Source organism: Candidatus Eisenbacteria bacterium (genome assembly GCA_016930695.1).
Taxonomy (GTDB): domain Bacteria; phylum Orphanbacterota; class Orphanbacteria; order Orphanbacterales; family Orphanbacteraceae; genus JAFGGD01.
In genome coordinates this window covers 1-49,560 of the sequence record JAFGGD010000029.1, presented here as the reverse complement: position 1 = coordinate 49,560, position 49,560 = coordinate 1, and the positions used below count along the sequence as shown (strand labels likewise).

At 66.2% G+C, this 49,560-nt stretch carries 38 protein-coding genes; 19 read left to right on the top strand and 19 right to left on the bottom strand.

All coding sequences use genetic code 11. The features are described 5' to 3' along the window. Positions 1–715: 715 nt before the first annotated feature. Positions 716–1,984 (bottom strand): NTP transferase domain-containing protein, encoded by a 1,269-nt coding sequence (locus JW958_05475; protein MBN1825699.1) that lies wholly within the window; start codon positions 1,982–1,984, stop codon positions 716–718. Next, complete coding sequence (locus JW958_05470; protein ID MBN1825698.1) at positions 1,981–3,258, bottom strand: glucose-1-phosphate adenylyltransferase; 1,278 nt, start codon at positions 3,256–3,258, stop codon at positions 1,981–1,983. Before JW958_05470 ends, JW958_05475 begins: the two co-directional genes overlap by 4 nt. A gap of 369 nt (positions 3,259–3,627) precedes the next feature. Between JW958_05470 and JW958_05465 the strand changes: the two genes are divergently transcribed. From JW958_05465 to JW958_05440, 6 genes are all read left to right on the top strand, one after another. Then, positions 3,628–4,092 carry a hydrogenase maturation protease gene (locus JW958_05465; protein MBN1825697.1) on the top strand — a complete coding sequence of 155 codons (465 nt, stop codon included), beginning with the start codon at positions 3,628–3,630 and terminating at the stop codon, positions 4,090–4,092. Positions 4,093–4,237: 145 nt separating this feature from the next. Beyond that, complete coding sequence (locus JW958_05460) at positions 4,238–5,470, top strand: PLP-dependent aminotransferase family protein (protein MBN1825696.1); 1,233 nt, start codon at positions 4,238–4,240, stop codon at positions 5,468–5,470. A 149-nt stretch (positions 5,471–5,619) separates the two neighbouring features. Continuing rightward, entirely contained in the window at positions 5,620–6,927 is a 1,308-nt protein-coding gene (locus JW958_05455) for a hypothetical protein (GenBank protein ID MBN1825695.1), read from the top strand. A 40-nt stretch (positions 6,928–6,967) separates the two neighbouring features. Beyond that, on the top strand, positions 6,968–8,296 hold the full coding sequence (locus JW958_05450) for a saccharopine dehydrogenase NADP-binding domain-containing protein (GenBank protein MBN1825694.1): 1,329 nt from the start codon (positions 6,968–6,970) through the stop codon (positions 8,294–8,296). Positions 8,297–8,382: 86 nt separating this feature from the next. Continuing rightward, positions 8,383–9,918 carry a hypothetical protein gene (locus JW958_05445; GenBank protein ID MBN1825693.1) on the top strand — a complete coding sequence of 512 codons (1,536 nt, stop codon included), beginning with the start codon at positions 8,383–8,385 and terminating at the stop codon, positions 9,916–9,918. Then, the gene (locus JW958_05440) at positions 9,915–11,072 is read left to right on the top strand and encodes a DUF819 family protein (protein ID MBN1825692.1); all 1,158 of its coding nucleotides are present in this window, start codon (positions 9,915–9,917) and stop codon (positions 11,070–11,072) included. Before JW958_05445 ends, JW958_05440 begins: the two co-directional genes overlap by 4 nt. 17 nt (positions 11,073–11,089) lie before the next feature. Here JW958_05440 and JW958_05435 read toward each other — a convergent pair whose 3' ends face one another. From JW958_05435 to JW958_05425, 3 genes are all read right to left on the bottom strand, one after another. Beyond that, positions 11,090–11,740 (bottom strand): hypothetical protein, encoded by a 651-nt coding sequence (locus JW958_05435; GenBank protein ID MBN1825691.1) that lies wholly within the window; start codon positions 11,738–11,740, stop codon positions 11,090–11,092. A gap of 230 nt (positions 11,741–11,970) precedes the next feature. Then, positions 11,971–12,864 carry a phosphate/phosphite/phosphonate ABC transporter substrate-binding protein gene (gene phnD, locus JW958_05430; protein ID MBN1825690.1) on the bottom strand — a complete coding sequence of 298 codons (894 nt, stop codon included), beginning with the start codon at positions 12,862–12,864 and terminating at the stop codon, positions 11,971–11,973. 195 nt (positions 12,865–13,059) lie between these two features. Beyond that, positions 13,060–15,093, bottom strand: coding sequence for a hypothetical protein (locus tag JW958_05425; protein MBN1825689.1), 2,034 nt, complete (start codon positions 15,091–15,093; stop codon positions 13,060–13,062). A gap of 239 nt (positions 15,094–15,332) precedes the next feature. On the opposite strand from JW958_05425, the gene pepF reads away from it, so the two are divergent. Further along, positions 15,333–17,180 (top strand): oligoendopeptidase F, encoded by a 1,848-nt coding sequence (pepF, locus tag JW958_05420; protein ID MBN1825688.1) that lies wholly within the window; start codon positions 15,333–15,335, stop codon positions 17,178–17,180. Positions 17,181–17,259: 79 nt separating this feature from the next. On the opposite strand, the gene JW958_05415 is transcribed toward pepF, so the two are convergent. After that, on the bottom strand, positions 17,260–19,530 hold the full coding sequence (locus JW958_05415) for an immune inhibitor A (GenBank protein MBN1825687.1): 2,271 nt from the start codon (positions 19,528–19,530) through the stop codon (positions 17,260–17,262). Between the two features lie 174 nt (positions 19,531–19,704). Here JW958_05415 and JW958_05410 point away from each other — a divergent pair, with 174 nt between their 5' ends. Further along, complete coding sequence (locus JW958_05410; protein ID MBN1825686.1) at positions 19,705–20,094, top strand: Smr/MutS family protein; 390 nt, start codon at positions 19,705–19,707, stop codon at positions 20,092–20,094. 171 nt (positions 20,095–20,265) lie between these two features. Here JW958_05410 and JW958_05405 read toward each other — a convergent pair whose 3' ends face one another. From JW958_05405 to JW958_05385, 5 genes are all read right to left on the bottom strand, one after another. Beyond that, positions 20,266–20,679: a redoxin domain-containing protein gene (locus JW958_05405; protein MBN1825685.1), complete on the bottom strand. Its 414-nt coding sequence runs from the start codon at positions 20,677–20,679 to the stop codon at positions 20,266–20,268. A gap of 9 nt (positions 20,680–20,688) precedes the next feature. Continuing rightward, positions 20,689–21,045, bottom strand: a complete 357-nt coding sequence (locus JW958_05400; GenBank protein ID MBN1825684.1) for a redoxin domain-containing protein — start codon at positions 21,043–21,045, stop codon at positions 20,689–20,691. Between the two features lie 101 nt (positions 21,046–21,146). Next, on the bottom strand, positions 21,147–21,938 hold the full coding sequence (locus tag JW958_05395) for an inositol monophosphatase family protein (GenBank protein MBN1825683.1): 792 nt from the start codon (positions 21,936–21,938) through the stop codon (positions 21,147–21,149). Positions 21,939–21,972: 34 nt separating this feature from the next. Continuing rightward, positions 21,973–22,614, bottom strand: coding sequence for an outer membrane beta-barrel protein (locus JW958_05390; GenBank protein ID MBN1825682.1), 642 nt, complete (start codon positions 22,612–22,614; stop codon positions 21,973–21,975). Between the two features lie 95 nt (positions 22,615–22,709). Further along, positions 22,710–23,543, bottom strand: a complete 834-nt coding sequence (locus JW958_05385; GenBank protein MBN1825681.1) for a hypothetical protein — start codon at positions 23,541–23,543, stop codon at positions 22,710–22,712. Between the two features lie 560 nt (positions 23,544–24,103). Here JW958_05385 and JW958_05380 point away from each other — a divergent pair. From JW958_05380 to JW958_05365, 4 genes are all read left to right on the top strand, one after another. Beyond that, positions 24,104–25,681, top strand: a complete 1,578-nt coding sequence (locus JW958_05380) for a sulfatase (protein MBN1825680.1) — start codon at positions 24,104–24,106, stop codon at positions 25,679–25,681. A gap of 33 nt (positions 25,682–25,714) precedes the next feature. Continuing rightward, positions 25,715–26,050 carry a protein secretion chaperonin CsaA gene (locus JW958_05375; GenBank protein ID MBN1825679.1) on the top strand — a complete coding sequence of 112 codons (336 nt, stop codon included), beginning with the start codon at positions 25,715–25,717 and terminating at the stop codon, positions 26,048–26,050. 65 nt (positions 26,051–26,115) lie between these two features. Then, positions 26,116–27,537, top strand: a complete 1,422-nt coding sequence (locus tag JW958_05370) for a sulfatase (GenBank protein ID MBN1825678.1) — start codon at positions 26,116–26,118, stop codon at positions 27,535–27,537. A gap of 153 nt (positions 27,538–27,690) precedes the next feature. Further along, positions 27,691–28,743 (top strand): peptidylprolyl isomerase, encoded by a 1,053-nt coding sequence (locus tag JW958_05365; protein MBN1825677.1) that lies wholly within the window; start codon positions 27,691–27,693, stop codon positions 28,741–28,743. 100 nt (positions 28,744–28,843) lie between these two features. Here JW958_05365 and JW958_05360 read toward each other — a convergent pair whose 3' ends face one another. Next, positions 28,844–32,299 (bottom strand): fused MFS/spermidine synthase, encoded by a 3,456-nt coding sequence (locus JW958_05360; protein ID MBN1825676.1) that lies wholly within the window; start codon positions 32,297–32,299, stop codon positions 28,844–28,846. A 322-nt stretch (positions 32,300–32,621) separates the two neighbouring features. Between JW958_05360 and JW958_05355 the strand changes: the two genes are divergently transcribed. Then, positions 32,622–33,812 carry an HpcH/HpaI aldolase/citrate lyase family protein gene (locus JW958_05355; protein MBN1825675.1) on the top strand — a complete coding sequence of 397 codons (1,191 nt, stop codon included), beginning with the start codon at positions 32,622–32,624 and terminating at the stop codon, positions 33,810–33,812. Then, positions 33,809–35,368 (top strand): citrate lyase subunit alpha, encoded by a 1,560-nt coding sequence (citF, locus tag JW958_05350; GenBank protein ID MBN1825674.1) that lies wholly within the window; start codon positions 33,809–33,811, stop codon positions 35,366–35,368. Before JW958_05355 ends, citF begins: the two co-directional genes overlap by 4 nt. Positions 35,369–35,454: 86 nt before the next feature. Here citF and JW958_05345 read toward each other — a convergent pair whose 3' ends face one another. From JW958_05345 to JW958_05335, 3 genes are read right to left on the bottom strand one after another with little or no spacing between them, the layout of a single operon-like run. Further along, complete coding sequence (locus tag JW958_05345) at positions 35,455–36,684, bottom strand: glycosyltransferase (GenBank protein ID MBN1825673.1); 1,230 nt, start codon at positions 36,682–36,684, stop codon at positions 35,455–35,457. After that, positions 36,681–37,835: a glycosyltransferase gene (locus tag JW958_05340; GenBank protein ID MBN1825672.1), complete on the bottom strand. Its 1,155-nt coding sequence runs from the start codon at positions 37,833–37,835 to the stop codon at positions 36,681–36,683. The genes JW958_05345 and JW958_05340 overlap by 4 nt, the downstream gene beginning before the upstream one ends. 41 nt (positions 37,836–37,876) lie before the next feature. Then, positions 37,877–38,590, bottom strand: coding sequence for a DUF2270 domain-containing protein (locus JW958_05335; protein ID MBN1825671.1), 714 nt, complete (start codon positions 38,588–38,590; stop codon positions 37,877–37,879). Positions 38,591–38,777: 187 nt separating this feature from the next. Here JW958_05335 and JW958_05330 point away from each other — a divergent pair, with 187 nt between their 5' ends. Both JW958_05330 and JW958_05325 read left to right on the top strand, forming a co-directional pair. Continuing rightward, positions 38,778–39,281, top strand: a complete 504-nt coding sequence (locus tag JW958_05330) for a PTS sugar transporter subunit IIA (protein MBN1825670.1) — start codon at positions 38,778–38,780, stop codon at positions 39,279–39,281. A gap of 4 nt (positions 39,282–39,285) precedes the next feature. After that, positions 39,286–40,695 carry a glycosyltransferase family 39 protein gene (locus tag JW958_05325; GenBank protein MBN1825669.1) on the top strand — a complete coding sequence of 470 codons (1,410 nt, stop codon included), beginning with the start codon at positions 39,286–39,288 and terminating at the stop codon, positions 40,693–40,695. A gap of 199 nt (positions 40,696–40,894) precedes the next feature. On the opposite strand, the gene JW958_05320 is transcribed toward JW958_05325, so the two are convergent. Both JW958_05320 and JW958_05315 read right to left on the bottom strand, forming a co-directional pair. Next, positions 40,895–43,243 carry a hypothetical protein gene (locus JW958_05320; GenBank protein ID MBN1825668.1) on the bottom strand — a complete coding sequence of 783 codons (2,349 nt, stop codon included), beginning with the start codon at positions 43,241–43,243 and terminating at the stop codon, positions 40,895–40,897. Between the two features lie 12 nt (positions 43,244–43,255). Further along, complete coding sequence (locus JW958_05315; GenBank protein MBN1825667.1) at positions 43,256–44,506, bottom strand: Glu/Leu/Phe/Val dehydrogenase; 1,251 nt, start codon at positions 44,504–44,506, stop codon at positions 43,256–43,258. 347 nt (positions 44,507–44,853) lie between these two features. Here JW958_05315 and JW958_05310 point away from each other — a divergent pair, with 347 nt between their 5' ends. Then, the gene (locus JW958_05310) at positions 44,854–45,441 is read left to right on the top strand and encodes a YceI family protein (protein ID MBN1825666.1); all 588 of its coding nucleotides are present in this window, start codon (positions 44,854–44,856) and stop codon (positions 45,439–45,441) included. Between the two features lie 85 nt (positions 45,442–45,526). Here JW958_05310 and JW958_05305 read toward each other — a convergent pair whose 3' ends face one another. Further along, complete coding sequence (locus JW958_05305) at positions 45,527–46,054, bottom strand: peptidyl-prolyl cis-trans isomerase (GenBank protein MBN1825665.1); 528 nt, start codon at positions 46,052–46,054, stop codon at positions 45,527–45,529. Between the two features lie 45 nt (positions 46,055–46,099). Further along, positions 46,100–46,633 carry a peptidylprolyl isomerase gene (locus JW958_05300; GenBank protein MBN1825664.1) on the bottom strand — a complete coding sequence of 178 codons (534 nt, stop codon included), beginning with the start codon at positions 46,631–46,633 and terminating at the stop codon, positions 46,100–46,102. Positions 46,634–47,055: 422 nt separating this feature from the next. Here JW958_05300 and JW958_05295 point away from each other — a divergent pair, with 422 nt between their 5' ends. Together JW958_05295 and JW958_05290 are read left to right on the top strand one after the other, a co-directional pair. Beyond that, a complete protein-coding gene (locus JW958_05295) occupies positions 47,056–48,555 on the top strand; it encodes a glycosyltransferase family 39 protein (protein MBN1825663.1) in 1,500 nt (499 codons plus the stop codon). Between the two features lie 76 nt (positions 48,556–48,631). Next, positions 48,632–49,438, top strand: coding sequence for a metallopeptidase family protein (locus JW958_05290; GenBank protein ID MBN1825662.1), 807 nt, complete (start codon positions 48,632–48,634; stop codon positions 49,436–49,438). Positions 49,439–49,560 lie beyond the last annotated feature (122 nt).

Genomic DNA, 49,560 nt, shown 5'->3' with positions numbered 1-49,560 from the left:
CCGCGAACCACGGGCGCAAAGGGAGTGTTTCAGGTTTTTTCCCTTTCCCTTCTCGTTTACGAATCCGTCTCCGGACCGCGAACCACGGGCGCAAAGGGAGTGTTTCAGGTTTTTCCCCTTTCCCCCTTCGTTTACGAATCCGTCTCCGGACCGCGAACCACCGTGCAAAGGGAAAGTGATTCAGGATCATTCCGTCCCGGATTCTCTCCGAGCGGAGTGAGGAGGTATCCGGCACCGAAAAGAAATGGGGATCGCTATCGGCATCGGTATCGGTATCGAAATCGAAATCATTTTCTCCCTCTCCCGCTTACGGGAGAGGGTGGGGGTGAGGGTGCCTTTCCTTCCCCCACCGGCTCTCCCTTCGGGGCACGGTGTGGGGAGAAAGAACGGACGGGGTATCCCTCTCGGAGTCCGGGGCGTGCCGCCCCCCGGGTTGGTTCGTGATCGCCACGGAGTTTCCACAAGGGTGCGACCTCGCGCGGCCCTTCCTCACGCACCTCGAGAGGTGGGGGCCCCTCCCGCCCCTCCTCCTCGAAGGATCACGCCGTCCGTCCGAAGAGGAGACGGAGGGGATAGCGGGATCGAGAGAAGGCCTGACGGCCCCGAGAGGGAGAGCCGGCGGCGGAAGGGTGTCCGGCACCAGCTGTATTCCCCGTAATAGGTGGCTGTCCCCATTTGCCTCGATTTCGATTTGGATTTCGATGGGGAAGGAGAGCTACCTGTCTTCTTCGTTTCGCAGGGTGCTGCCGGGCGGGACTTCGTGGAGGGGGAAGCGGTCTTTGCGGAGGGAGGGGTAGAGGATGGTGTTTTGGCCGACGCGGCAGCCGGCGGGGACGGTGGCCTGTTTGCCGATGACGGTGAGGCCGGTGGAGAGGTGTTCCGGGAACTCCTGGTTCGGCGTCCCCGCGCCCCAGGTGCCGATCTCCACCCCTTCGCCGATCCAGACCTGCTTGTCGCTGATCACGTGGCTCACGCGGGCGCCGCGGTCGATTCGCGTGTCGTTCATGATCACCGAGTCCTCGACGCGCGCCCCCTTGGCGACGATCACGCCGGGCGAGAGGATCGAGCGGACCACCTCGCCGCGGATCTCACAGCCGGGGGAGATGAGCGATTCGGACACCGACGCGCCGGGGGCGATCATCGCGGGAGGGCGATCGCCGAGGCGGCCGATCTCCTCCGGGTTGGTTCTCACGCGCCACGACTCCAGGTCGATGCCGCTGTCCGGGTCGAGAAGGTCCCGGTTCGCCTCCCAAAACGCCTGCAGGGTTCCCACGTCTTTCCAGTAGCCGCGGAAGGGATAGGCGTAGACGCGGTCCTCTCCCACCGCCGTGGGGATCACGTGGTTGCCGAAGTCGCTCCCCCCGATGGACCGGAGGGCGCGAAGCATGTAGGCGGCGTCGAACACGTAGATCCCCATCGAAGCGAGACGGCTGTCGGTCGTCACCGGCTTCTCCTGCCACTCGATCACCCGCCCCTTCTCTCCGGTCCGGGCGATCCCGAAGTGGCGCGTCTCCTCCGGCCGCACCTCCATCATGGCGATGGTGAGGTCCGCCCGGCGGTCGCGGTGGAAGCGGAGCATGGGCCGGTAATCCATGCCGTAGATGTGGTCCCCCGACAGGATCAGCACGTTCTTCGGATCGGAACGGTGGATGTACTCGATGTTCTGCCGGATCGCGTCGGCGGTCCCGCGGTACCAGTCCGAATCCCGCTCGCCGGTGCGCGGCGGGAGGATCTTCACGCCGCGCGTGCGGCCGGTCATGTCCCACGCCTCGCCGACGCCGAGGTGGTTCATCAAGGAGATCGGCTTGTACTGGGTCAGCACCGCCACCGATCCGATGCCGGAGTTCATCACGTTGCTCAGCGTGAAATCGATGATACGGTACATGCCGCCGAAGGGGACCGCCGGTTTGGCGCGGAGCTTTGCGAGGATGTTGAGCCGCGTGCCGCCGCCGCCGGCGAGCAACATGACCACCGTCTCCCTCATCCGATCGTCTCCCCCGAGGAATACGTTTGCTCCGTGAATCGTTCCGGTCCGAAATAGGGACCCACGATGCAGTTTCTTCCGATCCGGACGCCGCCGGGGAGCTGGGTCATCTTACCGACGAGCGTGATGCCGGAGCGGAGAAGCTCCGGTACGCTCCGGTTCGGCCGGTCGTCGTCGCCGTCGCCGACGCGCGCCCCGGGACCGACGGTCACGCCGATGTCGGCGATCACCCGATCCAACACCGCGTCCCGCTCGACATGCACGTCCGGGAAGAGGATCGAGTGCTCCACCACCGCCCCCCTCGCCACGCGGCATCCCGGGAAGAGGACGCTGTTTCTCACCGTGCCGGAAACGCGGCAGCCGGGCGAGATCCTCGCGTCCTCCACCGTCGAACCGGAGAGGAGGAGCGCCGGGGAGCGATCGCGCAGGCCGAAGTGATCCAGGTTGGTCCGCACTCCCCACCCTTCGAGGTCGATCCGGGGGCGCTCGCCGAGGAGTTCCATATGGCACTGCCAGAACTCGTCCACCGTTCGCGTGTAGCCCCAGTAGCCGCGGTGTCGCCAGCCGTAGACGCGGTGGCGGCCCAGCATGCGGGGGAGGATGTCCCGGCCGAACTCCCAGCCCTCGCCGTGGCGCGCGTTTTCCGTCACCAGATGCGCGAGCAGGCCGGCGCGGAAGAGGTAGACCGTCATCGAAGCGGCGGTGTAAGTGGGACGTTCCGGTTTCTCGACGTAGTCGACCAATCGCCCGCCGATCGGGCCGTCCTCATCGTCGAGCCGCCCGAGGCCGAAACGGTGCGCCTGGTCGATCGGCGTCTCCGTGAACGCGATGGTCAGATCCGCTTCCTTGCGGCGGTGGTACTCGATCATCGGGCCGTAATCCATCCGGTAGATGTGATCGCCCGACAGGATCAGCACCAGTTCCGGGCCGTGCCTCTCGAGAAACTCCAGGTTTTGATAGACCGCGTCCGCCGTCCCCCTGTACCAATCCGTGTCCGCGATCCCCTTCGTGGGGGGGAGCATGGTGGCGCCCCGGTCGCGGCCGGTCATGTCCCAGGAGGAGCCGATGCCGATGTGACGGATCAGGGAGCCGGAGCGGAACTGGGAGAGGATCCCCACGCGCTCGATCCCGGAGTGCATCAAATTGCTGAGGGCGAAATCGATCACCCGGTACATCCCGCCGAAGGGAATGGCGGACTTGGGGCGGTGCATGGTGAGAATGGAGAGTTCATTCACCCGCCCGCCGGCGAGAATCAACGCAACCACTTCGTTCATGGCCGGTTCCGGCTCCTCTTTCCCGATTCGTGTGCGGCCAGCGGGCCGAGTTTAGCAGAATTCGGCCCTTCGTCCATCCCCCTCCGTAGGGAGATCGTTCCGGAAACCCGGATCGACGGGCACGCGGGTCCGTCAGAATGACACGGTGTGCGCCGGAGGGTCGGAATTTCTGGCGGAGAATGGGGGAGTTTCACCGTCGCCGCCGCCGGGGTTGATTGTTAACTCGTGAAAAATCGCGAGGGTCCTTGATCGCGAGAGGAACGTCCTTTCTGGCACGGCGGATGCAATTCAAATAAACGAGGACCGAACCCCGGCCGACCGAAACTCTTAACAGACTGAACGGCAATGAGATATACGGATCGTTCTCGCATGCTTGTCCTCGGTTTCGGTGTCCCCCTCCGGCGGGACGACGGCGTCGGCATCGCCGCGCTGGAGGGGCTCCGCGCCCTCGGATTCGGCCGCGACGGAGAGGATCTGGTTCGTGGGGATCTGCGGGGGAACGAACTGTTCGATCTTCTGGAACGGCACGAAAGGGCTTTGGTTTTGGACTCCATCCTGGAGGGAGACGGCCCGGCGGGAGGCCTGATCGAGGCGGGGCTGCGGGAAGCCCGTTTCCTCCTCCGTCCCCACGGCGCCCTCCGCGGCCTGGACTTCGGGACCGCCTTCGAACTGGCGCGCAAGCTGGACCTGCGCCTCCCTGAGGTGGAGTTCCTTCTGATGCGCGTGCGGGACACCGCGCCGGGCGAGGGATTCAGCGCACCGGTCGCCCGGGCTCTCCCCCGGATGATCGACGCGGCGGCCCGTATGATCCGCGTCCATACCGGCGCGACGTGACGAACCGCTTGAATATACAGCGGTTTTCTGTTCTGATGATAAGGGAGCCGCACGGTCCGCCCCACTCGATCCGCGGCCGGCGACCCGTCGGCATCCCCGTTTCCATACCAATGCAACGGCCTCTTTCCATCCAGAGGGGACCATCATGGACGATACCTATCTCCAAAGATTCTTATCCGACTCGGCGCGCCGGGCGAAGCGCTCCGAGATCCGGGAACTCCTGAAGCTGACCGCCCGGCCCGAGGTGATCAGTCTGGCCGGCGGACTCCCCGCGCCCGAGACCTTCCCTCTCGAAGAGATCGCCGACCTCCTACCGGGGGCGATGCGGGAGTTCGGCGCGAACGCCCTCCAGTACGGGACCACGGAGGGGGACAACGGCCTGAAGGACGAAATCATCAAGATGATGGCCGACGACGGCCTCCCCGGCCTGACCCGCGACGAGGTGATGATCACCACCGCGAGCCAGCAGGGCCTCGACCTGGTGAGCCGTGTATTCCTCGCGCCGGGGGACGCGATGATCTGCGGCCTCCCCAGCTATCTGGGCGCCCTCTCCGCCTTCAACGCCGCCGGCGCCCTGATGACCGGTATCCCGTTGGACGACGACGGCATGCCTCCCGATGCGCTGGAGGAACAGCTGAAGTCGATGCGGGAGAGGAACATCGAGCCCAAGCTCCTCTACCTGGTCCCCGATTTCCAGAACCCCGCGGGCGTGACGCTTTCTTTCTCGCGCCGCCAGAAGATCCTGAAACTCGCCCGCAAGCACGACATGCTGGTGCTCGAGGACAGCCCCTACCGCCAGCTCCGCTACACCGGTGAAAACGTCCCGAGCATGAAGAGCATGGATGAGGACGGCCGCGTCATCTCCCTCTTCACGTTCAGCAAGATTCTCTTCCCGGGGCTCCGGCTCGGCTGGGCGATCGCGCATCCGGACGTGATCAGCCGCTTGGTGGTCGCCAAACAGTCCGTCGATCTGTGCACCAGCGCCCTCAGCCAGCTCGTGGCGAGGGAGTACCTGAAAACGGGCCGCCTGCCGGCGCAGCTCGAGCGCACACGGGCCGTCTATCGCGACAAGTGCGCGGTGATCCTGAAGGCGTTGGACGACAACATCGATCCTTCCTGGGGTGTGAAGTGGACCCGTCCCGAGGGCGGGCTTTTCCTCTGGATGACCCTCCCGGACGGTCTGAACGCCAAGGATCTTCTCGCGCAGGCGCTCCAGGAGAACGTCGCCTTCGTCATAGGCAACGCCTTCTACTGCGACGGAGGCGGGAGCGACACGATGCGCCTCAACTTCAGCTTCCCGAGCCAGGAACAGCTGAAGACCGGAATCGCCCGCATCGCCAAGGCGATCAAGATCCTTTTGGAGAAGCAGCCCGCCTGAGATTCTCTCCGCGTCTCGGGGATCCATGAGCGCCCTTCCCGGTCGGGGAGGGCGCTTTTTTTTATCGTCTTGCGCCGGACTTGGACGCTTTTCCTTTTCCTGATAGAATGACTTTCGGCGGGCGCTTGCCGGGAGGAAACGAGAAGTCCATGAAACCGATAGGGATACGACGAGAAGACAAGAGCGTCCGGGAGAGACGGACCCCCATTCCACCGGATCAGGCGGGGCGTTTGGTGCGGGAGGGGATCCCGGTGCGGGTGCAGCCCAATCCGAGGCGGATCTTCACCGACGAGGAATACCGGCGGGCCGGAGCGGTGGTGGACGAGGACCTGTCCCCCTGTTCGATCATTTTTGGCGTGAAAGAAATCCCGCCGGACCTTTTCCTCGAGGAGAAGGCCTACGTATTCTTCGCCCATGTGATCAAGGGGCAGAAGTACAACATGCCCATGTTCCGCCGGATGATGGAGCGGCGCTGCCACCTGATCGACTACGAGAGAATCGTGGACGAGAAGGGGCGGCGGCTGGTCCTGTTCGGGAGGCACGCCGGTCTCGCCGGCATGATCGAGACGCTCCGCGCCGCCGGGAAGCGCCTCGAGGCGGAGGGGTTCGACACGCCCCTCGCCCGCATCAAGATGGCGCTGGAGTACGACTCGCTGGAGGAGGCGCGAACGGCGATCCGTGACGCCGGCGCGTCGATCCGCGAAGGGGAGTGGCCGGCGGAGCTGACCCCCTTCACGATCGGGTTCGCCGGATACGGCAACGTCTCTCAGGGAGCCCAGGAGATCTACGGTCTCCTGGATCCGGTGGAGGTGTCCCCCGGCGATCTCGCTTCGGGCGCACCCGCCGCGACGCGGGCACGTCCCTTCGTCAAGGTCGTCTTTTACGAAAAGGACCTCGTCGAACCGGTCCGTCCGGGGGACGCCTTCGAACTACGGGATTACTACGATCATCCGGAGAAATACCGCTCCGTTTTCGAGCGGCACCTCCCCCATCTGGACGCCCTGGTGAACGCCGTCTATTGGGACGATCGGTATCCCCGTTTCGTCACCCTCGATTGGCTGCGCCGCGCCTGGTCCGGGGGGAAGCCGCGGCTTCGGGTGATCGGCGACATCACCTGTGACATCGGCGGCGCCGTCGAATCGACGGTGAAGGCGATGGAGCCGGGGAATCCCTGTTTCGTCTACGAACCCCTCACCGGGGAAACCGTCGAAGGGGTGGTGGGGAACGGCCCGGTCATGATGACGGTGGACATCCTCCCCGCCGAGCTCCCCCGGGAGGCGTCGCTCTCCTTCGGCGAAGCGCTGGCGCCTTTCCTGGCGGACCTGGCCCGGGCGGACCTCTCCCTCCCCCGGGATCGGGTGGAGCTTCCCGGACCGATCCGGGAGGCGCTGATCCTACACAAGGGGGAGCTGACCGAAGATTACCGTTACCTGACCAAGTATTTGGGACAGGAGTGATTGAGAACCGAAAGACTTCAAAGGAGCCGAGAGGGAAGCGATGAAGAAGACCCTCGTCCTGGGAGCCGGGCTTGTCTCTAAGCCTCTCGTACGTTATCTGCTCGACCAGCCGGACTTCCACGTGCACTGCGCCAGTCGCACCGTCTCGAAGGCGGAGAAGCTGATCGACGGCCATGAGCGCGGGAAGGCGACGCCGCTGGACCTGACGAACCCGAAGGCGCTGGCCGACCTGGTCCCCGGCGCGGACCTGGTGATCAGCCTCGTCCCCTACGCGTTCCATGTGCAGGTGGCGGAACTCTGCATCCAACACAAGAAATTGATGGTCACCACCTCCTACGTCAGTCCCGCCATGAAGGCGTTGGACGCCAAGGCGAAAGAGGCGGGCGTGATGATCCTGAACGAGATCGGGCTCGATCCCGGCATCGACCACATGTCGGCGATGCGCGTCTTCCACGACGTGCGCGGCCGGGGCGGGCACATCGAGGAGTTCATGTCCTACTGCGGCGGCCTGCCGGCGCCGGAGGCGAACACCAATCCCTTTGGTTATAAGTTTTCCTGGTCGCCCCGCGGCGTCCTTCTCGCCGGCAAGAATAACGCCAGCTATCTCAAGGACGGCGAACGCCGGGACATCCCATCGAAGGGTCTCTTCGAGGACCGCTGGACGCTGGACATTCAGGGAGAGGGCGAGGGGTACGGCAAGTACCAGGCCTATCCGAACCGGGATTCCATCGGCTATATCGACATCTACAGCCTCCATAAGGCGAAGACGGTGATCCGCGCCACGCTTCGCAATTTCGGTTGGTGCGAGACGCTGAAGGCGATCGTCGATCTCGGCTTCCTGGACGACGAGAAGCGCGATCTCGGCGGGAAGACCTACGGCGCCGTCCTGGCGGAGATGGCCGGCGGCTCCGACCCGAAGAAGGCGGTGATGAAGAAGCTCGGCATCGCCGCCGACGCGACGCCGATCACCAACATGGCGTGGCTCGGCCTCTTCGGCGACGAGAAGATCCCCTTCGACAAGGGGTCTTATCTGGACGCGCTCGAAAAGATCATGCTCGAGAAGATGGGCTACGGCCCGGGCGAGCGGGACATGATCGTCCTGCATCACCGTTTCACCGCCGGCGGGTTCTCCGACGGCCACAAGGAACACATCACCTCCACGCTCATCGACTTCGGCATCCCGAAGGGTGATTCGGCCATGTCCCGCACGGTGGGGCTCCCGGCCGCGGTGGCGACCCGCTACCTCCTGGAAGGGAAGATCAAGGGGAGCGGCGTGCATATCCCTGTGTCGCCCGAGGTTTACCAACCGGTGCTCGAGGAACTGGAGCGTCTCGGAATCCATTGTCTGGAAAAGAGCGAAACGGTCTGATCGATTCCGGCGGAAGCGGAGGGGCCCGGCGCGGAGACGCGTTCGGGCCCCTTTCCGCGCGCGTCCGGCGGGCGGCCTTTCCCGCGTTGCTCCTGCTCACGGCGGTTCTTCACCTCTCTACGATCAGGTCCGGCCACGACTGGGGGGGCGACTTCGCCCACTATCTGCGCCACGCGGAGAACATCGTCGACGGCCGCGCCTACGGGGAGACCGGATATGTCCGGACTCCTCTCATGAGTTACGTGAGCACCTCCTCCTACCCGCCCGGTTTTCCGCTTCTCCTCGCGCCGGTCCGTCTCGTCGCGGGCCGTTCCATGCTCCCCTTCAAGGTGGAGGGCGTTCTCTTTCTCGTCGGCGCGCTCGCCCTTCTCCGCGTTTGGGCGCGGGGGAAGATCGGCGACGGGGCGGCGTTTCTCCTCCTCTTTCTCTTCGGTTGGAGCGCGGCGGTCATCGAGGAAAGCGATCGGATTCTTTCGGACGTGCCTTTTCTCTTCTTCCTCCTGCTGTCGTTGATCGTCATCGAGCGCGCGTGGAGGCGGGGGAGGATCGATCCCGGCGGAGCGGCGCTGGTCGCCGCGCTCGTTCTCTTCACCACGCTCATTCGCCCGGTCGGCGCGCTCCTCCTCGTCCCCTTTCTGGGCGAGGGATTGCGGCGAGGCGGCCTCCGGTCGGTCGCGCCGTGGGCGGCGGCCGCCGCGATAGCCGCCGGCGTGGTGGTCTTCCGCGTGCTCATGCCCGATCTCGCCTACGGAGGGCTTTTCGCCGGAGCCTCCCCCGGAACCGTGTGGAAGAATCTTCGGTACTACAGACTTCTGACGGAGCGCTTTCTCCCTCCTTTCCCTCTTCTCCCCGGAGCACGCTATCCGCTCTTTCTGATCCTTTCGACGTTCGCCCTGGCGGGGATGGTCCGTTCCATTCGCCGAGGATTGTGGCCGCTCTTCCTTTTCGTTCTCGCCCAGGTCGCCGTGCTGATCGTCTTCCCCTTCCAGCAGGGACACCGGTATCTCTTCCCGGTCTATCCCTTCCTTCTCTATTGGATGTTGCTCGGCGCCGGGTGGATCGGCGGTCTCTTCTCCGGCGGGGGGAGGCGCGTCGCGGCGGCGGCGGGCGCGGCGTTTCTCGTTCTCTGGACCGGATACGGGGTCGCCTCTTCCGGACTGACGACACGCGGGCGGCCGGACGGCCCCGAGTCGCCCGCGGCGGCGGCGTTTCTCGACTACGTGGAGAACCTCTCGCCTGAGGAGGCGCTCTTCTCGTTCTGGAAACCGCGCGTGCTCGCCTACTACACCGGGCGGAGCGCGGTGGCGCTCCCGATTCTCGACGAGTTGGAGGAGATGGCCGCCTGGTTCCGGAAGTGGGGGGTGACCCACGTCGCTTTCGACAGGAAGCGGCGGTGGGGGCGGGTGTTGCTCGAGGATGTCGCCGCGGACAAAAGGCGTTTCCGGCCGCTCTATGACGACGGGCGCTTTCTGGTTTTCGAGATCCGGAGAAGCGGGCCGGGCGGGGAGGGAGAGGCCGGCTCGCGGAAGACCCCGCCGGCGGCGGCGCGGGAAAAGGGGGGGAAGGATCGGAGCGGATCGGATACACTGCGAAGGAACCGCGCCCCGGAGGAAGACCCTTGATCGTTTCGCCTCTCGCCGTGCTCACCCTCCTCGCCGCGCTCGTCGCCGCGGTCTTTCTGGTGGAGAAGCGGACCGGCTGGAGACTGTTCCACTATTTCCCGCCGCTCCTCTTCATCTACATGATTCCGCTGGTCCTCTCCAACACCGGGGTGATTCCGACGGCGAGCCCGGTCTATTCGGGGATGCGCGCCTACGCGCTTCCGATCTTCCTCACCTTCATGCTTCTCTCGCTGGATTGCCGGAAGGCGGTGCGCGTGATGGGGAGCGGCGTCTTCGTCATGCTCCTCGGGAGCGCCGGCGTGGTGATCGGCGGCGCCGTTGCATACGCGCTGGTGCATCGCGGCCTCTCGCACGATGCGTGGAAGGGATTCGGCGCTCTGGCGGGGAGCTGGATCGGCGGCACCGGGAACATGGCCGCCGTGGCGGGCGCCCTCGACGCGCCCCCGGAGGAACTGGGCCTCGCCGTCCTCTCCGACAATCTGGTCTACGTCGTCTGGCTGCCGATCCTGCTCGGGTCGAAGGCGTGGGCGGAGCGATTCGGCCGTTTCACCCGCGTCTCGTCGGATCGTCTCCGGATACTCGAGGAGGCGGCCCGTTCCATCGAAAGGGAGGAGCGGGCGCCTGCGATGCTCGACCTCCTTCTTCTCCTTTCGATCGGGCTCGCCGTCACCGCCGCCGCCAAGGGTGTCGCGGCGGGCATTCCGGAGCTCCCGCCGGTCCTCTCCACGGGGACTTGGGAGGTGCTGCTGGTCACCACCTTCGGCATCGCTCTCTCCTTCACGCGGGCGCGGCGCATCCCCGGAAGCCAGCCGATCGCCATGGCGATGGTTTACCTCTTCGTCGCCGGCATGGGCGCGAGAGCGGAACTCTCCGGGCTCAGCCGGGCGCCCTGGTTCGTCGCCGGCGCCTTCATCTGGATCTTCATCCACGGCGGATTCGTGCTTCTCGGGGCCCGCCTCTTCCGGGTGGACGTGCACACCGCGGCGATCGCCTCGGCGGCGAACATCGGCGGCATCGCCTCGGCGCCGATCGTCGCCGCCTATCACCGAAAAAGCCTGATCCCGGTTTCGATCCTCATGGCCCTTCTCGGCTACGCGGTGGGGAACTACCTCGCGATCCTCACGGCGCAGCTCTGCTGGCTCGTCGGCCGCTGACGTCCTTCTCTCGGCTTCTATTGTTTCGTGCGTAAAACACGTACGCCGGCTCCCGCCGCGGCGAGCCATCCGGCGACGAAAAACGCCCAGGGGAACCGTTCGGGGATCCCGCCGGCGACGAGGACGCCGTGGTTGGTCATGAAGGAGCCGAGCATGAGGAGGACTCCGGCCGCGCCGAGCGCCCAATCGAACGGCCGAACGCGGACCGGCCGTCCGCGGCGCTTCCGGACGGCGAGGGCCGCCCCGCCGGAAACGAGGAGGACCGACACGAGGAGGGGGGCGAGAACGGGGCCGGCCCAAACGAGAGGGATGAGGAAGAGGATGTCCCAGGTGAGAAGCGATTCGGGCCAGCGGAGAACGGCGAAGAGGCCGGCGTAGAAGACGACGTCCCAGACGCCGAAGAGGAAGGCGAACCATCCGAAGCGTTCCCAGCGGGAGCGCCCGGCGAGCGACGCCGCCGCCCAGAGCATGATGAGGGTCGCGGCTTCTCGCAGGAGTTCCACGAGCGCGTAGGCATTCGGCGGGACGAGAATGGGAAAGCGAAACCCCTCGGGGAAGAAAATCCGCCGGATGTAAATCACCACCGCCGCCTCCAGGTAGCCGAAGGCGACGCCGAAGACGATCAGCGGGATCAGAATGCTCCGGAGCGACCGGCGATCATCGCTCATCCGACAAGTCTCCTCGCCGGGAGGATAGCGCGAAAGGAATCAAGCCGCCAGGAGGGAGGCGCAAGCAAAAGAAGAAGGGAAAATGAATTTCCCGCTGACGGTCAATGCGGGAGAGGCAAATCCGATTTCGTCGTGCTGTAACTGTTTCTATCCGTGTCAAGTGGCTGGGGACGCCGGATCGGTTCGCCGCGTTCCGCCTTCGCAGGACGAACCGATCCGGCGCCGACCGGTTAAAAGCGATCCGGGAACAGCCTCTCCGCCTCGCGCACCGACTCGTAATCCCCGCTCTCCGCGTCGACCAGATAGTCCACCTGGTAGAGGTCGTAAAGGAGCTTCTTGCCGGCCGGGTCGTCCCCCATCTCGAGCAAACGCCGGAGTATTTCGTTCGTGATCTTGGGGTTCGCCTCGATGAAGGGCTTGGAGCCGGTGATCGTGTCGCCCGGTATCGGCTTCGTATAGAAGACCGCCTTCAGCTTGCGGCTGTCCCGCGGCTCGAGGTACTGGGTCCAGGCGCCCCGGCGGTTCTCCGTGTCGTTGGCGAAAACGGCGCCCGCGTCGATCCGCCCGTGGAGGACCGCCTTGACGATCTCGTCGTAACCGCCGATGAAGGTGTTGGACGCGAAGTAGGCGTCCACGTCGATCCCCTGGGCGTGGAGCGCCGCCTTGGTGAACATGAATCCGGCGGTGCTGCTCGGGTAGGCCCAGCCCATTCGTTTCCCCTGTAGTTCGCGGATCGTGCGGATCCCGCTGTCCCGGCGCACCACGATGGCGCCGTAGTAGAACGGTTCCGCTCCGCGGACCGACTTGAGAAGCACCCGCGCGACGCCGCTCCGTTCCGCCTTGACGTAGCTGAGCGGCGAGAGCCAGGCGAAGTCCACCTCGTTTTTGCCGACGCCCTCGATCAGATCGTCGTAGTTGTGGCTCACGACCGGCACGAAGCGGTACTCGGTCTTGTCCGTCAGATACTGGCAGAACTCCTCGGCTAAAATAGTGAGCTGTTCCCGATTGTGGGAGGGATAGAACCCGAAGCGAACGACCGGCTTCTTATCGGCCGCCGTCGCCGAGCCGGAAATCAGCAGGGACCCCGCCAGAAACGCGACGGCGAGGAGGGATATCCTTCTCATCTCGCACCTCCCTTGGATGATGAGGTTCACCCTCATCCTAACGGGCGACGGCGGCGGTCGTAAAGATGAAAGGGGAGGGGGCGTGATCCCCGTCGCGACCCCGGACAGGGAAAGCGATTGGCGGATAAAAAGATACGGGCGCCGAGGGAACGCGGAATCCCCACGGCGCCCGGCTCTTTTCCGCGGCGCGCGTGACTACCGAATGAGGCTCATCTTGCGTGATTCGGTCCTCCCGCCGGCGTCGATCCGGCAGAAGTAGACCCCGCTCGCCACGGCGCGACCGGCGTCGTCCCGGCCGTCCCACACAACGGCGTGTCGGCCTTCAGGGAAGGAGATGCCGTCCACGAGGGTGTGGATCCTCTCGCCGGTGATCGCATAGACGCCGATCGTCACCGGACACGCCTCCGGCAGCTCGAAGGAGATGGACGTGATCGGGTTGAACGGGTTGGGGCGGTTCGGCTCCAGCGCGAAGCGCGCGGGCGGGGCACCCTCGCCGGCGGCGGTGGAAACCTCCGCGTTCTCGTCGAGAAGCCACTCGTCCGGATCGAAGAGGACGGCCGTCGCCTCGCCGCCCGGGTAGACCTGGAACTGGTTGGTCTCCGCGTCGATCCAGAGAACGACCGTCGTGTCTCCCGCGGGCGTTTCGATCAGAAAGTCGACGGGCATGACGTAGGCGTCCGGTCCGACGGTCTGCGTCTGCCGCGTACTGATATCCACCCGCCAGTTCCCCGGCGTCTCCTCGACCGAAGTCCATCCCCAATCGATCACCGGATGGCCCCCCTGGTAGATCCACTCGTCGAAGAACCAGTCCAGGTCACCGCCGTAGACGGTTTCGCAATCGGCGATGAAATCCGGCGTGTACGCGTTGCCGTAGGCGTGATTGTCCAGGTAGAGATTCAGCGCGTCGAAGAAGAGAGAGTCTCCCATCACGCCCCGGAGCATGTGGACCACGGAGGCGCCCTTCTCGTAAGCGACGGTCCCCCAGAGGTAGTCGGGATCGTAGATCGGATAGGTGAGGATTTCGGCGCTGTTCAGATAAGGGGTGAAAAGATCGGAGACAACGTAGTCGTGGTAATCCTGCTCGCCGTAGAGGTGTTCGTGGAAGAGCGCTTGGCCGTAGGTGGCGAATCCCTCGGAGAGCCAGACGTCCCGCCAGTCGCCGTAGGTGACCAGGTCGCCGAACCACTGGTGCGTCATCTCGTGGGCGAGAAGGTCGTCGTAGGTGGTGGTGCCGTTCACGCCCCAACTGATGTGGAAGACCTTCGTCTGGTGCTCCATGTCGCCGATGGGGGTCGTCACGTAGCCGAACTCGTCGTAGGGGTAATCGCCGAACCGCTCGATCAAGCCGTCCATCATGTGGTGCACGTTCTGGAAAGAACCGGGGGCGTTGGGAATCAGGTCCCGATGCACGTAGTGGTGGATGAAGTCGTGGTAGGCGTCGGTCACCTCATCGTATTTGGCGATCGAGACGGCCATCAGGTAACTCGAGACCGGATGATCCTCGCGCCAGTGATAGGTTTTGCGTCCCGTCGCCGTGTCGGTCTCCACGGAGACCAACTCGCCGGTGGCGACTCCCACTTTGGTGGCCGCGGTCTCCACGTAGATGTCGCAGGTCGCCTTGTCGCAGGGGGAATCCACGCCGGGGAACCAGGTCCGGCCCATGGAGGGGTTGCCGGAGCTTACGCCCACGCCCATGCTGAAGTCGGTGATCGGGTAGCCGTATACCCAGAAGCCCCCGAAACCGCCCGGGCTCGGTTCGTGCCAGGGCGTCCCTCCGTAAACCACCTCCACCGTCGCCGTGTCGCCGTCGTCCAGGGGCGAGTCGAGGGTGACCAGAAGCGTGTCGGCCGCGTGGGTGTAGGCGAGGGGTGTTCCGCCGTGGTAGACGCCGGAGACGGTGAGGGATCGGAGATCGAGCCGCACCGAAGCAAGGTCGTCCTTCATGCTTTGCAGGGTGACGAAGGCCTGTCCGTCCAGAAGCTCCGCGGAGTGGTTCACGGTCATATGCAGCTCGTAATGCACCACGTCGAAGGAGTCCGGGCAGGCGGTCGGATCGGTCCGAAGCGCCTTCTCGGCGGCGTGCGCTTCCGCGATCCTGGCCGGGAGGCGCTCCGCGCTTTGCAGCCCTTCCACGGACACGTAGCGATCGGAGGAAAGGTAACGGGTTTCAGCGGAGACGAGGCCGGCGAGGACGGCCAGGGCGAGGAAAACGGACGCGAGCCGTTTCATCGTTCACTCCTTTCGAGGGAGACGACGGGATTGTTCGAGTGGATTCCTTTTCCATTATACCACGTTCCGGGACCCCTTTCTCCACCCGTCCTCCGGGCCTCCGGAGCGCCCCCGCCGCCGCGGGGCGGGCGTCCTTGAGCGGGCGGACCGCATCGGCTATCCTCGGCGGGTTCGCCGGGCGCGGGTGCGCGCGGTCCCGGCGGTTCGTCGGAATCCCTTATCCCCGAAAGACGGAGACGATGCGCGAGCTTATCCTCTTCCCGCGGCCGGCGTCCGAGGACGCCGATGCCCCACCCCGTCCCCTTCCGAGGCGGGACGAACTCGATCCCCGCCATCAATGGCGTCTGGAAGACATGTACCCTTCCCCCGGGGCGTGGCGGGAATCCTTCGACCGGATCCCGGAGCGGATCGAGGCGCTCACCTCACGGAAGGGAAGGGCGGGCGAGTCGTCCGAGGCGCTTCTCGAAACGCTCCGCGCCCGGGACCGTCTGAACGAGAGCTTCGGCCGCCTGTACGTGTACGCCCATCTGTACCGGGACCAGAACACGGGTGACCCGGAGGGGCAGGCGCTCGCCGAACGGATCGCCGCCCTCCGTCCCAAGGTGGGCGAGGCGGAATCGTGGATCCCTCCGGAGATTCTCGCCCTCCCCGAGGAGAGGATCGCAGCTTTCTTGGACGAGAACGAGGAACTCCGCCTTTACCGGCACGACCTGGACGACCTTCTCCGCCTTCGTCCCCACACGCTTTCGCCTGAGGAGGAGAAGCTGCTCGCCCTTTCCGGCAACGTCGCGGCCGGCCCGCGCAACGCTTTCACCATGCTGAACAACGCGGACCTCCGTTTCCCGGCCATCCGGGACGAGGAGGGGCGTGAAGTGGAGGTCACCAAGGGAAGGTTCAGCCTGTTCATGGAGAGCCGGGAGAGGCGGGTGCGCCGGGACGCCTACGAGGCGCTCCTCGGCACCTACCGGAAGTTTCGGAACGTTTTCGCCGCCCTGCTCAGCGGGAGCGTGACCAAGGACATCTTCTACGCCCGCGCCCGCGGTTACGACAACTGCCTGGAGCGCGCGCTGGACGGGGGGAACATCCCCCGCGCCGTGTTCGACACCACGCTCCGCGCCGTCCAGGAGCGCCCGGAGCCGCTCCGCCGCTACCTCGATCTCCGCCGGAGGATCCTCGGCCTGGAAGAGCTGCGCCCCTGGGACCTCTTCGTCCCGCTCTTCCCGGAGGGGGAGGAGAAGATCCCCTACGAGGAGGCGGTCGCCCTGGTGCGCGAGGGGCTCCGTCCCCTCGGGCCCGCTTACGGCGCGGCGCTCGACGAGGGGCTCGGGGGCGGTTGGATCGACGTGTACGAGAACGAGGGGAAAAGGAGCGGCGCCTACTCCTGGGGGGCCTACGGCGCGCACCCCTACGTGCTTCTCAATTGGCAGGGGACGCTGGACGACGTCTTCACGCTCGCCCACGAGCTGGGCCACGCCCTTCACACCAGGCATTCCTCCCGCCGCCAGCCCTACGTCTACGCCGACTACTCCATCTTCACCGCCGAGGTCGCCTCCACGACGAACGAGGCGCTCCTGATGCACCACCTTCTCGAGACGACGGAGGACCGGAACCGGAAGCTTCACCTGTTGAACCAACGCCTCGATCAAATCCGAGGAACGGTCTACACGCAGGTGCTCTTCGCCGAGTTCGAACGGAGAATCCACGAGGCGGCGGAACGCGAGGAGCCGATCACCGCCGAAGCGCTCGGCGGGATCTTCACCGAGGCGCACGAGACGCTCTACGGCGACCGAGTGGAGCGGGACGAGCTGCACGACGTCTATTGGGCACGGATCCCGCACTTCTATACCGGCTTCTACGTCTACCAGTACGCCACCGGCTTCGCGGCGGCGACCGCGCTTTCCCAACGCATCCTTCGGGAGGGAGAGGAAGCGGTGCGCCGCTACATCGGCTTCCTCGAGGCGGGCGGCTCCGACTACCCGATCGAGATTCTCCGCCGCGCGGGCGTGGACATGACCTCGCCGGAGCCGATCGAGGAAACGGTCCGCCTCTTCGACCGTTTGCTGGACGAGGTGGAGGCGCTTCTGTAAAAAGCCTTGAAAGGAAAAGAAACGCGCCCCGGCCGGCGGTTCCGGTCGGGGCGCTCGATCGTCCGCGCGCGCGTTTTCCTTACTTCAGCAGCACCAGCTTGCGCGTCTCGGTGAACGCGCCGGCGCGCAACCTGTAAAAGTAGACTCCCGAGGCGACGGCGCCCCCCCGGTCGTCGCGGCCGTCCCAAACCGTTTCCTGATCACCGGCGTCTCTCGCGCCGCGCACGAGCGTCCGCACAAGACGCCCCGAAACGTCGTGAATCGAAAGGGAGACGTTTCCGGGCCGCGCCAGCGACCAGGAGATGACGGTGGATGGGTTGAAGGGGTTGGGGCGGTTCCGGCCGAGGCGGGTCGCCGCGGGCGCGCCGGCCGCTACGCCGGTGGAGGGGAGCACCGTCACCTTCGCCGGGTCGCTCCAAAAACCGGTCTGCGCCTCCGCGTCCCGGGCGCGCACCCAGTAGAACCAGTCCCCTTCGGTGCGGCCGGTCACGTCGTACGAGGCGGTGGGGATCGCGTCGTCCAGAGTGTCGACCTCGGCGAAGAGGCGAACGGGATGGATGTCGTCCACCTGCACCCCGCGGAGGTTGGTCAGCTGGTCGGTCACGTAGTGGAAACGGATCCGGATGCTCTCCCCGGCGTAGTCGCTCAGGTCGAAGGCGAGGGGGAACCAGCCGCCGGAGGCGCCGGTGATCCCGTTCCCCCGGTTGTTGCCGTTCGGGTCCACGTCGGTGGTGTAACTCCCCGGGATGGGCGCCCAGGAAGCGCCGCCGTCCTCGGAGATCTCCACGTACCAGTAGTCCCACTCGTTCTCCACGCGCCACCATCCCCAGAAGGTGAGGGAGTCGCCCGCCTCCACGTCGATGGGATGCGGCGCCTCTAAAGCCGCGGAGTACTCGTCCCCCGTGCCGGAGTAGAAGCTGTACGACCCGGAGTGTTTCCTCTCGTCGTTCCATGTCCAGTTGTCGGTGAGCCAATCGCCCAGGCCGAACTCGGCGCTGTCGAGCACGATCGACTCGCCGGTCGCTTCGACCAGCTCGTAAGAGACCACGTCGGAGTCGCCCCCCGCGCCGAGGGCCCAGCTCACGGCGTAGTCGCCGTCCTCGTCGTCCGGCAGCGAGGCGATGACGGGTCGGGCCGGAATCTTGAAGCGATAAGGATCATCGGCGATCCGGACCATGAAGAGCATCGCCGGGAGTTGCTCGGCGAAGTGCACCGGGATCAAGGAGGCGGGCGTGTCGAACTGGTCGCCGATCTCCGGCGTGATGCTGAAGCAGGCGGGCTTGGTGGAGTCGCCGTAGGCCCAGTCGTCGCTCCCGCCGTTGGTGAGGTAGATGAGCCCCGTGTAGGTCGAGCCGGGGTCGTAGTCGTTGTGCGCCGCCAGGCTGTCGCCGATCGCCGCGAAGGCGTCGTCGTCCTCGGTTTGGATCGAGGCGTAGCCCCAGGGATAGAGGTACATGCGGCCGTGGCTGTGGAAGGAGAGGCAGGTGGCGAACTCCTTCGCCTGGAAGAGCGTCATCAGCGCCTGGAGCTCCGGCTCCGAACCGGCGGAGGGACCGCGGTAGGTTTCGCTGTAGGTGTTGGGGCTGGATCCGACGTCGTCGAGCCCCCACATGTAAGGCCAGTTCCGGTTCAGGTCGACGCCGTAGGTGCCGTCGCCGTTGTTCCGCCGGTTTTTGCGCCAGTCGCCCACGTCCACCACGTACTGGTGGCCGTCGGGATTGATCATCGGCACGATCCAGATCTCCCGCTCGTCGACGAGGGCCGTGACGAGAGAGTCCGTTCCGTAGTTGTCGAGAAGGTACTCGGCGAAGAGATAGGGCATCTCCACGCTGATGATCTCCCGGGCGTGGTGGCACCCCATGATCATCGCCTCCGGTTCCCCCTCGTCGAGGGAGACGTTGTCGGAGATCTTGAGGGCGAAAATGTCGCGGGCCTCCCAACTGTCGCCCAGGTCGTGCCTCTCCGCGAGGGTCGGATAGAGGGCGACCAGGCTGTCGAAGGCCGCGTCGATCTCGGCATAGGTGTGGTAGGCCGCGTCCAGGGCGCGGGTCTCCGGCTCGAAGAGGGCGCCGAGCGCCGCGCCGAGGTCCTCGCGCAGCACCTCATAACGGATGCCGCGGGCGGCGAACTCGGCGAGTTCCGCCTCGTTGGCGACGAGAGTGAGGCCGGTGTCCGGCCGGTAGTCGGCCACGTCCCGGTTCTCGCGGAGAAGATCGCGGATCGCCTCCTTTTGGGAGAAATCGATCCGGATCACCTTGTGGATCTCGCCGCCGGCGGCTAGGGAGGAAAACAGGAAGAGGAGGAGAGTCAGAGCGGGTAGCGCTCGGGTGATGAGGCGGCTGCGGGGCATATCGATTCTCCTTCGCACTCTAGGGATCGTCGGGGGATCATGGGAGAGCGGTCTCGGCGCGCGGGACGAGGTGGGGTCGCGCAACCACGCGCGCCCAATTATTATACAACATTCGCGCCCCGGAAGCGAGGGCGTATACTGAAGGACGGCCGCCGGCGCGGCGGAGGGACGGCGATGGGATTTCTCGATAGACTGCGCGGGTTCCTGGCCGGCGGGGAAAGGCGCGCCCCGCGAGGTAGGGAACGCGCCCCGGACGATGAGGGGGACGGGGAACCCTCCGGGGAAATCGTGGTGACGGACGTTCTCGACCTCCACGGTTTTTTCCCGGAGCAGATTCCCGAGGTGATGGAGGAATTCCTCGCCGGCGCGGAGCGCCTCGGGATCGTCGAGGTGCGGATCATTCACGGCAAAGGGAGGAGTGTTCTCCGCCGGGAGGTGTGGGACTTTCTGAAGAGGGATCCCCGCGTGGTCCGTTTCGGCCAGGCGCCTCCCGAACGCGGGGGATGGGGGGCCACCCTCGCGATGTTGCGGCGCGCGGAGAGGGAGCGCGAGGAGACGCGGTGATCTCGCTCTTCGGTGCCTGCTCTCTTCCGCTCCCATCGTTCGCGAAAAGAGAATCCCCGACCGAAGGGCCGTCCATCCCGCCGCGAGGCTCTCCCCCGGTCCTTTTCGGGTAAACAAGAGAGGGGCGGATCGACGACCCGCCCCCCCGTGAAAACGCCGCGGACCGGCGTTTTAATACACGCCGATCTTCTCCTTGCTCGTTTCGATCATGGGATCCCCCGGCTTCCAGCCGGCGGGCGCCGCCTTTCCCGGGTTCGCCTTTACCGCCTGCATCGCCTGAATCTGGCGGATCAGCTCGCTCACGTTGCGGCCCACCGGATCGGTGAGCACCTCCACGGCGAGGATCATCCCGTCGGGATCGATGATGAAGCGGCCCCGGTGATTGAGACCCGTCTTGGGGTTCCAGACGCCGTACGCGCGGCCCACGGAGCCGCTCGGATCGGCCGCCATCGCAAAGGGGACGTGTTGGATGGTCGGGGAGGTCTTCTTCCACATCCAGTGGGAGAAGTGGGTGTCGCTGCTGATGGCGATCACCTCGACGCCGAGCTCTTGCAGCTCACCGTACGCGGCCGCGACCGCGGCCAGTTCGGTGGGTCAGACAAAGGTGAAATCGGCGGGATAGAAACAAACCACCCGCCACTTGCCGTTGTAATCGGAGAGCTTGACCATCCGGATGTCGTCGCCGATCACCGCGGGAAGCTCGAAGTTGATCGCCCGGTCGCCCGGAATCAGGATCCGGGAGACCGGCGCGGGCGGCGCGGGCGGCGCTCCCTGCGGCGCGACCGCGGGAGTCCCCGGCGCCGCGGCCGGTTCATTCTCAGCCGCCGTGCCGCAGGAGCCGAGCACCTGCGCGGCGGCGAGGCCCGTCCAAACCGCCATCGCGAGAACGAGGAGCGCCGAAGCGATCCCCATCCGCGTCGCGGCCGGGCCGGACCGTTTTCGATTCCGCATGTTCCCCTCCTCTCTCCATCCGGGATGGACGTGAACGCGAAGTCCGCGGCGTTTTCATTGTAAGCATCCGGATGGCGGGTCTCCACCTTTTCCGGAACGGGTCAGAGGGGCGGGTCGTCCGGGCCGACGCGAAGGCGGTCGTGAAAGAGGCGGCCGAGCTCGGGTCCCGCGGCGACGAGGGTGGGGTAGCTGCGGCCGGCGTAGTCATCGCCGCGCCGCGCCGGGAAGGGGGGAAGACCGTCGAGTGGGATCCAGACCGCGCCGGCGGCGTGCAGGATCGGCCAGGCGGCGGCGATATCCCAGATCTTGGGCGTCCTCTCCACGCCGCCGAGTGAGGCGCCGGCGGCGACGAGGAGAAGGTTGTAGGTAGCGGAGCCGAGCATCCGGAGCTTGCAGGGGAAGGGGCGTCGGAGGAGGTAGACGCTGCGCGCGCATACGTTGAATAGCCGGTTCTCCGACGGCTCCCGCGGCAGGGCGCGGATCGGCCGGCCGTTCAGCCAGGCTCCGTCCGGCCCGCCCCCCCCGGTTTGAATCCCGTCGAAGGATTGGCCGACGGCGGGGAATCGGACATGCCCGAAAACAGGCTCGCCGCGGTAAAGCAGGCCGAGGCTGATCCCCCAGATCGGCAACCCGCGGGCGAAATTGGTGGTCCCGTCGATCGGGTCGATCACCCAGCACCAGTCGTTCGGAGGGAGGGAGGTGCTCCCCTCTTCGGTGAGCGCGCCGTGGTCGGGGAAGCGGGCGCGGACCGCCTCGCGGAGCGTCTCGTCCGCCCAGCGGTCCGCCGCGGTGACCAAGGAGCCGTCCTCCTTACTCTCCGTCCGCCCCCGGCTCCCATCGACGAGAAGGCGCTCTCCGACGCGGGCGGCCGCCTCGCCGGCGAATGCGCGTATCTCTTCCCAGTCTCGCGCGGCGGGCGGGATCACCTCAGAACCCGACGTGGAGGCGAAAAACCCATGCGCTCCCTTTGTAGGCGCCGTCGGTCTCGAATCCGACTCCGCCGATCTCGAGGGTCTTGTCGGTGATTTCCTGCAGGTCGAAACAGTATCGAATCTCCGGCGTGACCGAAACGCCCAGGAGGGGAAGCCCCAGTTCCAGGCCGACGCCGATGTTGGCGGCAAGGGTCGTTTTTTTGATGTTCCCCTCGAAGGCGTCGTCGGACGTGAGGTCGTAGCGGAACTCCGGGCCGGCGAGCAGATAGGGGCGGATCGGCGGCAGCACGAAGCGCCACTGAAAATCGATCGGCAGGGCGATGTATCGGACCCGGAAGTCCTCCTTGAAGTCCGCCGGGAGCCCGGGGGTGTCGCCGATCCCGTCGAAGAGGGCGCCCGCGTCGGTGTAAAGAAGCCCGGCGCGCACGCCGATCGGACCGAGGTCGCCGGCGCCGAAGACGCCGATGTGCCAGCCGGTCCGGCTGTCGTATGTGGTCTCGTAGTCCGTCACCTTCACGTCGCCCAGGGAGGAGAAGTTCATTCCGGCCGAGACGCCGGTCTTCAGAAGCGCGTCCGCCGGGACGGCGCCGAAGAGAAGCGCCGCCACGGCCGCTGCGGCGAGTACGCGTTGCATCACGTTCGTTTCCTCCGAGAGAAGGGGGGGTGTCGAGGTCCTTTCCCTTTCACGGTCGAAGGGATTGTAGCAGCGCCCGGAGCGGCGCGGAAGGGGGATCAGCGAAGGAGGGTCATCTTGCGGGCGCCGGAGGCTCCGTCCCCTTCGAGGCGGAGAAGGTAGACGCCGCTCGCCGCCGGACGGCCGGAGCGGTCCCTCCCGTCCCACGTCACGGCGTGCTCCCCCGTGCCGAGGGAACGATTGAGGAGCACCGTCACGAGCCGCCCCGCCGGATCGATCACGGAAAGTCGGACCGGCCCCGCGCGATCCATTGCGAACCGGACCGTCGTCGTCGGATTGAAGGGGTTCGGCGCGTTGCCGAGGAGACGAACCGCGGCCGGAGCGCCGGTCGCGACGCGTGTCGGGACGCCGACCGCGTCGGAGGCCGCCTGAAACACCCCAAAATCGCGCGGGTCCTGTAGATAGAGGGCCGTCACCAGCATCTCCGGCTCGTACTCCGGATCGATCGGGTAACTCCAATCGAAGGAGACCGAATCGTTCTTCGCGAGATGCAGCACCCGGCCGAGAGAGTCGGGGAGGAAATCGCGGAAGAGGTTGCGGTAGACCTCGCCGCCGTAGTCGTGGCAGATCTCGGTGACGGCAAGGAAGAGTCTCTGCTCCGCCGTGCCCGGATCTTCCGGCGCGGCGACGTCGAAAAGGACCCGCACCGAATCGGGTCCGGCGGTCTGCGTCATGTGGATCCGGAGGGGGCTCGGCCGGAGAAGGAGGGTGTCCACGGCGGCGCGCACCCGAGCGCCGAAATCGGAAATCGGCCAGGGGGAGACCTCGACGGTCCCGTCCAGGAACAGCTTGGGGATTTCCGTGACGCGGTAGAAGTTCACGCGCCCGTTCACGTCGCCCGGATTGAAGAGGTAGCCGGGATCGGTCGGCATCGGCCATGCGACGTGATACTCGATCGGGACGACCCGCCCCGCGTAGCCGTCGAAGACCGCGTGAAGCGTGTCCTTGACGGCGAGGCAGCCGCTTCATGTGTAGTTGGTGAACAGCTCCGCCAGCAACGTCCTCTGCGCGGCGGGGACGGGGGAAGCCGCCAGCAGGGAGAAGGCGAGAACCGCGAGGGTTCTCCGCAACAAGCAGTGCTCCTTTCATCGAATCGGGGGTGCGTCTCGGGGGAATCGTGTTTAAGTATACATCAGAACGGCGCCGTGCGGGGCGCGAAAGGGGGAGCGCGACGGACGCTCTTTTCGTCGCGTGGTTCCGCGTCCGAAAGGGCTCCTCTCCGCCGACCCGATCGCTCCCGATTCCGGGAAGGTGGTCGCCCCCGCCGCGCCGCGCCCCTCACGAACCCTTCCTCGCGCCCCCCCGGTTGACCGGTCCCCCTCCGCGGTCTAGACTGGAACGTTCCGGGGAAACGGGGAACCGCGCGGGTCGGCGCGGAAGTGGGGCGGGAGCCCTTTCTCGGGTCCGAACCGCCCCCGGCGGAGGATTTCACTTGAAGATCGGTCTCGGAAAAGCCGTCCGAGGGAGGACCGGCGCGATTTTCTTCCTGTTTGCGCTTTTGCCGGCGGCGCTCTCCTGCTCCGGCGGCGCGGAAAAGCGTCCCAACGTCCTCTGGGTCGTCTGGGACACCGCGCGGGCGGACAGGTTCGGCCTCTACGGAGGCGGGCCGACCACCCCCTTTCTGGAGGAGTGGGCGGAAACCGCCCGCGTCTACGAGGACTGTCTCTCCGAGTCGAACTACACCCTCCCCTCGCACGCCTCTTTCTTCACCGGCCTTCCGCCGTCGCTCCACGGTTGCACCAACAGCCGTCCTTTCCTGAGCGAGAACCTGGTCACCGTCGCGGAGCTTTTCCGGGACGCCGGCTACGACACCTACCTTTGGTCCGCCAACCCGCACATTTCGAAGGTGAAGAAGTTCGACCAGGGTTTCGAGACGGTGGAACATCCTTGGCAGATCGAATTCCAAAAGAGAGCGTTGGAGATCGTCTCGGGCAAGATCCGCCCGGAGGACGTGAGCAGCGAACTCCCGCCGAAAGTGCGCGCCGCCCGGGTGGGTCCTTGGGACATCAAGGCGAGCGGCGCCCTCGCGGCCGAGGCGCTCTTCCGTTGGATCGACGATCGGGAGGAAGGGGGCGCTCCCTGGTTCGCCTTTCTCAATTATATGGAGGCGCACCGGCCCTACATTCCTCCGGAAAAATACAGGCGCCGGATGATGTCGGAGGAGGAGGTCCTCCGTTCCTACGAGGTGGACCGCTCCTGGACGCCTCTCTGGAGCTACACGTTCGGGCTGAAGGAGTACGACGAAGAGGAGCTTTCGGTCACCGCCGGCACCTACGACGCGTGCATCGCCGAGTTGGACGACCTCTTCCGGGGTCTGATCGAAGCGCTCCGCGAGCGAAGGAAGCTGGACGACACGGTGGTGATTCTCACTTCCGACCACGGCGAACATCTGGGCGAGCACCACATGCTGGACCACCAGTATTCTCTCTACCAGCAACTGATTCACGTGCCTCTCCTGATCCGCTACCCGAGTCGAATTCCGCCCGGCCGGGACCGGCGGCCGGTGATGACCGGCGATCTCTTCCCTACGTTGCTCGCCCTCGCCGGCATCGACCGGCCTCCGGCGCCGGAGGGGAGCGGGGCGGTGAGCCTGCTCGCCCCGCCGGCGGAGAGAACGCGGATCGCGGAGTCGCTCGGCCCGTTCCGCCAGCCCTTCGACGAGGTGCGGCGCGCCCATCCGGCGTGGGATTCCGCCCCGTGGGAGCGTGAGATCCGCGCCGTCGTGGAGACGCCCTGGAAGCTGATCGCCTGGGACGACGGCGAGAAGAAGCTCTTCCGCCTCGACGGCGATCCCGGCGAGGAGAGGGACCGGCTGGACGAGGAGCCGGAGAGGGCGAAGCGGCTCGCCGCGCTGCTGGAGGGACGCGGCGTCGCGGCGGCATTCGGCGATTCGTCGGAAACGCCGGAACTCCCCGAGGAACATCGGGAGATGCTTCGCGCCCTCGGTTACATCGGCGGCGGGGCGGCGCCCGAAACGAGCGCCGCGCGGGAGAAGGACGGGAAACCCTGATTCCCCCGAGGCGGGGAGGAGGTTCGACGCAGCATGAAGGAAACCGCCGATTTCGCGCATTTTCAAGCGCTCGATCTGCGGATCGGGCGGATCGAGGCGGTGGAGGAGGCCGAGACGCGCAAGCCGCTCTACCGTGTGACCGTCGATCTCGGTCCGGAGATCGGAACGCGCACGTCCATCGCCGGATACGCGAACTATCCCAAAGAGGGGCTGATCGGCAGGCAGGTGGTCTGCGTGGTGAATTTCGCTCCTAAAAAGATGGGACCGGAAACGTCGGAGCTGTTTATCCTCGGCGCCGTCGGTCCGGAGGGAGAGGGGATCTTCATCACCCCCGAAAGGGAGGCGCCCCTCGGGTCGATCGTAATCTAAATCGGATTCCGTATCAAGTTCATGGCGGAAAGGGGACCGGGCGGAACGGTCCGGCGGGGAGCGAAATGGCCGGTAGGAGAGCGGGACGGTTTCGGAGCGCGCGGGGACGCGCGGCGGCGTTCGCCGCGTCGTCGCTTCTCGTGGCCTTCGCGGCGGCGGGGTGCGGCGGCGGACCGCGCCCGAATGTGATCCTGATCACTCTCGAATCGCTCCGGGCGGATCATCTCGGCTGCTACGGCTACGAGAGGGCGACGAGCCCGAACCTGGACCGTTTCGCCGAAAGCGCGGTCCGCTTCAGCGACGTCCATTCCGTCACCTCTTGGACCCTCCCCTCGCACGCGACGATTCTCACCGGCCTTTATCCGTCGACGCACCGGGTGCGGGAACCCCACGAGCGTCTCGACGATTCCTACGTTACGCTGGGCGAGATCCTCGCCGAGCGCGGCTACCACACCGAGGCCGTTCTCGGCGGTCCCTTCCTGCGCACCCCGTACAACCTGAACCAGGGTTTCGCCGTTTGGGACGATTCCCCCTCTTCGGTGGAGCAGGAGACCGCCCACGGCGACGTGACGAACCCGGTGATGGAGGCGAAGATCCTCGACTTCATTCGCTCCGGGCCGCGGGAGCCTTTCTTTTTCTTCGCCTATTTTTGGGACATCCACTACGACTTTCTCCCGCCGCCCCCTTACGACACTCTTTTCACGACGCCGGAGATGGAACCCTTCGATGATTCCGATTTCGACCGGAACCCGCAGATCCATCCCGGCATGAAACAGGCTCGGCTCGATTGGACCGTCGCCCGCTACGACGGGGAGATCCGCTGCACCGACGAGATGCTGGGGCGGATCTTCGACGCCCTCCGGGAGGAAGGGCTCTGGGAGAACACGGTGATCGTCATTACGGCCGATCACGGCGAGGAGTTCTTCGAACACGGCGCGAAGGGGCACAAACACAGCCTGCACGTCGAATCGGTCCACGTGCCTCTCTGGATCAAGCCGGCGGGCGCGGCGGCGCCGCGCGTGGACGGCCGGAACGGTTCGACGGTGGACGTGGCGCCCACTCTTCTCGACCTCTGCGGCGTGCGCCCCCCGGCGGAGATGCAGGGGCGCTCCCTTTTCGATCCGCCGCCGGAAGAGAAGGGAGAACGATTCCAGGAGCTTCGCATCACCTATTACGGCTACGTGATCGGGCAGGGATACGACTGGAGGACCCGGGTCTTCGATTCCTGGGCGCTCGGCGCCGGCGATCTCAAGTACATTCGCATGCCGATGAAATTGGGCGAGAGGCTTTACCGGACGGACGAGGACCCGGGGGAGACTCGGGATCTCGCCGCCGCGATGCCGGAGGAGATGGAGCGGCTTCGCCTGCGCGCCGAGGAGTGGCGGGCGCGGCTCGACTCCGCGGCGGCGGGGTACGGAGCGACCGAGGCGGCCTCCCTCTCGCCGGAGGAGCGCGAGAGGCTCGAGGCGCTGGGATATTTGCGATAAAAGGCGGGAATGAAACCCCCCGCCGGAAACGAAAAACGACCGGCCGCGGAGGCGGAACGACCGCCCCGCCCGCGCCGGCGATGCGCGAGGGATCGAGGAGGGGCGCGGCGCGACCGCGCGCGTTCTTTCCGTTTCTCGAACGAGGAGTACGGGATGCGTAAGAGATGGATGTCGGGGGCGACGCTGTTGCTCCTCCTACCGGCTTTGCTGGTCTCCTGCGGAGGCAAAGAGGGGTCGGGCGGGGAGGAGGGATCCGCTTCCGCCGGCGATGTGGTCGCCACCGTGAACGGGCAGGAGGTGACCGCGGCGCAGCTGGAGGCGGAAACGGCTCGGCTCTTCCGGCAGTTCGGCGGCCAGGTCTCCCCCTTCCAGGCGCAGCAGATGGAGGGCCTGCTCATGCAGCAGGCGCGGGACAACCTGGTCAACAAGATCCTCCTCGCCGAGGCGGTGGAGAGCGAAGGGAACCGTCTCGGCGAAGAAGAGATTCAGGCCCGCTTCGACGAGTTCCTCACCCAGTTTCCGGACAGCGCCGCCTTCCGCGAGGCGATCCTCGCCCAGGGATGGGAGTCCGAGGAGGCCTTCTTCGAAGAGTTTCGCCGGATGATGGAGATCGACGCGCTTCTGGAGGAGAAAACCGGCGACTACCCGAAGGCGACGGACGGTGAGATCGCCACCGCCTACGAGGAGAACAAGGACAAATTCCGCCAGGAGGAGCAGGTCAACGCCCGGCACATCCTGATGATGCTGAAAGAGAACGACAACGAGGAGACGAAGGCCGCCAAGCGCCGGGACATGGAGTCGATCCGCGACCAACTCCGCCGGGGGGGCGATTTCGCCGCCCTCGCCCAGGAGTACTCCGATTGCCCGAGCAAGGAGAACGGGGGCGACCTGGGATGGTTCGGGCGGAACCGGATGGTGGAACCCTTCGAGGAAGTCGCCTTCTCGCTTCCCGTAGGCCAAACCAGCGACGTGGTGGAAACCCGTTTCGGCTTTCACGTCATCGAGGTGTTGGACCGGCGCGAGGCCCGGCAACTCCCTCTCGATGAGGTGCGCTCCGGAATCGAAGAGCAGCTGAATCAGCAGCACCGCAGGGAGATGATCGAAGAATATCTGAACGGTTTGCGCGAGAACGCGGAGATCGTCTGGACCGATCCTCCCGCCCTGGAACCGCCCGCCGGAGTGGAGGTTCCCCCGCCGGTTCAGTAGCGCGGAGATCCTCGATCGAGTGAACACGGGCCGCCCCGCCGGGCGGCCCGTGTCTTTGTGTAATAACCTTTTGGATGCGACCTTCTCTGCGGCGTGGACCTCAGGCGCCGGCCTTTTCCTCCTCCAGCTCGCGCAGCTTCTCCCGGGCGGAGCGGCGGTTCGGGTCGATCCGGATCGCCTCTTTCAGCTCGCTCCGCGCCGCGTCGACGAGGCCTCGCAGGGAGAGGACGCCGCCGAGCGCTTCATGGGCGTCGGCGTTTTCCGGGTCGATGGTCACCGCCAGCCGGAGATGCACCGCCGCGTGGGCCCACATCCCCCGCGCGCCGAGGAGAGCGGCGATCCGCAGACGGAGCGCCGGAGAGGCCGGATCGACGTCGATCGGTTCGCCGCCCCTTCCCTCGATCCGCGTGACGCGGTGTGGGCTGCGTTCCAGCGCGACCAGGATCCGGGTTCTCTCGAGCCCTTCGTCGATGAGACGCCGGAAATCCTCGCGCTTGATGGGGAAGGAAGCGGCGATTGCGTAGAGAGACTCGGCGCGGGCGAAGCGGCGGCTCTCCTCGAGCGCCTGGGCGTATGCGAAAAGGGGAAGCGGGCGATCGGGGAATCGTTCGATGGCTTCACGGAAGAGCTCCTCCGCGTGCTCCCGGTCCCCGACACCCCAGTAGCGCTGGGCGAGGGCGGTCTTTTCATCCGGGCTCGTGTCGCGACCGGACGCGTCGCGTTCCCCTTCGATGATCCGCAGGTACTCCTCGCCGACGCGCCGGAGCGTCTCCGATTCCCCGCCGGTGGCGAGGCCGCGGAAGGCCCGTTCGGCTCGATCCCATTCGCCCGAGCGCAGGTGGAGCATCCCCAGACAGAGACGAGCCTGGTCGGTGACCGGTGTGCCGAGTTCGGTGAGGGTTCGCGCGATCCCCTCCCAGTCCCGACGCATTCTCTGTATGCGAAGGAGAGTGTCCCAGGCGAGCAGGTTCATCGGTTCCGTCGAGAGGAGCGCGCGGAGTCTCTCTTCGTCCTTCTCGGTGACCGCCGCGATCACCTCCAGGTTTTTGTCTCCGGGAAGGATGCGGAAGGCTTCCCGGAATTCCTGATCCGCCTTCCAGGTGCTTCCGGCCTTGTCGGGATTCGGCATCTCCAGCCACTGCACCGCCTGGGCGGCGAGCAGATGGAAGGCGGCCTGCTCATAGCGACGGAGCGTGTCCGCCGTCGCCTCTCCGTCCCCCTCGAACACCAGGTAGGGGAGGATGCTCGAACGGTGAAAGAGCATGGCGTCGACGATCTCGGGGCGCGTGTACATTTCCCGTGAGTACTCGAGGTACGGTTTGTCGTCCGAGTTGACGGGAACGCTTCTTGTGTAAAGATCAAGGTCTTTCTCGTCCATGAGGTGGTAGGCGAGGAGCCGGAAGGGATCCTCCATGGTGTAGTTCGCCAGGTCGCGGTTCACCTCGGGGAGCGCGGCCAGCCGGCGGAACTCGGCATAGTCGAGGCGCAGCTCCCGTCGGGTTCCGATCAGCACCAGATGGTTCGGGTTCACGTACCAGAGCGACGAATGGGGGAAGACGGAGAGGAAGGTCTTCAACAGGATTTGGAACTGGTGCTCGGTGAAGCTGTTCGTCGGCACCCAGGCGCAGATCACGCCCCGGTCGGAGAGCTTGCGCGCGCACTCGGCGTAGAAATCGGAGGTATAAAGCGCCGGGCTGTGGCTGGGGTGGATCGCGTTGAAGGAGATCAGATCGTACCGTTCCCGGGTGGCGAAGACGTGGTTCCGCCCGTCGTCGATGACGAGCCGGAACTTGGGGTGCTCCAGCACGCCGTGGTTGACGTCCCGGAAGTAGATGGCGGTCTCCACCTCCTTCGGCACCAGCTCCACGCAGACCACCTCCTCCACCGATGGATAGAGGACCGCGCCCCACGAGGTGGATCCCATGCCGAAGCCGATCACCAACACATTGCGCGGATCCTCGGCGAGCAGCAGGGGCGTGTGGGAGAGCATCAGATGGACCTGCATGTCCGTGTAGGTTGTGTAGGCGGTCGACTCGCCGTTGATGTTCAGTTCGTTGTGCCCGAAATCCAGATCCCGGAGTACCGCCAGCGAGGCGGTCGCCCCCTCGTTGGCGTAGAGCAGCTCCATCTTCTTGTCCGGGTTCTTGAAGTGGCGGCTCTGGAGAATCATCGGACGGCCCGAGGAAAGAATGAAGTTGAGGAGACCGCCCCCCACCGCGAGGAGCAACACCGCCGCGCCGAGGAGGCGCAGGCCGCCGCGGCGGTAGCGGAGAAAGAACGCAATCCCGCCGACGGCGAGGTTGATCAGCGAAATCGCCGCGATGCTCCGGGACACGCCGAGAGTCGGTAGGAGAAGAAACCCCGTGAGCAGCGAGCCGAGAATGGCGCCTACCGTGTTCGCCGAATAGACATATCCCACCGTTCTGCCGTATCCCTTTCCGGCGCGCGCGTAGATCGCGCTCGCCACCGGGAAGGCGAGGCCCATCAGAAAGGTGGGCAGGAGGACGACGGCGAAGCTGCCGCCGGCGCGGGCGCCGATGAAACGCCACCAGGTGGGGAAGCCGAGATGGTGGTCGAGCGCCCGGATCAACTCGAAGAGGTCGCCGAAGATCGCCACCGAAAGCGCGGCGAAGACGCCGATGGCGATCTCGATGACGCCGAAGCCGATCACCAGGCGGCGGCCGGATCGGAAGATTAAGGGGTAAAAGGCGCTGCCGAGGGCGATGCCGAAGAGGAAGGTGGTCAGGATGATGGTGAAGGCGTAAACGGCGAACCATCCGAGAAAGACGAGGAGCGCCCTGGTCCAGAGAACTTCGTAGGCGAGGCTGGCGAAACCGGCGAGGGCGAAGAGGATGAGGATCGTCCGCGGTCCGAGGGGGAAGGCGGTTTCCGAGCCGGCGGCGCTTTCTTCCCGGGGGATCTCCGCCGGCGGAAGCTCCGCTCTCTCGCTTCGCGCGAGAATCAGCGCGCCCGCCGCGGCGATCAGATTCAGCCCCGCGGCGAGCAGGGTCACGCCGGCGATTCCGAGACCGGGGATGAGGAAGAACCCGGCGCCGAAACAACCGATCATGGCGCCGAAAGTGTTGAGCGCATAAAGCGCGCTCACGTTGCCGCCGAAGGAACGCCTCTCCTTGACGAAGAAGCGCGTGATCACCGGAAGGGTTCCCCCCATGAGCGCCGTGGGAAGGACGAGCCAGACGAAACAGATAAGGAAGCGGGCGAGGGGGAAGAGAAGGTAGGAGCCTTGGAGATGCCGGTGGAGGGCCAGGTAGGCCGGCTTGAAGAGACCGAGAAAGACCGGGAAGAGGAGCGCCGTGACGGCGATGCCCACTTCGAGAAGAGCGTAGACCGGAAGGGCGCGGCGGCGCGTATCGGCGAAGCGGCCGAAGAGGAAACTGCCGAGCGCCAGGCCGGCCATGAAAGAGGTGAGCACCGTGCTCGCGGCGAGCGTGGTGGACCCGAAGAGGAGCGTGAGCGATCGGGTCCATACGACCTGATAGATCAGACCCGCCGCGCCGGAGAGGAAAAAGAGAACGGCGATGATTCGACGGTTCACAGGGTCCTCCTCCCGTCTCGAACATCGGTAGTAAGCCGCTTGCTTTCAGTGACTTCGATGATACCGGACGGAGGGCGGCCCGGCAAGAGAAGGGGTGAGGGGGGCGGCGCGAACGCCGGCGCCTCGCGCCCCGCTCCTTCGGCGCGTGGGGACGGAAGAGGGGCGGGAGAGAGCGGGGAATCCGGATTCCTCTTTTCCTCGCCGGTCCCTGTTGCGCGGGGCTTCGCGCCGGGTTAGGCTTGTCGTCTTGGACGGAAGGCATGCGGGGTCGCTGCCGGACGCCGCCTGCGCGGCCCGGCTCGGTCTCGAGGAGGTGACGGATATGACGATCGCGGCGGAAGCGGGCAGGCGGGGGGACAAAGTCCGCTCCGATTGTTGGGTCCGCTTGGAGACGGCCGATTCGGGAGGCGTCCGGATCGAGCTCTCGAGCAAGGTGGCTTCACTCTACGGGGAGGCGATCCGCGCTCAGGCGGAAACCACGCTGAAGACGCTCGGCGTGGAGCGCGCCGGAGTGACGATCGAGGATTTCGGCGCCGTCCCCTTCGCCCTGGCGGCGCGGATCGAGGCCGCGGTGCGCCGCGCCTTGCCGGAAACGACGGAGGAGGCGCTCCCCGAGTTCGCCGATTGCTGCCGCTATGGGACGAAGAGGGAGCGTTTCCGGCGGACCCGGCTCTATCTGCCCGGCAACGAACCGAAGTTTTTTTTGAACGCGGGGCTGCATCACCCCGACGGCGTGATCCTCGACCTGGAGGACTCGGTCGCCCCCGAGGAGAAGGACGCGGCCCGGCTGATGGTGCGCAACGCCCTTCGGACCGTCGATTTTTACGGCGCCGAGAGGATGGTGCGGATCAACCAGCTCCCCCTCGGCATGGACGATCTGGACGCGATCGTGCCGCACAACGTGCACGTCGTCCTGATCCCCAAGGTGGAATCGGCGGAGACCGTGCGGGACGTGGCGGCGCGGATCGACGAGATCCGTAAGGAACGGGGGATCGAGGCGCCGGTCTTTCTGATGCCGATCGTGGAGAGCGCCCTCGGCGTGGTGCGCGCCTTCGAGATCGCCTCGGCGGCGAGCACGGTGGTCGCCCTCACCATCGGCCTCGAGGACTACACCGCCGACATCGGCGCCCCGCGAACCGCGGAGGGTCGGGAGAGTTTCCACGCCCGTTCGGCGGTGGTGAACGCCGCCCGCGCCGCCCGCGTGCAGCCGATCGACAGCGTCTTCTCCGACGTCTCGGACATGGAGGCGCTCCGGAGGAACGCGCTCGAATCGAAGGCGCTCGGTTTCGACGGGATGGGATGCATTCATCCGCGCCAGGTGGCGGTGGTGCACGACGCCTTCGCCCCCACCGAGAAGGAGTTGGAGAAGGCCCGCCGCATCGTCGCCGCCTATGAGGAGGCCCGCTCGCGCGGCAGCGGCGTGGTGAGTCTCGGCAGCAAGATGATCGATCCGCCGGTGGTGAAGCGGGCGCTTCAGGTGGTCCGCATGGCGGGAGGGGAGGACGCATCATGAGCGGCGAACTGCTGAAGAACGCCTTGGGGCGGATGGTGCCGGCGGAGGTGAACGGGCGCGCGGCGATCCCCTACCGGGGGGTGGGCAAACACCGCCCCGAGGGGAGGAAGGCGGCGCCTCTCGTCGCCACCTGTATCGATTATCCCGCCGACGGCGACAAGAGAGTGGACGACATCGAAGCGGCGCTCCGGCGCTGCGGCGTCCGGGACGGAATGACGATTTCGACGCACCATCACTTCCGGAACGGCGACCTGGTGGCGAACGCGGTTTTCGCCGCCGCGGCGCGGATCGGCGTGAAGGACCTGGTCTGGTTCCCGAGCGCGGCCTTTCCCTGTCACGCGCCGATCATCGACTATCTCGAGAGCGGCGTGGTGCACCACATCGAAGGGAGCATGAACGGCCCTCTCGGCGATTACTGTTCCCACGGAAAGATGCGCGGCCTCGGCGTGCTCCGCAGCCACGGCGGGCGCTACCAGGCGGTGCAGGACGGCGAGATCCACATCGACATCGCGGTGATCGCCGCCCCCGCGGCGGACCCCTTCGGTAACGCCAACGGCGTGGAGGGACCGAGCGCCTGCGGGCTCCTCGGCTTCGCGCTCGCCGATTCGCAGTACGCCGACCGGGTGATCGTGGTCACCGACCACCTCGTACCCTTCCCCTGCGTCCCCTGGCAAATCCAGGGGAACTACGTGGACTGCGTGGTGGAGGTGGAAAAGGTGGGCGAGCCGGAGAAGATCGTCTCCGGCACGACGCGGATCACCAAGAGCCCGGACCGCCTCCTGATCGCGGAATACGTCGCCCGCTTCGTGCGGGACGCGGGGATCATGCGGCAAGGTTTCTCCTTTCAGGCCGGCGCGGGAGGGACATCGCTCGCCTTCGCCATCTTCCTCAAGGAGATGATGAAGGAGGCGGGCGTGAAGGCGCGCTTCATCCGCGGCGGCAGCAACAAATACCTGGTGGAGATGCTCGAAGAGGGCCTTACCGACTACATCCTGGACGGACAGACCTTCGATCTGGACGGCGTCCGGTCGATGCGCGAAAACCCGGGTCACGTCAACACGAGCCCTTTCACGAGCTACAATTTTCACGGCAAGGGGAATTTCGCGGGCATCGTCGACGCGGTGGTGCTGGGCGCCACGGAAGTGGACGTCCACTTCAACGCCAACGTGGTGACCCACTCGGACGGTAAGCTGCTCCACGGAATCGGCGGCTGGCAGAACTGCCTCTTCTCCAAATGCGCGATCCTGGCGATCCCCTCGTTCCGTGATCGGATCCCGGTACTGGTGGACCATGTGACCACCGTGACCGGGCCGGGCGAACTGGTCGACGTGGTGGTCACCGAGCGGGGGATCTGCGTCAATCCGCGCCGCGCCGACCTCTTGGACGCGGTCCGCGGCTCGGACCTCCCGATCCGGCCGATCGAGGAGATCAAGGCCGAAGTGGAGCGGATCTGCGGCGGCGCGCCGACTCCACCGAAGACGGAAGACGTTCCCGTGGCGGTCATTCAATGGGTGGACGGCACGGTGATCGACACGGTCTGGAAGGTTCGCGAGTAAACGAGTATTTCGATTCGCGAGCGAAACGGCCCCGCCCGGCGCGGGGCCGTTCTTTTTTCGCCGGTGATCCCGCTTCCCGATCCCTTTCAGCCGTGGCGCTTGATCGCCGCCTCGTACAGGGCGAGGAGGCGCTCCAGATGCTTTTCCGCGCCGTACTCCGTTTCCATCCTCTCCCGAGCGGCGCGGCCGAGACGCCGGGCGAGCGGCGGGTCGCCGGCGAGGCGGCGCATCCCCGCGGCGAGCGCCGCGCCGTCGCCCGCGGGGAAGAGAAGACCCGTCTCGTCCGGGCGGACCATCTCCGGGATCCCGCCGCGCTCGGCACCGAGGATCGGTTTCCCGAGGGCGAAGGATTCGTAGATCACCACCGGGGAGTTGTCGTCGTACTCCGAGGGGAGAAGGACGGCGCGGCATCCGGCGATCTGCTCCCGGAGCGCCTCGCCGCCCAGATAACCGAGGAAGCGGATCGAGCGGACGCCCCGTTCGGCGATCCGGCCCTCCAGAGCGGGTTTCTCCGGTCCCTCGCCGGCGACGCGAATCTCCGCTTCGGGAAAGCGGGCCGCCGCGTCCACGAGAACCGGGAGCCCCTTCTCGTGGGAAAGGCGTCCCAGGTAGAGGAAGTAGCCCTCGTCCCGGTCGGCCGGGACGTAAGGGGTGAGGTCGATGGTCAGCGGGAAGGCGAAGATACGCTCCTCGGGAAAACCCCAATCCTCGATGGTCCGTTTCACGAAAAGACTCGGCGAGTGAAAGAGATCGATTCCGCGGGTGTAGAGGCCGAAGGCGGAGTAGAGAGAGGTCTCCACCGCGGCGACCAGGCTCGCCGCCCGGCTGTCCAGGACGCAGCGGTGGCGCACGGCGTTCCAGAAGCGGCGGCGACGGCAGTCGTCGCAGGGCCGCCCGTCGCGAAAACGCCGGTAGGCGGGGCAGACCAGCTTGTAATCGTGCAGGCTGTGCACCGTCGGGACGCCGCGCCGCCGAAGGGCGACCACGATCGATCCCGAGAGTTGATGGGCGATGTTGTGCAGGTGGGCGACGTCGGGACGGACGCGCTTCACCAGCCGCCCGATCCGTTCGTACGCTTCCGGGTTCCAGACGGTGTGGGCCGCGTCTCGCGCGCGGCGGAGCGCCCCGGCGGGGCATCGGAAATCCGTTTCAGGGACGAAGTATTCCGACCAGGGGGAGGGTTCGTTGCGGTCGCCGGCCATGGAGAAATGGATCACCTCGTGGCCGGCCCTCTCCAGGAGGCGGGAGATCTCGAAGTAGTACCGCTCCGCGCCGCCGCGGTAGTAGTGGTACTTGTTGACCTGAAGGATCCTCATGTACCGCCCGCGCCGGCGACGGAGAGGAAGTAGTCCGCGTACTCCCGCGCCGCCCGGTCCAGGGTGAACCGTTCCTCGATCCGGCGCCGCCCGGCGCGGCCCATCGCCGCCGCCCGTTCCGGGTCGCCGAGCGTTCTCGCGAAAGCCTCCGCCATGGCGGGCGCGTCGCCGGGCGGAACGAGGAGGCCGGTCTCACCGTCCACGACCAGATCGCGCACGCTCCCCACGTCGGTGTTCACCGTCGGCACGCCGCAGGCCATCCCTTCCATGGTGCTGATCGGGAGGGTTTCCCGAAAGGGATGGGAGGAGAGCGCGAGAAGATCGAGTCGCGGGAGGAGGTCGGGAAGATCCCGCCGCCTCCCGAGAAGGCGGACCGTCCCTTCGAGCCCCTTCGCGCGGATCCTCTCCTCGATGCGCGGCCTCTCCGGCCCCTCGCCGATAATGAGGAAGCGCGCTTCCGGGAAACGGGGGGCGACGATCGCCGCGGCGTCGACGAACACGTCATGCCCCTTCTCCGGCGTGAGGGAGGCGACGATGCCGACCGCCCGCTCTCCCGTCGCCGGACCCCCTTCGATCGGCGGGAGCGGGGCGCCCTCGGCGGGGCGGAACCGCTCGTGGTCCACGCCGTTGAAGATCACCTTCAGGTTGTCCGGGTGGAGCCGTTCGTGTTCGATCAGGTAATCGCGCTGCCTCGCGGCGCAGGCGATTACGCCGTCCATCCGCCGGAGCATGCGGATCTGGCTCGGCCGGAACATCCGTTCCTTGCCCCACTTGCCCGTGGCGTGCACAGCCGAGATCCGCCGCTCCACGCGGGCGAAGCGTCCGAGGATCTCGCCGCAGAGGAGCGCGTTCCGGCCCGGCTCGACGAAGAGAATGTCGATCCTCTCCCCCCGAACCGCGCGGAGGAGACGGAAGGGGCCGAGGGGATCGTAGGTGCCGCGCAGAACACCCGAACGGACCGGGACGCCGAGCGCCTCCATCTCCGGCGCGAGGCTCCCCTTCTCCTTGAGACAGAGGAGGCGGAAGGAAAAACGGTCCCCCCCCAGGCGCCGGACGATCTCCAAGGTGAGCGTCTCCAATCCGCCGATGTGGAAGGCGTTCATGAGGAAGAGGATGTTCAGCGGTTTTCCGATCTCGACACCTTCTTTCAACCGGGCCGACCGGCGCCGGATACGCTTCACGTACGAACGACTTATCTGTCCAGCCGGTCCACCCCCTCCGCCTCGCTCAGATGGGTCCACCAATCCATCTCCGAAACGCGGCCTTTTTTCACGAAAAAGATCAGATAGACGATGGTGCCGTAGAGCGGGCAGAGAAGAAGGATGGAGACGAACCAGGGGATCGGGCCGAGCGCGATGTTTCGGAGGAAATCGCCGGTTTTCGCGACCGGGATCGGATGGATCAATACCTTGAGAAACCAGCAGGCGAGGAGCACGAGGAAGAGGGGAGAGTAGTTTCGGACGAGCCGTGCCCGCAACGCCTGGGCGAAGGACATCTTGAAGCTGGGGCGGAGGAGATCCTCCGCGACGAGCTTCCCCCAGCTCTCGTAGGGGCTGTCCAATTCCCGCCGGAGGATGGGCGCGTAGAAGTTTTCCTCGATCAGGCGCACCCGCGACCGCCAAACGTCGAAGAAACGAAAACGCCTCGCCTCCAGGCTGAGGAAGGTGAAGACCATGTACATCCCGAAAACGAGAAGGATGTGGGGATGATCGGGCGTTCCGAAGGTGAAGGAGAGGAGGCCGATCACGGCGATGATCGCCCAGTTGGTGGTGTGATCGAGCCGGAGCCGCCAGCTGTTGGCGCGTTGGAGTTCCCCCCGGTAGAGGTGCACCATCGCGGTAATGTACTCCGAGCGGCCGAGCGGCCGATCCTCGTAACAACCCTCTTTCGGAGTCGGCGCGTCCATCTTTTCCTCCTCCGCGGGGCCCGCCCGAAGCCGTCCGAACGGCGCGGCACGCCGCCCCGGCCGCATTGTAGCAGATCCGGGGTGGGCGATGGCAACGGGGACTCTTGTGTGTTTCGCGGTTTTTCCGATATGCTAAAGAAAGCCAGGAGGGTGGCGTGGCGGTCGAAGCGGTCATGGAGTGCGGAACGTGCGGCTTTCCCCTTATCTTCAGAACGGGTTCGTCTGTTTCGAGATGGAAACCCGGGTCGAGCCTCCGGAGGAGGAGGATTACGATCGGGAGAAGCACGCCCTGCGCGTCAAGGAGGGCGTGATCTGCGAACTGGCCGGTCTCTTCGCCGAAACGGGCCGCGTCGGGAACCGGAACAAGCTATTCCTCGACCTCTGGAACCGCGAGAAGAAGGCCTCCACCGCCGTCGGGCACAACCTCGCCCTCCCCCACATCCGGAGCAATCAGGTCAAGGATCCGATCCTCGGGTTCGCCCGCTCGACCGAAGGGTACGATTTCGGCGCGCCCGACGGGGAGAAGGTTCACATCTTCGTCGCCCTGATCGGATCCAACTTCGACCCGGACGCCTACCTGAAGGTGTACAAGGAGCTGGCCGAGATGTTTCGTTTCGACGTCATCCGGGAACGCCTTTTCGAGTGCTGGAGCGAGGGCGAACTGTACAGGCTCTTCGACGGCAAGTTCTGACGCGATGAACGCCGACGAATTTCGCGCCGGCCCGGGACGCCCGCCGCTTCTCGAGACGGCTTTCTTCCTCGCCGCCGGCCTTCTCCTCTTCTCGATCCATCTGTTCCGGCGCCCGGTTCTCTGGGACGAGTTCCTCTGGTACCCGGAGATCGTCCGCGTCGCCCGGACCGTCATCGGCGGCCAAAGCCTACGGGAACTGCTCGCCCCGACCCGCTGGCAATACCCGCCTCTCTTCTTCCTCGCCGCCGGCGCGCTGGTCCGCCTCTTCGGGGCGTCCTTCGCGGCCTGCCGCGCCCTTCCCGCTCTGTCGAGCGCCCTTCTCGCCCCTCTCGCGTTCGCGGCCTGCGGCCGCGCCGTCTCCCCCCGGGCCGGCCGTCTCGCGGCGCTTTTCCTTCTCACGTCCCCGCTCCTCCATCGCTACGGCTCGGCGATCCTCGTCGATCCGGCGCAGGCGGCGCTTCTCGCGGGGGCTCTCGCGCTCTACCTGCGCGCCGAGACGGAAAGGAAATCGCTCGCGCCGTCCGCTGCGCTCGCCGCTCTCGCCGTCGCGACCAAATACACGTCGGCGCTCCTCCCCGCCTCCCTTCTCGCCCTGCTTCTCTTCGACCGGCTTCGGCCCGGCGCGGGAGAGAACGGGCGGCGCCGCGGCGCCGTGGAGATCGCCCTCTTCGCGGCGCTCTCCTTCGCGCCCCTCCTCTTCCTCAGGAGGAGCGACCTGGAACTGATGCGGGAGATGACCGTCTGGAGGAGCCTTCCATTCGGCTGGTCTCTCTTCCTGCGGATCGCGCCGATTCCGCTCCCGCTGCTCGCCCTCGCCGCGCCCGCGATCCGTCGCCGCTTTCCCCGGCCGCTCCGCGGAGCCTGGCTCTTTTTCCTCTGCTGGTCCCTCTTCTTTCTCTGGCGGCGGCAGCAGATGAACTGGTACCTCCCCGCCCTCTTCCCGTCGGCGATCCTCGCGGGCGCTCTCCTCGACCGCTTCGCCGGGGCGGGCCGCCGCGCCCTCCCCTGGCTGGCCGCAGTCCCGATTCTCGCGTGGGGGGGCTACCGGTCCGGCGTGGAGATTCTCGATTACCGGGCGATGGAGAGGATCTACGTCGAGGCGGGGGAACTGGTGAACCGGAACGTCCCACCCTCGGCGCCGGTGGTGGCGGATGCGCTCCCCTTCCGGAGCCCGCTCTACGTGAGGCGGGCCGCCATCGACGCGCGCGATCCCGCTTTCCGGAGGGGCGCCTGGGCGGTGCTCGTTCCCTGGGTGGCGGAGAACTACCGCATCCGCGGTTTCCGGCGCGGCGCTTGGGGTGAGGTGCACGAGGGGGAGATCCGCCGGAGTTGGCGACCGGTGCGGACCTTCGAGAGGGGGGGGCGGATCGTGCTCGAGATCTACGAGAACCCGGATTTCCGAGGGGAACGATAACCGCGACGCGTATCCTTACTCGAAGCGCGATCGCTATCGGAAATCTCTTCCCCCGCCGGCTCTCCCTTCGGGGCACGGCGGGGGAAGAGGGACGGACGGGGTATCCCTCTCGGCATCCGGGGCGTGCCGCCCCCCCGGTGGATTCGGGATCGCCACGGAGTGCCGACGAGGATGCGACCTCGCGCGGAGAAGTCCGCCCCTACTCTTCCTCGGAGGCCTCCTCGCCGAGCCAGGCGATGGCCCGCTCGCTCTCGCCGTCCATGTCCATGTGAAGGAGGAGCCCGCCCCCCGCCTCGGGGACGTGGATGAGCCGGATCGTCTCTTCGTAGTCCGCCGCCTCGGGGAGGACGCGGGCGAGCGCGTTGGGAGAGCGGCGCAGAAAATCCTCGTTGAAGATGTTGTCCTTCTCGTCCGGATAGAGGGGGAGGTAGAAGATATTGGTCTCGATCAGATCCTGGAAAAAGTGGGTGCCGAAGCTCACCTCCGGCGTGTACCCGTCCCGCGCGCGGGCGACCTCGATGAGGGCGCGGGTTCCGTGAATATCGGCGTAGCGCACCCGCACGCCCAGATCGATGTTGTTCGATCCCCAACGGCCCGGTCCCATCAGGATGAAGCGGGAGTTTTCGAGCCGCTCGTTGAGCAGCCCCACCACCCGGCCCGCGCCGGTCTTCCTCTCGTGGGAGGGGAGACGCGCGTAGTCGATGGGGTCGATGTAGACCACGTACTCCACGTTTCGGACGCGGCCGGTCGGGACGGATTGGGAAGCGGTGAAGACGGTCCGCTCCGGCGGCACGTTCTCGGGAATCCGGATTCTTCCCGCCTGAATCAATTGTCCCTGGGGGCGGCCTTGCAGGATGTAGAGTTTTTCCCCGTCACTGGCGAACTCCACGTCCATCGGCACGCCGTAAGCCTTCTCCACCGCGCCCAGGATCTCCCGCATCAGCGCCGGGAACGGTCCGGAGAGGAGCTTGTCGAAGGTGACGACCAGGCTCGACGCCGGCGCGACCACCCGGCGGGTCATCGGTTTCTTCAGCATGCCCTGGTCGTAAATGGAGACGATCCGGTGGAGATCCGGGAAGGAATCGTCCAAGTCCAGGTCCCGGATCAACACTCTCTCGAAACGATTCTTCTCCAGGTCCACCACGTCCACGAAGCGCTGCGAGTAGTTGCGGATCGCGTCGGCGGTGACCTCCGGGCGCAAAAGGGGCTCGCCGAGGGCGACCATGCGCGGGTAGTCGTCTCCCACCCGGTCCACCACGCGCGAGCCGAGGCCGAGGGCGAGCCGCATCATGCCGTCCTCGCGGCGGATCCGCGGCGTCCAGCGCCATTCATTGCGGGAGAAGGCGACCCCCGCCCAAGCGGGGAGGAAGTAGTGCTTGTAACGGAAGCCGATCACCTTCTGGATCAGCACCGCCATCTGCTCGTCGTAATCGATGAGATTGCGCCGCCGCCGGTAGAGGATCGGATCCGGGTGCAGCGTGGAGGCGTACACCTCGGCGATGGCGCCGAGCAGCTGGTTCAGGCGGTCCTCCAGGGAGCCCTGGTTGCCGAGGAAGATGGATTGGTATTTCCCGGAAAAGGCGCTGTGGAAATTGTCCTCCAGGAGACTCGAGGAACGCACGATGAGCGGATGCTCGCCGATCCCTTCGAGCATCTCCCGGAGCTTGGCGATGATGTAGGGTGAGAACTCGCTGTTCTTAAAGACCGCACGAATCAACGGGAAAGATTCGCGGATCTCCCGCATGCCGCGATACTTTATGTCGTAATATCCCATCAGGTTGTTCCGCTTGATGAACTCCTGATAGTGGTCGGAGCGCACGTAGTAGGACTCCGGCGTGCCGAGGGGAATCGCCGGCGATTCCCCCTTGGCGGCGAAGTGATCCGCGGCGATCCTGTGGGTGAGGAACATCCCCGACGCCTTGCCTCCCACCTTGCCGATACCCCCGTGGGTGCCGATGGTGTTCCGCACGATGGGGAGAATGTCCGGAATGGAGAGGTGGCGTTTGGCGATGCCGATGAATTCGAGCTGGTCCGAAAGGAGGCGGCGGATCAGCGCCACCCGCACCCCCATGTTCCGCTCGTTCTCCTCCGGGGTGGGCTTTTTTCCGTCGGCGCAGTACTCGGCGATTTTGCGGGAGAGCAGCTCGAAGGAGACGTCGTGGATGTTGGCGATCTCTTCCATGGTGCGGGCTCTCTCGGCCCGGCGGGAGCGGGTCACCACCTCGTCCACCTCGTCCGGCGTGAGGTGGGCGGCGGTGTAACGCACGGTCAGGTGCATCACCGCGTCCCGCTCTCCCTCGTCCCAGCGGGGGGCGATGGGACGGTTCGGGTCCTCGTCGTCCGGGGCGATTTCCGCGGCGTCCCGGTGGAGCACCTCCCGTGCCTGCGCGTAGAGCCGGTCCACGGAGACGATGCCGCGGGTGTGGAGGAGGATCATCAGGTTGCGGAAGATGCTCTGCGCGTAGATGGCGTTGCTCTTCAGGTGGCGGCGCAGGCGCTCGGCGGTCGGGTTGTCCGCCGCGGGGACGGGCGGGATGCCGTCATTCATGGCGCGTTGTTCCTATACCCAACCGCGGAGTTGGCAGGCCTCGGCCACGCGCGCCACCGCCACCATATAGGCGGCGAGGCGCATGTGGACTCCTTCCCTCTCGCTCATCTCGTGGACTTCGCGGAAGGCCTCGGTCATCTTCCGGTCCAGGCGCTCTCGCACCGTCTCGATGTCCCAGTAATAATTGTAGGCGTTCTGTACCTGCTCGAAATAGGAGACGGTCACGCCGCCGGCGTTGGCGAGAAAGTCGGGGATTACGAACACGCCGTTATCGTGAAGAATCCGGTCCGCCTCCGGCGTGGTCGGTCCGTTCGCCAGCTCGCACACGATCCGGGCTTTCATCTTCGGCGCGTTCGAGCCGGTGATCACGTTCTCCAGGGCGCTGGGGAAGAGGATCGGCACGTCCAGCTCGAGGATCTCGCGGTTGCTGATGGGCCGGGAGGCCGGGAAGCCCTCGACGCGTCCGGTGCCGAGTTTGTGATCCGCCAGGGTTTTGGCGTCCAAGCCGTCGGGGTTGTAGACGCCTCCCCGGGAGTCGGTCACGGCCACCACCCGCAGGCCGAGGAGTTCCTCGCCGAGGAGGGCGGCGTGCCGGCCGGAGTTCCCGAACCCCTGGATCGCGCAGGCGGCTCCCTTCGTGTCGATTTCGAGAGCGCGGGCCGCTTCACGAACGCAGACGACGCCCCCACGGGCCGTCGCGTCGGCGTGCCCTCGGCTGCCGCCCAGGGAGATCGGTTTGCCGGTGATCGCGCCGGGATGGGACTCGCCCAGGATGAGTTCATACTCGTCCATCATCCACGCCATGATCTGCGGCGTGGTGTAGACGTCCGGGCCGGGCACGTCCCGCGTCGCCCCGAGGACCCGCCCGATCTTCCGCATGTAGGCGCGGGCGAGCCGCTCCTTCTCCCCTTCGGACAGCTCCTTGGGGTTGCAGGTCACGCCCCCTTTGCCGCCGCCGAGGGGAATGTCCACCACCGCGGTCTTCCAGGTCATCCACGCCGCCAGGGCGCGGATCGTGTCGATCGTCTCGTCCGGGTGCCAGCGAAATCCCCCCTTGGTCGGGCCTCTGGAGTTGTTGTACTGCACGCGATAGCCCCGGAAAACCCGCGTGGTGCCGTCGTCCATACGGATCGGCAGGGTGACCGTGATCTCGCGGAGCGGCCAACGGAGCAGCTCACGGGTCGCGTCGTCGAGACCCAGGCGGTCGGCCGCTTCATCCAGCTGTCGCTGCGCGATCCGGAAGGGGTTCAGTTCGGCGGACATGCGGCGGCGCCTCCCCTCTTTGCGTTGCGGTGGAACCGGACGGATTTCCGCCAGGGCGGGCGGATCGTTTTCCATTCTAGGCGGCCCCTTCGGCGCCTGTCAACGAAAGGCCCCGGAAGGGGCGTGGGGGAGGGCGCGCAGGAGGAGCCATAAACCGTTCTGAGCGTTGGCGTTGGCCGCCGATCACTCGCAAAAGATTTGTCACGCGGCGTTCTTCCGCCTACGTTAAGGGAGAGAATGATTCATGGCCGAACCCCACCCCGGTTCGGGCGATCCGGATCGCCTCTTTTTGCGGCGCCCGGAGCCCGGCGTCCCCCGGACGGGCCGGTCGAGCCAAGGAGGGAACGATGCGTAGGGAGTGGACAGCGATCGTCGCGGCCTTTCTCCTGGCGGTTTTGCCCGCGGCGGCGGCGGCGGACCGATACGAGCCGGATATCCCCCACTCGTCGATCGAGTTCAAGATCCGACACCTCGGTCTTTCGAAGGTGAATGGACGGTTCACGCAGTATCAGGGATTCGTGGACTATGACGAGGACGCGATAGATAGGAGCGGCGCGTCCTTCGTCATCCAAACGGCGAGCGTCGACACGGGGAACGAGAAACGGGACGCGCACCTGAGGACGGCCGATTTCTTCGACGCCGAGAAGAATCCGGAGATCCGTTTCGAGAGCACGGCTGTGGAGAGAGAGGGGGAGAATTGGGTGTTGCGGGGCGTGCTGGACATGCACGGCGTGAAGCGGGAGATCGCCTTTCCCTTCGAGGTGATCGGTCCGGTGGAGGATCCCTGGGGGGGGACCCGCGTCGGTTTCGAGGCGACTCTGAAGATCAATCGGGAGGATTGGGGCGTCGGTTGGGAGAACCTTCAGTACCGTCCGCCGCTGATCGGCAACGAGGTGGAGATCGAGATTGCACTGGAGATGATCCGGAAAAGCTGATCGAATCGCGGCGTCCGGAACGGAACAAGGCCCCGTTCCTGCCCCGCCCGGCGCGCGGGGTGGAAACGGGGCCTTTCCTTGCGGTCTAGGCGGGCTCTTCGCGCCTGGCCGAGAGAATCGTCACCTTCTCGATCGGCGCGTCCTCGCCGATGGCGTTCATGCCGGTTTCCACCTGCTTGATCCTATCCACCGTGTCCATCCCGTCCGTCACCTCGCCGAAGACGCAATAGCCGGGGCGCTCGATGTCGTCCCGGTAGTCCAGCGATTCGCTGTTGTCCCCCACGTTGATGAAGAACTGGCTTGTGGCGGTGTCCGGTTCGGGGAGGCGGGCCATGGCGATGGTGCCGCGGACGTTTCGAAGGCCGTTGTGCGCCTCGTTTTGAATGGGCGGCCGCGTCTCTTTCCTGCCCAGCTTTTCGTCGTAGCCGCCTCCCTGGATCATGAACCCGTCGATCACGCGGTGAAAGATCGTCCCGTCGTAAAAACGGTCGTCCACGTATCGAAGGAAATTCTCCACCGTCACCGGCGCCTTTTCCCGGTTCAGATCGAGGACGAACTCGCCCAGGCTGGTCGTCAACCGGACGCGGGGATTGTCGATCTTCTGCTGCTCCATAGATCCTCCGGCGGACGCTCCCGCCTTTCCCGATTCGGGCCGGCTTTAGTCCGTCTCCTCGGCTTCCGCCGTCGGGGCGGTCTCTTCGCCGCCGATCCGGGCGATGGAGAGGATCTCCACGGGTTCGATCGGGACGTCCCGGGGGAGGGGATTCATCGGGCCGGTGCGGACCTTGCGGATCTTGTCCACCACGTCCATCCCCTCCACGACCCGGCCGAAGACGCAGTAGCCGGGGGTCGCCTCGTCGAAGTAGTCGAGTCGCGCGTTGTCGTTCACGTTGATGAAAAACTGGCTGGTCGCGCTGTTCGGATCCTGCATGCGGGCCATGGCGATGGTGCCGCGCGTGTTGCCGATCGCGTTGTTCGCCTCGTTCACGATCGGTTCGTGCGTTTCCTTGCGGACCATTTCCTTGGTCCAACCGCCTCCTTGGATCACGAAAGTCTCGATGACGCGGTGGAAGATGGTTCCATCGTAAAACTTCTCGTCCGTGTAGCGCAGGAAGTTCTCCACCGTCACCGGCGCCTTGTCGGCGTACAACTCGACGGTGATATCCCCCAGGGTGGTCTTCATGAGCACCATCGGGTTCGGCGCCACGGACGCCTCGATCGCCGTCTCGCGGGTCTCCGCGTCCTGCGCGGCCGCCTGCCCGGCCGCGACGGCGAGCAGGAGAACGACCCCGAGAGCAGAGGCGCGGGTAAAGGTTCGTTTCATCCGGTTCGTCCCTCCCCCCGGATCACGGTCCGGGTTCTTCCGGCTCGACTGCTCGGTCTCATGGTTCGCGTCGGATTACACACCGTTTCGCGCCGCGGGGATCCGCGGGCCGAGTCCAGGCTAGCAGATGTCCGGAGAGGGAGCAACCGCGTCGATCCCGGAAGCGCCGCACGGGCGTTTCCCCTCGCGCTCCGACTCCATGATTCCGGCGAAAGGGGGCGTTTCCCCTTGGCCGGGGCGACGGCGCCGCTCTATGCTGGGGTCGGCGGATCGCGAAGGAGGGGATCAGCATGGAGGAAGCAAAGGGGATCGGGGATTCGGCGGAGCGGCGCGGGGACGGCGCCCTGGTCGTCCTGCTTTTTGCGGCCGCCCTCGCCCTCCGCCTCGCGAGGATCGGCGCCGAGTCGTTCTGGCTCGACGAAGCCTACTCCTGGCGGCTCGCCTCGGCGGATCTGCAATCGATCTGGGCGGGCGCCGTGGGGAACCGGCACACGCCGCCGCTCTACTACGCGATCCTTCATCTCTGGCGCGTTTTCGGCGACGGGGCGGCGCCGCTCCGCGCCCTCTCGGCGGTGATCGGCGCGCTCGCGGTTCCCCTCTTCTACCGTCTCGGCCGGGAGCTTCTCGACCGCCGGGCCGGGCTTCTCGCCGCCGCGGCCGCATCCCTTTCCCCGTTCCTCGTGTATTACGGGCAGGAAGCCCGCGGTTATACGCTCCTTCTCGCGCTGATTCTCGCCGCCGCGATCGCTCTTCTCCGTTACGTGGAGAGAGGGGGCGCCGGGCCGGCGGTCCTCTTCGCCGCCGCGTCGACGCTCGCCCTCTACACGCATTACTACGCCGGTTTCGCGCTCGTCGCGATGAACCTCTTCGCGCTTTTCGAGCTGCGCCGCCGCCGCGCCGAGCTACTCCTTTGGATCGCCCTTCAGGCGGCGATCGTCCTCGCCTACCTCCCCTGGGCGATCAACCTGATCGGCGCCGGCACCGGCGGAGGACAGGGTTTCCGGCGGTTCCTCTTCAGCCAAATCCCCTACTCTCTTTTCCGGTTCGCGGCCGGATACGGTCTCCTGCCGCTCACGCCGGAGGCGAAGAGGGCGATGGGTTCTTTCGTGGCGCGGAACCTCCCCGTTCTGATTCTCTATCTCGGGGTTTTCGGCGCGCTCCTCTTGCGCGGCGCGGTCCGGACGGCGCGGCGGGGAAGGCCCTTCCGCTTCCTGATCCTTCTTGCGGCGGTTCCCTACGCGCTGGCGATCGCGGTTTCGCTTTTCTCGAACCTGATCAGCGAACGCTACCTCCAGGTTTCCTTCCCCTTCCTCGCGCTGCTCGCGATCGAGGGGGGAAGGGGGATCCGCGGGCGCGCCGGCAGGGCGCTCCCGGCGGTGGCGGCGGCGCTCCTCCTTTTCGCCTTGGGGGCGCACTACGGAAACCCGCGGGCGGGGAAGACGGAGTGGCGGGCGGCGGCGGCGGCCGTCGCCGAGGGAGAAAGGGAGGGGGATCTGGTGCTCGTCGCGCCGGCCTATGTCGAAGAGCCCTTCCGTTTCGCCTATCGGGGCGTCCTTCCGGTGGGGGGAATTCGAGAGTCGGAGGCGGGGGATCGGGAGGCGCTCGATCGGGCGCTGCGGAAAGGGGGAGGGGCGCGCCGTTGCTGGCTGGTGATCTCCCACGCCGGCGACCCGGAGGCATACCGCGCGCCTCTCGCCGCGTGGGGGGAGAGAGTTTCGAGCGTCTATTTCCCGAAGGAGAACGGGATTCTTTTAGACCTTTATCGGGCGCGGGGCGTGGATGGTCCCTGACGGGGGTTCCGCCGGCGTTCCGGTGGGACTCATGAGGGGCTTGTCTTTAGACCTCCCGCCGAATTAGGATCGGAGCATGGAAAAAAGCGTGGATGATTGGATCGAGGCGATCGAGGGGGAGTTGGACGAGGGGGACCCGGAGCGGGCTCTGGACCTCTCCGATGAGGCTCTCCGCGCCTACCCGGACGTGGCGGACCTTCTCGCCCTCCAGGGGGACGCGCTCTGGAGCCTCGGTGACGTGCGCGGCGCGAACGAGCGTTACTCGCGGGCCGTGGAGCTTCTCCCGGACGCGCCCGATCTGTTGGCCGGTCTCTCCCGCATCCGTTTCTCCCTCTGCGACTTCTTCAGCGCCCGGCGCTTCGCCAAGGAGGCACTGCGGTTCGAGGAACGCGTCGAGGCGATTGATGTGCTGAGCCGTCTCGCCGAGCGGGGCGGCCGGCTCGACGAGGCGGATCGGATGGCGGAGCGCGCCAACTGGATCGATCCGGAGGCGTACGTCCTTCCCTACCGCATCGGCGACGAGGATTTCCAAGAAGCTGTGGAGGAGGCGATCCACAAGCTCCCCGCCAAGTTCCGCCGCGAGATCGAATCGAGGAACGTGGCGATCCTCGTGGAACGGGTCCCCGCCGAAGAGATCCTTCTCGAGGACGAGCCCCCCTTCGATCCGGCCATTCTGGGACTCTACAGCGGGATCCCCCTTCCGGAGAGAACCTCCGACTCTCAGTCCATGCCGGACACGATCCATCTCTTCCAGGGAAACATCGAGAGGGTGGCGGCGGATCGCGAAGAGCTGATCCGGGAGATCGCGATCACCGTCTACCACGAGCTGGGCCACTTCTTCGGGCTGGACGAGGACGATCTGGAGGAACTGGAACTCTCTTAACCCGCGGCCCTCCCCGAAATCCTACTGCGAAAAATGATGGCGGGCGCGGATCCGCCTCTCCGTCGGCTTCTTCCTCATCGTAGCGAGGGCTACGATTCCGGGAGAAGCCTCGTCCGAGGCGG

Coding starts and splice junctions, on each gene's coding strand:
- JW958_05475 (MBN1825699.1), bottom strand. CDS start 1,984: ATGAGGGAGACGGTGGTCATGTTGCTCGCCGGCGGCGGCGGCACGCGG.
- JW958_05470 (MBN1825698.1), bottom strand. CDS start 3,258: ATGAACGAAGTGGTTGCGTTGATTCTCGCCGGCGGGCGGGTGAATGAA.
- JW958_05465 (MBN1825697.1), top strand. CDS start 3,628: ATGCTTGTCCTCGGTTTCGGTGTCCCCCTCCGGCGGGACGACGGCGTC.
- JW958_05460 (MBN1825696.1), top strand. CDS start 4,238: ATGGACGATACCTATCTCCAAAGATTCTTATCCGACTCGGCGCGCCGG.
- JW958_05455 (MBN1825695.1), top strand. CDS start 5,620: ATGAAACCGATAGGGATACGACGAGAAGACAAGAGCGTCCGGGAGAGA.
- JW958_05450 (MBN1825694.1), top strand. CDS start 6,968: ATGAAGAAGACCCTCGTCCTGGGAGCCGGGCTTGTCTCTAAGCCTCTC.
- JW958_05435 (MBN1825691.1), bottom strand. CDS start 11,740: ATGAGCGATGATCGCCGGTCGCTCCGGAGCATTCTGATCCCGCTGATC.
- phnD (MBN1825690.1), bottom strand. CDS start 12,864: ATGAGAAGGATATCCCTCCTCGCCGTCGCGTTTCTGGCGGGGTCCCTG.
- JW958_05425 (MBN1825689.1), bottom strand. CDS start 15,093: ATGAAACGGCTCGCGTCCGTTTTCCTCGCCCTGGCCGTCCTCGCCGGC.
- pepF (MBN1825688.1), top strand. CDS start 15,333: ATGCGCGAGCTTATCCTCTTCCCGCGGCCGGCGTCCGAGGACGCCGAT.
- JW958_05415 (MBN1825687.1), bottom strand. CDS start 19,530: ATGCCCCGCAGCCGCCTCATCACCCGAGCGCTACCCGCTCTGACTCTC.
- JW958_05410 (MBN1825686.1), top strand. CDS start 19,705: ATGGGATTTCTCGATAGACTGCGCGGGTTCCTGGCCGGCGGGGAAAGG.
- JW958_05400 (MBN1825684.1), bottom strand. CDS start 21,045: ATGCGGAATCGAAAACGGTCCGGCCCGGCCGCGACGCGGATGGGGATC.
- JW958_05385 (MBN1825681.1), bottom strand. CDS start 23,543: ATGCCGACCGATCCCGGCTACCTCTTCAATCCGGGCGACGTGAACGGG.
- JW958_05375 (MBN1825679.1), top strand. CDS start 25,715: ATGAAGGAAACCGCCGATTTCGCGCATTTTCAAGCGCTCGATCTGCGG.
- JW958_05370 (MBN1825678.1), top strand. CDS start 26,116: ATGGCCGGTAGGAGAGCGGGACGGTTTCGGAGCGCGCGGGGACGCGCG.
- JW958_05365 (MBN1825677.1), top strand. CDS start 27,691: ATGCGTAAGAGATGGATGTCGGGGGCGACGCTGTTGCTCCTCCTACCG.
- JW958_05355 (MBN1825675.1), top strand. CDS start 32,622: ATGACGATCGCGGCGGAAGCGGGCAGGCGGGGGGACAAAGTCCGCTCC.
- citF (MBN1825674.1), top strand. CDS start 33,809: ATGAGCGGCGAACTGCTGAAGAACGCCTTGGGGCGGATGGTGCCGGCG.
- JW958_05345 (MBN1825673.1), bottom strand. CDS start 36,684: ATGAGGATCCTTCAGGTCAACAAGTACCACTACTACCGCGGCGGCGCG.
- JW958_05335 (MBN1825671.1), bottom strand. CDS start 38,590: ATGGACGCGCCGACTCCGAAAGAGGGTTGTTACGAGGATCGGCCGCTC.
- JW958_05325 (MBN1825669.1), top strand. CDS start 39,286: ATGAACGCCGACGAATTTCGCGCCGGCCCGGGACGCCCGCCGCTTCTC.
- JW958_05320 (MBN1825668.1), bottom strand. CDS start 43,243: ATGAATGACGGCATCCCGCCCGTCCCCGCGGCGGACAACCCGACCGCC.
- JW958_05315 (MBN1825667.1), bottom strand. CDS start 44,506: ATGTCCGCCGAACTGAACCCCTTCCGGATCGCGCAGCGACAGCTGGAT.
- JW958_05310 (MBN1825666.1), top strand. CDS start 44,854: ATGCGTAGGGAGTGGACAGCGATCGTCGCGGCCTTTCTCCTGGCGGTT.
- JW958_05305 (MBN1825665.1), bottom strand. CDS start 46,054: ATGGAGCAGCAGAAGATCGACAATCCCCGCGTCCGGTTGACGACCAGC.
- JW958_05300 (MBN1825664.1), bottom strand. CDS start 46,633: ATGGTGCTCATGAAGACCACCCTGGGGGATATCACCGTCGAGTTGTAC.
- JW958_05295 (MBN1825663.1), top strand. CDS start 47,056: ATGGAGGAAGCAAAGGGGATCGGGGATTCGGCGGAGCGGCGCGGGGAC.
- JW958_05290 (MBN1825662.1), top strand. CDS start 48,632: ATGGAAAAAAGCGTGGATGATTGGATCGAGGCGATCGAGGGGGAGTTG.